57 protein-coding genes (1 of these 57 running past the window's edge) are annotated in these 57,671 nt (G+C 33.4%); 32 read left to right on the top strand and 25 right to left on the bottom strand.

Annotated features, from left to right (window positions below; genetic code table 11):
* Nucleotides 1–276, top strand: the 3' portion of a protein-coding gene (locus B0A64_RS11485) for a cell division ATP-binding protein FtsE (RefSeq protein ID WP_089479662.1). The gene continues 408 nt to the left of window position 1, outside the view; 276 of the gene's 684 nt are visible here — the last part of the coding sequence; the start codon falls outside the window, past its left edge; it ends in the stop codon at nt 274–276.
* A complete protein-coding gene (locus B0A64_RS11480) occupies nt 276–1,163 on the top strand; it encodes a glycosyltransferase family 2 protein (RefSeq protein WP_089479661.1) in 888 nt (295 codons plus the stop codon). The genes B0A64_RS11485 and B0A64_RS11480 overlap by 1 nt, the downstream gene beginning before the upstream one ends.
* A 34-nt stretch (nt 1,164–1,197) precedes the next feature.
* On the opposite strand, the gene B0A64_RS11475 is transcribed toward B0A64_RS11480, so the two are convergent.
* A complete protein-coding gene (locus B0A64_RS11475; protein WP_089479660.1) occupies nt 1,198–2,298 on the bottom strand; it encodes a glycosyltransferase family 4 protein in 1,101 nt (366 codons plus the stop codon).
* Nucleotides 2,295–2,687, bottom strand: coding sequence for a sugar 3,4-ketoisomerase (locus B0A64_RS11470; RefSeq protein ID WP_089479659.1), 393 nt, complete (start codon nt 2,685–2,687; stop codon nt 2,295–2,297). Before B0A64_RS11470 ends, B0A64_RS11475 begins: the two co-directional genes overlap by 4 nt.
* An 89-nt stretch (nt 2,688–2,776) precedes the next feature.
* Here B0A64_RS11470 and B0A64_RS11465 point away from each other — a divergent pair, with 89 nt between their 5' ends.
* Complete coding sequence (locus B0A64_RS11465) at nt 2,777–3,682, top strand: glycosyltransferase (RefSeq protein ID WP_089479658.1); 906 nt, start codon at nt 2,777–2,779, stop codon at nt 3,680–3,682.
* 246 nt (nt 3,683–3,928) lie between these two features.
* Here B0A64_RS11465 and B0A64_RS11460 read toward each other — a convergent pair whose 3' ends face one another.
* From B0A64_RS11460 to B0A64_RS11430, 7 genes are all read right to left on the bottom strand, one after another.
* Nucleotides 3,929–5,380 (bottom strand): lipopolysaccharide biosynthesis protein, encoded by a 1,452-nt coding sequence (locus B0A64_RS11460; protein ID WP_089479657.1) that lies wholly within the window; start codon nt 5,378–5,380, stop codon nt 3,929–3,931.
* Between the two features lie 25 nt (nt 5,381–5,405).
* Nucleotides 5,406–6,761, bottom strand: coding sequence for a bifunctional cytidylyltransferase/SDR family oxidoreductase (locus B0A64_RS11455; RefSeq protein WP_089479656.1), 1,356 nt, complete (start codon nt 6,759–6,761; stop codon nt 5,406–5,408).
* Nucleotides 6,762–6,801: 40 nt separating this feature from the next.
* A complete protein-coding gene (locus B0A64_RS11450) occupies nt 6,802–8,118 on the bottom strand; it encodes a CDP-glycerol glycerophosphotransferase family protein (RefSeq protein ID WP_089479655.1) in 1,317 nt (438 codons plus the stop codon).
* Nucleotides 8,119–8,135: 17 nt separating this feature from the next.
* Nucleotides 8,136–9,248: a DegT/DnrJ/EryC1/StrS family aminotransferase gene (locus B0A64_RS11445; RefSeq protein WP_089479654.1), complete on the bottom strand. Its 1,113-nt coding sequence runs from the start codon at nt 9,246–9,248 to the stop codon at nt 8,136–8,138.
* A gap of 16 nt (nt 9,249–9,264) precedes the next feature.
* The gene (locus B0A64_RS11440; protein ID WP_089479653.1) at nt 9,265–10,242 is read right to left on the bottom strand and encodes a GNAT family N-acetyltransferase; all 978 of its coding nucleotides are present in this window, start codon (nt 10,240–10,242) and stop codon (nt 9,265–9,267) included.
* 103 nt (nt 10,243–10,345) lie between these two features.
* Nucleotides 10,346–10,948 carry a trimeric intracellular cation channel family protein gene (locus B0A64_RS11435; protein WP_089479652.1) on the bottom strand — a complete coding sequence of 201 codons (603 nt, stop codon included), beginning with the start codon at nt 10,946–10,948 and terminating at the stop codon, nt 10,346–10,348.
* A 161-nt stretch (nt 10,949–11,109) separates the two neighbouring features.
* Nucleotides 11,110–11,853, bottom strand: coding sequence for an RDD family protein (locus B0A64_RS11430; protein WP_089479651.1), 744 nt, complete (start codon nt 11,851–11,853; stop codon nt 11,110–11,112).
* A gap of 20 nt (nt 11,854–11,873) precedes the next feature.
* Here B0A64_RS11430 and B0A64_RS11425 point away from each other — a divergent pair, with 20 nt between their 5' ends.
* The 18 genes from B0A64_RS11425 (at nt 11,874) to B0A64_RS11340 (ending at nt 31,979) form a co-directional block, all read left to right on the top strand.
* Nucleotides 11,874–12,854 carry a stage II sporulation protein M gene (locus B0A64_RS11425; protein ID WP_089479650.1) on the top strand — a complete coding sequence of 327 codons (981 nt, stop codon included), beginning with the start codon at nt 11,874–11,876 and terminating at the stop codon, nt 12,852–12,854.
* A 12-nt stretch (nt 12,855–12,866) separates the two neighbouring features.
* Nucleotides 12,867–13,643: a DUF4129 domain-containing protein gene (locus B0A64_RS11420; protein ID WP_089479649.1), complete on the top strand. Its 777-nt coding sequence runs from the start codon at nt 12,867–12,869 to the stop codon at nt 13,641–13,643.
* Nucleotides 13,636–14,826 (top strand): hypothetical protein, encoded by a 1,191-nt coding sequence (locus B0A64_RS11415; protein ID WP_089479648.1) that lies wholly within the window; start codon nt 13,636–13,638, stop codon nt 14,824–14,826. Before B0A64_RS11420 ends, B0A64_RS11415 begins: the two co-directional genes overlap by 8 nt.
* Before the next feature lie 341 nt (nt 14,827–15,167).
* Entirely contained in the window at nt 15,168–16,181 is a 1,014-nt protein-coding gene (locus B0A64_RS11410) for an AAA family ATPase (protein WP_089479647.1), read from the top strand.
* 50 nt (nt 16,182–16,231) lie between these two features.
* The gene (locus B0A64_RS11405) at nt 16,232–16,846 is read left to right on the top strand and encodes a hypothetical protein (protein ID WP_089479646.1); all 615 of its coding nucleotides are present in this window, start codon (nt 16,232–16,234) and stop codon (nt 16,844–16,846) included.
* A gap of 33 nt (nt 16,847–16,879) precedes the next feature.
* Nucleotides 16,880–18,211 (top strand): DUF58 domain-containing protein, encoded by a 1,332-nt coding sequence (locus B0A64_RS11400; RefSeq protein ID WP_165769797.1) that lies wholly within the window; start codon nt 16,880–16,882, stop codon nt 18,209–18,211.
* Nucleotides 18,212–18,369: 158 nt separating this feature from the next.
* Complete coding sequence (locus tag B0A64_RS11395) at nt 18,370–19,455, top strand: phosphoglyceromutase (RefSeq protein ID WP_089479644.1); 1,086 nt, start codon at nt 18,370–18,372, stop codon at nt 19,453–19,455.
* 279 nt (nt 19,456–19,734) lie between these two features.
* Nucleotides 19,735–20,526, top strand: a complete 792-nt coding sequence (locus B0A64_RS11390; protein ID WP_089479643.1) for a TrmH family RNA methyltransferase — start codon at nt 19,735–19,737, stop codon at nt 20,524–20,526.
* A 21-nt stretch (nt 20,527–20,547) separates the two neighbouring features.
* Nucleotides 20,548–22,089: a serine hydrolase gene (locus B0A64_RS11385; RefSeq protein WP_089479642.1), complete on the top strand. Its 1,542-nt coding sequence runs from the start codon at nt 20,548–20,550 to the stop codon at nt 22,087–22,089.
* Nucleotides 22,090–22,606: 517 nt separating this feature from the next.
* Nucleotides 22,607–24,829, top strand: coding sequence for a RelA/SpoT family protein (locus B0A64_RS11380; protein WP_089479641.1), 2,223 nt, complete (start codon nt 22,607–22,609; stop codon nt 24,827–24,829).
* Nucleotides 24,830–25,306: 477 nt separating this feature from the next.
* On the top strand, nt 25,307–25,486 hold the full coding sequence (locus tag B0A64_RS25525) for a hypothetical protein (protein ID WP_165769796.1): 180 nt from the start codon (nt 25,307–25,309) through the stop codon (nt 25,484–25,486).
* 184 nt (nt 25,487–25,670) lie between these two features.
* Nucleotides 25,671–26,129 (top strand): Fur family transcriptional regulator, encoded by a 459-nt coding sequence (locus B0A64_RS11370; RefSeq protein WP_029268726.1) that lies wholly within the window; start codon nt 25,671–25,673, stop codon nt 26,127–26,129.
* Between the two features lie 94 nt (nt 26,130–26,223).
* Complete coding sequence (locus tag B0A64_RS11365; protein ID WP_089479640.1) at nt 26,224–27,495, top strand: adenylosuccinate synthase; 1,272 nt, start codon at nt 26,224–26,226, stop codon at nt 27,493–27,495.
* A gap of 55 nt (nt 27,496–27,550) precedes the next feature.
* On the top strand, nt 27,551–28,132 hold the full coding sequence (nudK, locus tag B0A64_RS11360; RefSeq protein WP_089479639.1) for a GDP-mannose pyrophosphatase NudK: 582 nt from the start codon (nt 27,551–27,553) through the stop codon (nt 28,130–28,132).
* 149 nt (nt 28,133–28,281) lie between these two features.
* On the top strand, nt 28,282–29,163 hold the full coding sequence (locus B0A64_RS11355) for a L,D-transpeptidase (protein ID WP_089479638.1): 882 nt from the start codon (nt 28,282–28,284) through the stop codon (nt 29,161–29,163).
* A 370-nt stretch (nt 29,164–29,533) separates the two neighbouring features.
* A complete protein-coding gene (locus B0A64_RS11350) occupies nt 29,534–30,124 on the top strand; it encodes a TetR/AcrR family transcriptional regulator (protein ID WP_089479637.1) in 591 nt (196 codons plus the stop codon).
* A 66-nt stretch (nt 30,125–30,190) separates the two neighbouring features.
* Complete coding sequence (locus B0A64_RS11345; RefSeq protein WP_089479636.1) at nt 30,191–31,336, top strand: FAD-dependent oxidoreductase; 1,146 nt, start codon at nt 30,191–30,193, stop codon at nt 31,334–31,336.
* Between the two features lie 136 nt (nt 31,337–31,472).
* The gene (locus B0A64_RS11340) at nt 31,473–31,979 is read left to right on the top strand and encodes a hypothetical protein (RefSeq protein ID WP_089479635.1); all 507 of its coding nucleotides are present in this window, start codon (nt 31,473–31,475) and stop codon (nt 31,977–31,979) included.
* 59 nt (nt 31,980–32,038) lie between these two features.
* On the opposite strand, the gene guaB is transcribed toward B0A64_RS11340, so the two are convergent.
* From guaB to B0A64_RS11320, 4 genes are all read right to left on the bottom strand, one after another.
* Nucleotides 32,039–33,511, bottom strand: coding sequence for an IMP dehydrogenase (gene guaB, locus B0A64_RS11335; protein WP_089479634.1), 1,473 nt, complete (start codon nt 33,509–33,511; stop codon nt 32,039–32,041).
* A 311-nt stretch (nt 33,512–33,822) separates the two neighbouring features.
* A complete protein-coding gene (locus tag B0A64_RS11330) occupies nt 33,823–35,223 on the bottom strand; it encodes a DUF5723 family protein (protein WP_089479633.1) in 1,401 nt (466 codons plus the stop codon).
* The gene (locus B0A64_RS11325; RefSeq protein ID WP_089479632.1) at nt 35,220–35,771 is read right to left on the bottom strand and encodes a hypothetical protein; all 552 of its coding nucleotides are present in this window, start codon (nt 35,769–35,771) and stop codon (nt 35,220–35,222) included. The genes B0A64_RS11330 and B0A64_RS11325 overlap by 4 nt, the downstream gene beginning before the upstream one ends.
* Before the next feature lie 79 nt (nt 35,772–35,850).
* A complete protein-coding gene (locus tag B0A64_RS11320; RefSeq protein ID WP_089479631.1) occupies nt 35,851–36,717 on the bottom strand; it encodes a hydroxymethylglutaryl-CoA lyase in 867 nt (288 codons plus the stop codon).
* A 184-nt stretch (nt 36,718–36,901) separates the two neighbouring features.
* On the opposite strand from B0A64_RS11320, the gene B0A64_RS11315 reads away from it, so the two are divergent.
* Nucleotides 36,902–37,516, top strand: a complete 615-nt coding sequence (locus B0A64_RS11315; protein ID WP_089479630.1) for a hypothetical protein — start codon at nt 36,902–36,904, stop codon at nt 37,514–37,516.
* Nucleotides 37,513–38,229 (top strand): DUF3307 domain-containing protein, encoded by a 717-nt coding sequence (locus B0A64_RS11310; protein WP_089479629.1) that lies wholly within the window; start codon nt 37,513–37,515, stop codon nt 38,227–38,229. Before B0A64_RS11315 ends, B0A64_RS11310 begins: the two co-directional genes overlap by 4 nt.
* Here B0A64_RS11310 and B0A64_RS11305 read toward each other — a convergent pair.
* A complete protein-coding gene (locus B0A64_RS11305; RefSeq protein WP_089479628.1) occupies nt 38,215–39,249 on the bottom strand; it encodes a quinone-dependent dihydroorotate dehydrogenase in 1,035 nt (344 codons plus the stop codon). The genes B0A64_RS11310 and B0A64_RS11305 overlap by 15 nt on opposite strands.
* A gap of 134 nt (nt 39,250–39,383) precedes the next feature.
* Between B0A64_RS11305 and B0A64_RS11300 the strand changes: the two genes are divergently transcribed.
* The 3 genes from B0A64_RS11300 (at nt 39,384) to pepT (ending at nt 43,179) form a co-directional block, all read left to right on the top strand.
* On the top strand, nt 39,384–40,391 hold the full coding sequence (locus B0A64_RS11300) for a DUF6515 family protein (protein WP_089479668.1): 1,008 nt from the start codon (nt 39,384–39,386) through the stop codon (nt 40,389–40,391).
* A 100-nt stretch (nt 40,392–40,491) separates the two neighbouring features.
* Nucleotides 40,492–41,625 (top strand): formylglycine-generating enzyme family protein, encoded by a 1,134-nt coding sequence (locus B0A64_RS11295; protein WP_089479627.1) that lies wholly within the window; start codon nt 40,492–40,494, stop codon nt 41,623–41,625.
* 276 nt (nt 41,626–41,901) lie between these two features.
* Nucleotides 41,902–43,179 (top strand): peptidase T, encoded by a 1,278-nt coding sequence (pepT, locus tag B0A64_RS11290; protein WP_089479626.1) that lies wholly within the window; start codon nt 41,902–41,904, stop codon nt 43,177–43,179.
* Nucleotides 43,180–43,259: 80 nt separating this feature from the next.
* On the opposite strand, the gene yajC is transcribed toward pepT, so the two are convergent.
* The 3 genes from yajC to B0A64_RS11275 form a co-directional block, all read right to left on the bottom strand.
* Nucleotides 43,260–43,535 (bottom strand): preprotein translocase subunit YajC, encoded by a 276-nt coding sequence (gene yajC, locus B0A64_RS11285; protein ID WP_089479625.1) that lies wholly within the window; start codon nt 43,533–43,535, stop codon nt 43,260–43,262.
* A 106-nt stretch (nt 43,536–43,641) separates the two neighbouring features.
* Nucleotides 43,642–44,553, bottom strand: coding sequence for a transcription antitermination factor NusB (nusB, locus tag B0A64_RS11280; protein ID WP_089479667.1), 912 nt, complete (start codon nt 44,551–44,553; stop codon nt 43,642–43,644).
* Between the two features lie 285 nt (nt 44,554–44,838).
* Entirely contained in the window at nt 44,839–45,948 is a 1,110-nt protein-coding gene (locus tag B0A64_RS11275) for a Glu/Leu/Phe/Val family dehydrogenase (RefSeq protein ID WP_089479624.1), read from the bottom strand.
* A 203-nt stretch (nt 45,949–46,151) separates the two neighbouring features.
* Between B0A64_RS11275 and B0A64_RS11270 the strand changes: the two genes are divergently transcribed.
* The 3 genes from B0A64_RS11270 (at nt 46,152) to B0A64_RS11260 (ending at nt 49,131) form a co-directional block, all read left to right on the top strand.
* Nucleotides 46,152–47,930 carry an ABC transporter ATP-binding protein gene (locus tag B0A64_RS11270; protein WP_089479623.1) on the top strand — a complete coding sequence of 593 codons (1,779 nt, stop codon included), beginning with the start codon at nt 46,152–46,154 and terminating at the stop codon, nt 47,928–47,930.
* A gap of 69 nt (nt 47,931–47,999) precedes the next feature.
* Nucleotides 48,000–48,368, top strand: coding sequence for a PUR family DNA/RNA-binding protein (locus B0A64_RS11265; protein ID WP_029268690.1), 369 nt, complete (start codon nt 48,000–48,002; stop codon nt 48,366–48,368).
* Between the two features lie 217 nt (nt 48,369–48,585).
* Nucleotides 48,586–49,131 (top strand): RBBP9/YdeN family alpha/beta hydrolase, encoded by a 546-nt coding sequence (locus tag B0A64_RS11260; RefSeq protein WP_089479622.1) that lies wholly within the window; start codon nt 48,586–48,588, stop codon nt 49,129–49,131.
* A gap of 271 nt (nt 49,132–49,402) precedes the next feature.
* Here the strand turns inward: B0A64_RS11260 and B0A64_RS11250 are convergent, their stop codons facing one another.
* Nucleotides 49,403–49,738, bottom strand: a complete 336-nt coding sequence (locus B0A64_RS11250; protein WP_089479620.1) for a tRNA-binding protein — start codon at nt 49,736–49,738, stop codon at nt 49,403–49,405.
* A 132-nt stretch (nt 49,739–49,870) separates the two neighbouring features.
* On the opposite strand from B0A64_RS11250, the gene B0A64_RS11245 reads away from it, so the two are divergent.
* The 3 genes from B0A64_RS11245 (at nt 49,871) to B0A64_RS11235 (ending at nt 52,408) form a co-directional block, all read left to right on the top strand.
* Nucleotides 49,871–50,764 (top strand): alpha/beta fold hydrolase, encoded by an 894-nt coding sequence (locus B0A64_RS11245; RefSeq protein WP_089479619.1) that lies wholly within the window; start codon nt 49,871–49,873, stop codon nt 50,762–50,764.
* 294 nt (nt 50,765–51,058) lie between these two features.
* The gene (locus B0A64_RS11240; protein WP_089479618.1) at nt 51,059–51,613 is read left to right on the top strand and encodes a thioredoxin family protein; all 555 of its coding nucleotides are present in this window, start codon (nt 51,059–51,061) and stop codon (nt 51,611–51,613) included.
* Nucleotides 51,614–52,012: 399 nt separating this feature from the next.
* Entirely contained in the window at nt 52,013–52,408 is a 396-nt protein-coding gene (locus B0A64_RS11235) for a GreA/GreB family elongation factor (RefSeq protein WP_089479617.1), read from the top strand.
* 106 nt (nt 52,409–52,514) lie between these two features.
* On the opposite strand, the gene B0A64_RS11230 is transcribed toward B0A64_RS11235, so the two are convergent.
* The 7 genes from B0A64_RS11230 to tnpA all read right to left on the bottom strand — a co-directional run bounded on the left by B0A64_RS11230 (nt 52,515) and on the right by tnpA (nt 57,596).
* On the bottom strand, nt 52,515–52,835 hold the full coding sequence (locus B0A64_RS11230) for a c-type cytochrome (RefSeq protein ID WP_089479616.1): 321 nt from the start codon (nt 52,833–52,835) through the stop codon (nt 52,515–52,517).
* Between the two features lie 97 nt (nt 52,836–52,932).
* The gene (locus B0A64_RS11225; RefSeq protein WP_089479615.1) at nt 52,933–53,865 is read right to left on the bottom strand and encodes a peptidylprolyl isomerase; all 933 of its coding nucleotides are present in this window, start codon (nt 53,863–53,865) and stop codon (nt 52,933–52,935) included.
* Nucleotides 53,866–53,925: 60 nt separating this feature from the next.
* The gene (locus B0A64_RS11220) at nt 53,926–55,062 is read right to left on the bottom strand and encodes an MFS transporter (protein ID WP_244285396.1); all 1,137 of its coding nucleotides are present in this window, start codon (nt 55,060–55,062) and stop codon (nt 53,926–53,928) included.
* 189 nt (nt 55,063–55,251) lie between these two features.
* Nucleotides 55,252–55,599, bottom strand: coding sequence for a cupin domain-containing protein (locus tag B0A64_RS11215; protein ID WP_089479613.1), 348 nt, complete (start codon nt 55,597–55,599; stop codon nt 55,252–55,254).
* Between the two features lie 51 nt (nt 55,600–55,650).
* Nucleotides 55,651–56,523 carry a sugar phosphate isomerase/epimerase family protein gene (locus tag B0A64_RS11210; RefSeq protein WP_089479612.1) on the bottom strand — a complete coding sequence of 291 codons (873 nt, stop codon included), beginning with the start codon at nt 56,521–56,523 and terminating at the stop codon, nt 55,651–55,653.
* A gap of 55 nt (nt 56,524–56,578) precedes the next feature.
* Nucleotides 56,579–57,112: an NADPH-dependent FMN reductase gene (locus B0A64_RS11205; protein ID WP_089479611.1), complete on the bottom strand. Its 534-nt coding sequence runs from the start codon at nt 57,110–57,112 to the stop codon at nt 56,579–56,581.
* Between the two features lie 22 nt (nt 57,113–57,134).
* On the bottom strand, nt 57,135–57,596 hold the full coding sequence (gene tnpA, locus B0A64_RS11200) for an IS200/IS605 family transposase (RefSeq protein ID WP_089479610.1): 462 nt from the start codon (nt 57,594–57,596) through the stop codon (nt 57,135–57,137).
* Nucleotides 57,597–57,671: the final 75 nt, after the last annotated feature.

Genomic DNA, 57,671 nt, shown 5'->3' with positions numbered 1-57,671 from the left:
AAAATGCCGCATCAGCTTTCAGGAGGAGAACAACAACGTGTTGCAATTGCAAGAGCTTTATTAAACGATCCTGAATTTATCCTAGCCGATGAGCCTACGGGAAACCTTGACCCACAAACGAGCTCTGAGGTGCTTGAAGTATTGAAAAAAATCAACGCCAACGGTAAAACTATTATCATGGCAACTCACGATTATGCTTTATTAATGAAGTTCCCGTCTAAAACATTAAAATGTGAAGACGAAAGAATTTTTGAAGTCGTGCAACGCAGCGTGTAATGCTTTCTATTTTAATTCCGGTTTATAATTATAATGTCTTTAATCTTGTTGAAACATTGTACAAGCAGGCTTTGGAATCTAACGTTATTTTCGAAATTATTTGTCTGGATGATGCTTCGGATGATTTTTTGTCTGAAAACAAAAGAATCAATCTGTTCAGAAATACCCGTTATACTATTTTAGAAAAAAATATTGGGCGAAGTGCTATTCGTAATTTATTGGCTGAAAAAGCTACTTATCAAAACTTGCTTTTTCTGGATGCTGACACCCTTCCGGTTCATCATAATTTTATCGATACGTATATTTCACAAATAAATAATACCGAAAAAGTAGTTTATGGCGGCATTTTATACCAAAATGAAAAGCCTGAAAAAAAACAGCTTTTACGTTGGGTTTATGGCAATAAACGTGAGGCTCTAAAAGTTTTTGAAAGAAGCAGAAATCCCTACATTTCGTTTTTGACTTTGAATTTTCTGATTTCAAAAAGTGTTTTTACAAAAGTAAAATTCAATGAAGATATTCCAAATCTCAGACATGAAGATACTTTATTTTCATACGAATTAGAACAAAATAAAATTGAAATTATTCATATCGAAAATCCTGTTTACCACTTAGGATTAGAAAATAGCGAAACGTTTTTAAGAAAATCAGAAGAAGCTGTTTTAGGATTGAAAAACCTGACAGATTCCCGTTTAATTGCTTCCCACTATGTGAAGCTCTCCCATTATTTTCAAATCATAACAAAATTCCATCTTAGGTCTTTAATTGCGTTTGGATTCAAAATTTCGAAGTCTCTTTTTATCCAACAATTATTGAGCAAAAAACCATCAATTTTTCTTTTTGATATGTATCGATTAGGGTATTATTGTAGTTTAAAAACTAAATAAATTACAGTTAACAAATTTTGTTACCTATATTTTATTATTTACCTTTTCTTTTTTTCAAATCTAGAAAAAAAACATTCCAAATAGACATTATGGATTCGATCTTGTATGGCTCAGCACTTTTTATGGCTTTTATCCCTAACTCAACTCGTAAGTTTTCATTCGTAATCAATAATTCCAGTTTCTCTACAAATAAGTCTATATTCTCATCTTCAATCAAAAATCCGTTTTCATTGTTTTTTATGATTGCTTTTGGACCAACCGGGCAATCGTAAGCGATACAAGGTAAACCGCAGGCCATTGCTTCGATTAAAACCATTGGCAATGCTTCGTTTCTGGAGGTCATAACTAATATTGATGCTTCAGTATATTTTTGCTGAATATTTTTTACCGGATCAAGAAAAGCTACACTTTTTTCGATCATTAACTTTTTTGCTAAGTATATTAATCCTAAATCTTCATTTGGTTTGCCATAAATTTCTAATGACCAATCTGAATGTTTTTCTGCAACTAATTTCCAAATTTGCAACAATCTGTCAATTCCTTTTTCATGTGAATGTCTTGCAACAGCAATAATTTTTTTTGCTTTTAAATCTGAATAAGATTTTGTTTCTATCCATAATGGGTTTGGAATTACAATACTATTTTTGACAGACCATTCGTTTAGACTTTCTTGTGATAAGGCTACAAAAGTCAAAAATTTGGAAGCACAATAATTTCGATATATATATTTGAATCTGTTCGTAAATCCAAAAAAACGGGACTCTTTGTATTCATTAAACCTAGAACCGTGTGCCTCAAAAATTATTGGAATCTTTGTATTTATTAGCAACGGAATTGAAAATGATTTTAATGCAAAATCACAAACAATAATACAATCAGGCTGTACTTTTTTTATACAGGTCTGTAACTCTTTTTTATAACGAAGCAAATTAAAAGCCTTATTGGCTTTTAACGAAATATCATAAAAATCGATTCGTTTATTAAACTCAAAAAAAAGGTTTTCGTTTCCTCCATTTTGAGTAACAATACAAATCTCATAATCAAATTTCTCGATTAAATAATTGGTTTTTACTGCAAGTACGCGTTGTACTCCTCCTTCTTCATTTGCTCTTTGCGTTATGTAGAGTAATTTCATTCTTTTGATTTCAAAAATTCACTGTAGTTTCTTAAATAATCATTCTCGTCGAAAACTTCAGAAGCCAGAACCAGGCAAACTGCACCTGATGAAAAATTTTCTAGCTCACGCCAAATATTATTTTTAATCAACAAACCTTTATCCGGTTTATTAAGAGTTATTGTTTTTTCGGTTTTACCATCTTTTAAAACCACATCAAAACTTCCTGAAATTGCGATTAAAATTTGTTGTAGTTTTTTATGAGAATGCCCTCCTCTTTTAGAAGAACTTGGAATATCATATAAATAATAAACTCTTTTTATATCAAAAGGAATAGTATCATTTTCTATTACTGCAATGTTGCCTAAGAAATTTTCAATTTTTGGAAAATCAATCATAACTATATTCATAAGCTTATTTCAATTTTACATTTTTTGTTAGGCACTATCATAATCGATTTCTTATTTTCGTATCAAATATATAACTCTTTAAAAACAATATGCAAAATAAATCAGTAGTCACAGTTATTTGTATGTGTTATAATCATGAAAAATTTGTCCTGGAGAGTTTGCATTCAGTTATCACTCAGGATTATCCTTTTATTGAATTGATAATTATAGATGATTGTAGTACTGATGACTCTAAAAATACAATTGAAAAGTGGCTGTTAGATTATCCTAAAGTTCAATTTATAGCCAATGAAACTAATTTAGGAAACACTAAATCGTTTAATAAAGCCTTAAAATTAGCCAGCGGAGATTATATCATTGATCTTGCAACAGATGATGTTTTGATCTCTAATTGTGTTTCATTACAAATAAAAGCGTTTACTGAAAGTACTTTTAAAAATCTGGGAATTGTTTATGGCAATGCTGAATTAATTACTGAAAAAGGCGAATTTGATTCTTATTATTTCCCTGTAAATGATAACAAAAAAACCATTAAAAAACGACAAACAGGCGATATATATTTAAGTGTTCTCTCTGGTGGAGATAGTATTTGTTCTGTTTCTTCGATGGCAAAAAAATCAGTTTATAATTTACTGAACGGTTACGATGAAACTCTTGCTTATGAGGATTTAGATTTTTGGATACGCTCCTCTCGTTTGTATGAATTCGATTTTATTGATGAAATTTTAATAAAAAAACGAATTTCAGCTACTTCATTAACGACTAGCTTTTATGACAATCATTCTTCACGATTTAAAAAAATAAATAGGTCTACTTATTTAATTCTCAAAAAAGCTATTGGATTAAACCAAACAAATGAAGAAGATCTTGCCGTTCAAAAAAGAGTACATCACGAAATGGTTCACACTTTTAAGATCAAGGATTATAGTTTATTTTTAAAAAATACAGGATTACGATTTTGGTTATTTTGGAGAAAAAACTTTAAAAAACACTAATATCTACCCGTTGTGTATAATTAATTTTAACACATAGAAACATAGCTTTTGGACCTTTAAAAAAGACGTTTCACTTATTTAAAATGCACATAGACTAGCTATGTAAAAAAAATGTATTTCTTTTTGCATTCTTTTTAACTAAAAAAATCTATGTTACTATGTGTTAAATATATATTTTTTGACCCAAGCGAAGCGAACAGACGAAGTAATTACAACCCAACGGCTAATATCTCTTTGATTTCATCTTTAAAGACTATCTTTTTTTAGCTTCAACAATAATTGCCAAGCCTCTTTTAATTCTTCTAATTTTAGTGCCCAACATATAAACAAATAAGTTACCGCTCCCAGAACAACTCCCAAAAGCAACTCAAGGATTAAATTTTTTATAAAGTAAGAAAGCACTAATACTGAGATTGCCATACCAATTGTAGCAAAAAAAACAGGTAACATATCCTTTAATTGTTTTACGGCACCATAGCCATAAAACTTTCCTGGCAAATAGGCGTTTATTACAAATGCTATTGCAGATGTAACAACATGACCAATTATAATAGCTTTTAGTCCTAACGGGATTGTTATTATCATTGCCAATATCGTCAAAGGCAATTTTGACAAGTCGACCTTTAAGTATAAATCTGACCGTCCAACTGCATTTAATAAATTCATATTGATCGCACTCATAGGCAGAAAAATTCGCGCAAAAACCATCCATTGTAATAGCGGAATCAAAGAAACCCATTTCTCTGTAAGCAACAAGATAACAATAGGTTTTGCAAGCAAAGCAATAAGTGTCATAAGCGGAATAATCAGAAAAGCCGACATACGAATCATCCTGCTGTATATAGAAACTAATTTTTCCTGATCGTTTTGTACTGCGGCAAGAACCGGAAATGTTGCTTGCTGTATAATACTCACAATTGTTCCCGCTGATACATCTGCAAAACTCTTCGCTCTTGTATAGTAACCTAATGAAGCTGTTGGATAAAATTTACCCAGGCAAATATTATAAATATTATTGAGGAGCTGCGCATATAATCCTGCCAGTAAAATTTTTGAACCGTAACCAAACAAGGAGTTAAAAGACTTTTTTGAAAACGAAACTGACGGACTCCAACTACTTAAAAACCATAAAGAAACTGATGTAGCCAAAGACCAAACCAAACTCTGAACAACCAATGACCAAACTCCATATCCGTTTATTGCAGCTACTATACCGCATAATCCGCCTGCAATTACGGCTATAACATTACTCATTGCAATAGATTTAAAATCCATCGCAATGGTTAGCTTCGTTTTTTGAACTATAGCAAGGGCATTCAAAAACAAGGTTAAACCTAAAACCCGAACTAAATCTGTTAGTTGTGGCTGATTAAAAAAAAGGGATATGTAAGGTGCTGAAAAAAATAGCAACAGATAAAAAAAGCCACTTACCAATAAATTAAATACAAATACAGTCGAAAAATCAATATCGGTTCTGTCTTGTCGCTGAATTAAGCCTATCCCTAAACCACTCTCGATAAAAGTTTGGGACAAGGCCATAAAAATGGCCAGCATTCCTATTAACCCAAAATCTTCCGGAATCAAAATTCTGGCAAGCACAACACTCACAACGAATTGCCCTATCTGAACGGCAAATTTATCAACCGCAGACCAAAAAATCCCTTTTGCCGCTATTGATTTTAGAGAGGTATTCTGCATCTAAAAGAGGTTAAATTTTGTTATTTTAAAGTCGTACATCGATCACTTGTCCTGTATAATTCGACAACAAAGTCTGGATGCATCTTAATGCAACCGTTTCTGGTTTTAGCAACGTATCTTCTGGTTCATTACCAAAGTTTTTAATTCGCATTGGTGTTTGTGTACGTTCCGGATTCATACAATTTACTTTAATCCCTAAGGTTTCCCATTCTTGCGAAATTGCCTGTACAAAATTTACGACAGCCGCTTTTCCAGATGAATAAATACTGTAAAATGCTCTGCCTCTTGTGTACGAACTAGAGGTAAAGAACAAAATATGCCCTTTTGATTCTTTTAAATAGGGTAATGAAGCCAGAGCGATGTGAACCATTCCCAGATAATTGACATTGATCGAATCCAGAATATTTTGATAATTCATAATCTCCAACGGTTCTTTGTGCAATATACCGGCTGCATTGATAATAAAATCAATTTTATGTTCTGTTTGATACACACTTTCAAGCGCATTTTTAACGGCATCTACATTAGAAACATCTACATTATTTTGGCTTCGGGAAAAACTATAAACACGAATACCATTTGCCTTTCCCAAATCTACAATACTTTTTCCTATCCCGTAAGAACCGCCAAAAACAACCATCACTTTATCAGATAATGCTGCTTTTGATAGTTGTGTATCCTGAATTTCGACAGAGCGCAACTGAAACAATTTATCCAATAAATAAGTATCTTCCGGATACGTGAGTTTCATATTAACCTCTTCGCCATCTACAACATAAATGTTTTCCTGAGGCAAATATTTTTTTACTACACCACAATCATCAGTTGCTTTAAAATTTTGGTCTTGCAGCGCTAACTTATATGCTTTTGCAATAAGCTCTTGTCTAAACCCCTGAGGAGTTTGTCCTCTGCGCATTTTTATCCTTTCCGGAATTTCTTTTATAATATTATTTTCGACTTCAATAATAGTATCTGCCGAGTTTATAGCAACATCTACAGCCTGATAATGCTGCATTGCCTGTACAACATCATTTATAATTCGCTGGCTTATTAAAGGACGGGCAGCATCATGAAAAATTAAATTAGCTTCTTTTAATTCCTCATAGGCATTAATTGCCGCAAGGCTCGAATGATATCGTTCTTTTCCTCCTACTAAAACACGTTTAACCTTTTTCCATTGGTTTTTAATAATCATATCCTCTATCATAAAAAGATAATGTTTATTACTAACAATGGCGATTTCATCTATTAATTCATTTCTTTCGAACGCATCAACAGCATGTTCTACAACCATTTTTCCGGCAACTTTAAAAAACTGTTTTGGTAAAGATTTTTCCAGCCTGATTCCTGTTCCTCCCGCTAAAATGACAGCTATATTCATTTCTTTTTGTTTAAATAAAGTTTAAAATCATTAACCCAAATTATTTAAAAAATTCAGTTTCTAAATAATCTATTATATTTTGAGATGCGCTAAAACTGTTCTTTGGTACTAAATTATTCTCAACAAAATCGTTACGGATTTCTTTCATCGAATCATTCTCCTTCAATACGACATTTTCAATAAAAGCGATTAATTCTTCTTTATTTCTGGATTGATAATGTACCGCCACAGCCTTTTCTCCAAACGCACTCCATTCGTTCATAACAGCCTCATTTCTGACCATAAAAAGAGATGGTTTTCCAGTTATCAGATATTCTGCCATAAAAGAACCACAATCATGAATCAAAGCATCTGAGGTTAAAAACAAATCTGTATAATCTGAATTTTCAAACTGTCCATTCTCCAAATTAATCCATTTATTATAATAAACATCTGTTTTTTCTTTGCCCCAATTTAGATCATTTTCTAATTTTACCCTTAACAATGGATGCGGCTTAAAAGCTATTTGCAATTGATCTTTATATACCATCGCCAACTCTAAAAATACATCAGAATATTCTAAAAAATTTGATACTTTATTGAGTTCATGCATTGAATGATGCGGTGCCCAAATCACTTTTTTAAGAGCCGTATTTTTGTTTTTCCAAACAGCATAATTTGGTGCATTATTAAGTAATAACGAATCGAATCCCGGATATCCTGTTACAACATTGTTGTGCCCTTTGTTTGTTTGTTTTTGAACTGCTATTTGTTTATGAATTGGTGTTTCTGAAAAAATCCTCCAAACCAGATTATGAAAATCCAAATTATAAAAAGCATCATAATTTGTCGTCATAATAGCATAAGGAACATAACAGGTTAACGTGGTCGAAAATTGTTTAATATAATACCTGTAATCCTGCAAACCCTGATAAGGATTGGTAAAAAAAACAACATCCGGAGCAAAGGTTTTTTTTACATCTGCATATTCACCCGTTTCATTATCATAGGTTTTAACGATATTGTATCCTTTCTGTATAAAAGAATTGTATGATTTGTTCATTTCAAACAGCATATTCTCTTGACCAAAATTTACTGCCGGACAAACAAATATTACCGGTTCAAATCGGGAATTTTGCAACATTAAATCATAAAGCACATCGTATTTCCAAACAGATTCATGAATCAAAAAAAAAGCAACTTTTACCCGCTCTTTTTGTCGCACAATTTCAAGTGCTTTTTGATGTTTTTTTGGAGCTATTTTTATTAAATACAAACTATAGGCTGTTCTTAAATTGGTGAAATTATAAATTCTGATCAGCAAAATCCATATTTTTTCTGGAACGTATTGTTTAATAATTAATTTTAATTCAGTCATTTTTTATCCAATCAAAATTAATATCGATTTAAAATTTCAATAACAAAATCAACCTCTGAATCTTCTAAAACCGGACTTATAGGCAAACTCAAAACCTCATTATGAATCTTCTCGGTAATTGAAAAAGACAAATTATTCCATTCCTGAAATGCTTTTTGCCTGTGTGGCGGAATTGGATAATGAATAACGGTCTGGATCGTATTATTGGATAAATATTCTTGCAGCTCTTCTCTGTTTTCAGTTCGTATTACAAACAAATGAAAAACATGACTGGCTGAAAAATCCCAATACGGAAGTACTATTTTCTCATTTTTTATCTCTGATACATAACGCTTTGCTATTGCCCGTCGTTTATCATTATCAGCATTTAAGTACGGTAGTTTTACATGCAAAAAAGCCGCCTGAATTTCATCTAATCTTGAATTTACACCAATATATTCGTTATGATATTTTTTCTCAGAACCATAGCTACGAAGCGAGAAAAGCACTTTTGCCAACTCAGCATCATTAGTAGTTATGGCACCACCATCGCCCAAAGCTCCTAAATTTTTTCCGGGATAAAAACTATATGCAGCAGCTCCTAAAGATTCTTCGACTTTACTCAGAGTCCCGTTTGTAGCATTTTGGATCGCTCCGTGTGATTGTGCTGCGTCTTGTACAACTAATAAATTATTGCGAATTGCGATTTGATTAATTGCATTCATATCTGCCAATTGACCGTATAAATGAACCACTAAGATCGCTCTGGTTTTTGAAGTAATTTTTTCCGGAATCAAATCTGGATTTATATTATATGTTTCTAGTTTTGGCTCGACCAAAACCGGAACTAAATCTGCTTGTAATATTGCCAGAACACTTGCTATAAAAGTATTTGCCGGTACAATAATTTCATCGCCTTTTTGAAGTTTCCCTAAAGCAATATATCCCTTAAAAATTAAAGTAAGAGCATCTAAACCGTTTCCTACCCCAATACAATAATCAGTTTTGCAATAAGTGGCAAATGCCCTCTCAAAAGCTTTTACTTCATCTCCTAAAATATACCAGCCATTATATAAAACTGTTTTCATTTTTTCCTGAAAAGCAGCTTCATAGGGCTCGTTTATTTTTTTTAGATCCAGAAATGATATCATATTATTTTTTTAATTGCTAAACAAAAATACCATTTAACTTATTATAATTTGCAGTTTCTATTTCATAACAATCATGAATTATGGTACTGGCGCCAAAACTTTCTTTCCAGTACGATAATCCTTCATTGAGTTTTTTTCCCTGATCTTCATTCGAAATTCCAAAATCAAAAAACCGTTTTGCAGCAAATCTTTCCCGAATCAAATAATGGAATAAGTAATCTAAACTCCCCAGATTTTCCTGTTTTTCATTTTTTGATATATACTGACAATGTGCAACAGTTTCCGTTTCAAAAACAGTTGTACCTGCCACTATTTTACCTTCTGAATAAACATTAAACTGATGAATATTTTTAGGAAAATGAGTTTTTAGGTTGTTCATTTCCTGTGTAGAATGCACTGGTTTTGCATTGTGTTTTTTATTTAAATTAGGAATCAGTATCTCCTCCCAAAATGATTCAAAATGAGTTTCTTCCTTGATCACTAACTCATTTGAAATTGCTTTTTGAAAACCCCTTTTTCTTATTTTTGATGTAACATTTTCCTGCGATAAATCGATTACAGAAAGCGAATCGCGACGTACCAATTTTGCTTCGGTTAAAAACAAAGCATACAAAATTTCTTCTGCCGGTTTTAAAGCATAAATGGACGGAAGTGTTTTAAAATATAATTTTTGAAATTTATGCTCTTTCAGAAAAAACAAAACCGACTGAAAAATTTCTATTACCATCACTAATTTAGTTTGCTCCTTATAAACCAAACCTCCATAGGTAAGCCCCTGATGCGAATAGATAGTTTCCTGAACTTTATTCGCCGGTAAAACGCTAATTAGTTTTTGATCGTCGTAAACTAAAAGCGAAAAATCTTCGAAGCGATCTTCATGATATTCCATAAAATCGCGATGAAATAAAAAAGTAGCATTTTTGGCATGACCAATAAAATCATTCCAAATTTTATAATCGTTTTTGTGATATTTTTTTACGGTAAACTTTGTCATTTTTTGCCACAGATTTTAATGATTTCAATGATTCGCTGAATTTTCAGCCAAAGAAAATCCTTTTTTAATCCTTTAATCTGTGGCTAATATCGTCTAAAAAATCTTATTTGTGATCAAATGCAGGTAAATACCATTTGAATTTTACGGCCAATAGTCGAACTGTAATAATGACAACCGATGTTACTAAATATAAAACATCATTATCTAAATTTAATTTTTTCAAAATAAAAAATACGATTCCGCCAAGAATACAAATCGTAGCATAAATTTCCCGTCTAAATATCGTTGGAATTTCTGTGCACAAAATATCTCTTGTTACGCCGCCAAAACAAGCTGTCATGGTTCCTAAAGCAATACAAATAACAGGATGCAAACCAATCATAATTCCTTTTTCGAGACCAATTAAAGTAAAAACCCCCAACCCGATTGTATCAAACAAAAACAAGGAAGTTCGTAATCGATCGAATTTTTTTCGGAAAAGAATCGCCAATCCAAAACCTAAAATAATCACGTAAACATATTGCAAATCTTTCATCCAGCCTACTGGCGTTCTGCCTATCAAAACATCACGCAACGTTCCGCCACCAACAGAAGTAACAAACGCAATAATAAAAACGCCAAACGGATCCAGTTTTTTATGCATTGCCGTTAACGCGCCTGACATAGCAAAAGCCATCGTACCGATAAGATCTAATAAATGAAACATTCTATATTTTTTAGGTTCAAAGGTACAAAGTTGCAGAGATGACCGGATTCAAATTGCCTTTTATTATATCTTTTTTTACTATTCTAAGGTTTATTTCCTGATATAAATTGGGTCTCTTTTCAATAATTTATCCCGCTATCTTTTATACACCGCGGCATAAATTACATATTCTGTGTATAAAAATTGTAATCTTTTAAAATAACCCTCAGGAAATCACTGTTATTTCCGGATTGATTTTTAATTCCCGAAACGTTTTCAATTTTAGCAACCAATTTATAAATGACTTCATGATCATTTTTTGCAAGTGCATTTTGAAAAGTTTCCTTGATAATTCGCATATCATTATCAGATAATTTAATTACCAAAGGATAAGTAGGAACGTAAGCATCTCCTATTTCTTCCAGAATTGTATGGCTAATGTTGATCTTGTTTTTTAATGTTATAACAGCCGTTCCCGCAACCATATCACCCAATCGTTGCCCTTTTTTGCTCGAAACAACCGTAATAAGTGCTACTATTCCGTACAACAGCGTAATATCTACCAGCCTAAAAAACCAACGCATCAGGTAATCTCCAAATCCTGCCTGATAACCATCGATTTTAACGACTTTTATTTTAACTAGTTTTTTACCAATAGTTTGTCCCTCAAAAATACTTTCTAAGGTGATCGAATAAATTACAAATGGAAAATAAAGAACTAAAAGTATAGAAACTTTTGACCAACTGTCTAATGTCTCAAATAATTTTCCGAGATTTAACCAATAAAAAAACAGTAGAGAAATCACTGTGACATAGGCAACTTTAATAGCCAGATCGATAAAATAAGATCCTATTCTTTCGCCTGCCGAAGCGGCAATAAAATTTATTTTAACATTTTGTGTTGTATTTATAGATAATTCTGACATATTTTATATTTTAGCCTACAATGAGAGAAGTTGCCTTCATAAAACAAAATAAAGAAAAATGGCTTGAATTTGAGCTAGCTATTTTCGGTAAAGCTAAAAAAAATCCTGATGAGTTAGCAAATTTGTACATTCAAATGATGAATGATTTGTCGTATGCGCAAACCTATTACCCAAAAAGTAAGACAGTCATCTACTTAAATCATCTTGCTTCGCAGATATATCAAAAGATTTACAAAACTAAGAGAACCGAAAAAAATAAAATACTGGAATTCTTTACTACCGAAGTTCCTTTGCTGGTTTACGAATACAAAAGGTACTTAATGTATGCTTTTATTTTATTTTTTATTACAGTCGCAATGGGTGTAGTTTCGGCAAAATTTGATCCTAATTTTGTTCGGTTAATTCTGGGAGACGGTTATGTAAACATGACATTAGAAAACATCAAAAAAGGAGACCCAATGGCCGTTTACGGCTCCGGCAGCAACTGGGGCAGTTTTATAGGCATTACCATGAATAACCTTTATGTAGGCGCAAGATGTTACATTTACGGCATATTTGGCGGTATTGGAACCTTTTATATTTTCTTGCAAAACTCACTGATGTTAGGATCTTTTCAGTACTTTTTTTACGAACAGGGTGTTTTCTGGAAAAGCGTTCGCGGTATCTGGATTCACGGTTCGATGGAAATTTTTGCAATAGTAATCGAAAGTACCGCAGGCTTTATTTTAGGCGCTTCGATCCTGTTCCCTAAAACTTTTTCGAGAGTAAACTCTTTTAAAATAGGCTTTAAAAACAGTTTCAAAATATTCCTGAGTACATTTCCGTTTACTATTAGCGCAGGATTTCTCGAGGGATTTATAACCCGATATTCTATCGATATGCCCAATTGGTTAAGTAGTTTTATAATCCTGTTTACATTAGGAATAATTTCATTCTATTATTTGGTTTATCCTTTTATCGTTCACAAAAAAGTACAACAATTATCAGCCAAATCGAATTAATAGAAACCAATAATGAATAGAATTTTTATCCTTTTATCCTTTCTTTTTTTATCTGGTATCTCGCATGCTCAGGATTCGTTGGCTATAGTCGAATCCGAGTCTATAAAAACTTCTGTAAAATATACCGAGAAAGACATTCAAATTGATTCCAGTACTGTAGATACCAAAACTTTTTCTAAAAATTTCAAAAAAAAATATTCAGATTCAGATTTTGTATATGAACGTAAAGCTCCTGAAAAAACTTTGTGGCAACGTTTTTTAAGTTGGCTTGCAAGCATTTTTAGAAATCTTTTTCATTTTAAAACCTCTCAGGCTTCACTCAATTTTGTTGCTATTTTATTAAAAACAATAGCAATTTTAATTATTGTATTTGTAATTTATCTCATTGCAAAAGCTTTAATTAATAAAGAAGGACAATGGATTTTTGGAAAAAATTCGAACAAAAGAACCATCTACTATTCTGATATCGAAAAGAACATTCATCTTTTAGATTTCGAAAAACTAATTAAGGAAAGTCTTAAATCCGGCGAAAAAAGAATTGTTATTCGGTACTATTATTTATGGTTGCTAAAAGTAATGGCACAAAATCATTATATAGAATGGGACATCGAAAAAACAAATTCTGATTATCTCTATGAACTTCAAAGACCGGTTCATAAGGAAGAGTTCACCTATTTATCTTACTTATATAATTATATCTGGTATGGCGAATTCGAAATCGATGAAACCTCCTTTACAAAAGCCGAAAACCGATTTAAGAATGCCATAAAAACCTTTAGTAATGAGTAAAAGTATCAAAATATACATTGCTGTTCTGGTTCTTATTCTGGCTATAATTTTAATATCAGATCACAACAAGCCCAAACCTATCGATTGGAGACCAACTTACTCTGTCAACGACAAAATCCCATACGGATTATTTGTTTTTGATAAAGAAATTAATGGTCTTTTTAAAAAACCCGTAGAACGAATTTCGACCGTAACCCCTTATGAGTTTTTAGATTCAAAATATAATGACGATACACTTGTAGAAAACTACAAAATAAAAGGTACCTTCATCAACATATCCGAAGCCAATACAATTGACGAGCAATCGATCAAGGAAATATTTTATTTTGTATCGCACGGAAACAGTGCTTTTTTAAGCATGAAAAATTTTCCGCAATATTTACTCGATACCCTAAAAGTCGAAGTTAAATCTGATTTTCAATACGAAGGCAATACGACAGTATTTACAACCAGTAAAAAAACTAAGAAATATAAATTTGCCCAACAAGTAGACGACTATTTCTCTAAAATAGATACCCTGAACACTTCTGTTTTGGGCTATCAGGGATCAAAACCAAGACATATTAATTACATAAAAGTTCCATACAGACAAGGTTATTTTTATTTGCACACACAACCTGCGGCTTTTACAAATTTTAATTTGCTTAAAAAAGACCATTATCAATATGTCGAAAATGTTTTGTCGTATCTACCAAAAGGCGATGTTTTCTGGTACACAAAAGGGCAAAATAACGAAAGTATTTCTGACTCCCCTTTGCGTTATATCTTAAGTCAACCCGGATTAAAATGGGCTTGGTATTTCTTTTTAATCGGAATGTTGATTTTTATTATTTTTAATGCCAAACGCAAACAACGTATCGTACCTATCCTGAAACCTTTGCAAAACTTAACCGTTGATTTTACTAAGACCATCGGAAATTTATATTACCAGGAAGGCGATCACAATAATATTATTGATAAAAAGATCATTTACTTCTTAGAAAAAATACGAACTGAATATTTGATCGATACAACAAAGTTAGACGATACTTTTATTCAGAAACTGCATTATAAAACCGGAAAAGACGAAACTGATATTCAAAAACTTGTATTTTTGATCAACGAACATCGAAACAGTTATCACGGAAGTCTTGAAGAAGATTTATTGCGAATAAATGATGCAATAGAGAAGATTTTACATTAGTATAAAAAATATTTGCCACAGATTAAAAGGATTAACACAGATTAGAAGAATCATTTTAATCATTCAAATCTGTGGCAAAAAAAAATAAGAATCAACAAATAGAAAATATTTGACATTAGTATAAAAATATTTGCCACAGATTAAAAAGATTAACACAGATTAGAAGAATCATTTTAATCATTCAAATCTGTGGTAAAAAAAACAAGAATCAACAAATAGAAAATATTTTACATTAGTATAAAAAATATTTGCCACAGATTAAAAGGATTAGCACAGATTAGAAGAATCATTTTAATCCTTTTAATCTGTGGCAAAAAAATAACCAAGAAAACACACCAAAAATGGACGATATCAATACTACAGAAAACGGAATCACAAATGAAAATGTGAATTTTGAAACGAGAATAAACCTGGGACCACTTTTAGAGCACGTAAATAGTATCAAGAAAGAACTTGAAACTGTTATTGTGGGACAACATAAAATGGTCGATCAGCTTTTGGTTGCGATTTTATCAAACGGACACGTTTTGCTGGAAGGTGTTCCGGGAGTTGCCAAAACCATTACAGCTAAATTATTGTCTAAAACGTTGAACATTGGCTTTAGCCGAATTCAGTTCACACCGGATTTAATGCCTTCGGATATTTTAGGAACTTCGATTTTTAATCTTAAAAATTCTGAATTTGAATTTAAAAAAGGTCCTATTTTCTCTAATTTAATTCTAATTGATGAGATAAACCGTGCGCCGGCCAAAACACAGGCAGCACTTTTTGAGGTTATGGAAGAACGTCAGATAACTATCGATGGTTCTGCTTTTAAACTTGAAACACCGTTTTTGGTAATTGCAACTCAAAACCCAATTGAGCAAGAAGGAACCTATCGCTTGCCTGAAGCACAATTAGACCGTTTTTTATTTAAAATTACTATCGATTATCCAAAACTGAATGAAGAAATTTTAATCATTCAAAGAGAGCATTTATTGCAGGATCACGGAAAATTAGAGGCTATAAAAACCATTCTTTCGGCAGCAGAAATAAAAGAATACCAAGGATTAGTAAAACAAATTAGGGTAGAACAAAATTTACTGGAATACATTGCCAGAATCGTAGTAAACACGCGCGAAAATGCCTTTTTATATTTAGGAGCTTCGCCACGTGCCTCAATCGCGATCCTGAATGCTTCTAAAGGTTTTGCAGCCATTCGCGGACGTGATTTTGTTACTCCAGAAGATATTAAAGAAGCTGCAACTCCGGTTTTACAACATCGTGTTATTGTAGCACCGGAACGTGAGATGGAAGGAATTACCAGCGCCGAAATTATCAAACAAATTATAGAAACAGTAGAGATCCCGAGATAGTTTTAAGTCTTAGTCTCCGTTTTCAAGTCTTAAATATTAAACCTTTTTTGATGAAATTTTCTAAACTATTCTTTTTGTCTCTTATTTGTATTTCGTTGGTGAGTTTTAAACCAATGGATGTTATGTCTTTGCAAAAAACAAATTCTGCATTTTATTTTGCAAGTGACAAACAACAACTCGAAACATTGATCAGGAAAACCTATGAATGGATCGAAACAAAAAAAACACAAAGTGATTTTGATGTTGTTGCAAATAAAAAAGGAGATAAATATATTGGATTAAATACAAAAACACACCAGAAAATATTGGATGAACTTAAAAAGTCTAATTTTTTTGCACAACAATTTATTGACAATTATAATAAAATTGCGCTAAAAATTGGTGATAATCTTAAAACCAAAAAGGTAGAATATTTTGTTGGAGAACTTCCTCCTTATGGTTCTGACAGTAATCCTTGGTGTGATTGTCAGGACAATCCGGAATCATATTGGAAAACACTAAAAGTAAACGATTTAAAGATTCAGAATAATACAGCTGCTTTTTACTGGACCTGGACAGAATGGAAAGAAACTCCCAAATATAAAGTAACCGCAGTTAAAGAAAATGGAATCTGGAAAATAGCCGTTTTAGATGGTTTTGATTATAAAAGCTTTACTAAAATATAATAAAAATATCTTTAAACCTGAAACTATAAAAACGTGAAATTCATAAAAAGCCTTTACCTTAATAACTTCTTTTTCTATGTGCTTTTAGGCATTATTGGACTATTTGTTTGCGCTTTTATTTTTCCGAATTTATACAATGCTGTTTGGTTTCTGGTGCTCATATTAGTCACTTTTTTAGGACTTGATATCTTAATTTTATATGCAACAAAAACCGGAATCGAAGCAGAACGAATAACACCCGAAAAACTTTCGAACGGTGACTTAAATCCGGTAAAAATTACAATAAAAAACTTCTATACTTTTAAAATTTCAGTTAAGATAATAGACGAAATTCCGTTTCAGTTTCAAGTACGTGATTTCAAACTTGTAAAAACAATTAAAGCCTCTGAACAAAAAGAAATTGGATATGATTTACGCCCAACTCAACGTGGCGAATATTATTTTGGATATTTGAATGTCTATGTTTCCTCTCCTTTAAAACTAATTTCGAGAAGATTCTCTTTCGATAAAGATAAAATGGTACCAACGTATCCGTCTTATATTCAGTTACGAAAATACGATTTACTGGCATTTTCGAATAACTTATACCAATACGGAATCAAGAAAATTCGCCGCATTGGTCACACAATGGAGTTTGAACAGATTAAAGAATACGTTCAGGGCGATGATCTTAGAACTCTAAACTGGAAAGCAACAGCAAAGAAAAATGCTTTGATGGTTAATCAGTTTCAGGACGAAAAATCACAATCGGTTTATATGGCAATTGATAAAGGCCGTGTGATGCAAATGCCTTTTGACGGATTAAGTTTACTGGATTATGCGATTAACTCTACTTTGGTTTTAGCCAACGTAATTCTAAAAAAACAAGATAAAGCCGGAATTTTTGCTTTCTCTAAAAAAGTAGAAAACCGTGTATATGCGGAGAAAAGGTCTTCGCAAATGCAAAAAATTCTGGAAACATTATACAACATCAAAACAGATTTTTTTGAAAGTGATTACAGTCGTTTGTATGTTGATATCAAGAAAAACATCAATCAAAGAAGTTTGATTATTTTGTATACAAATTTTGAAACCATGGATGGTTTAAACCGTCAATTACCCTATTTAAAAGGAATTGCAAAAAATCATTTGTTGGTTGTCGTTTTTTTTAGCAATACAGAACTCAATGCGATTATCAATAAAAAAACAGACACCATTCAGGAAGTTTATGACAAAGTAATTGCCGAGAAATTCATGTTCGAAAAACGACTAATTACAAATGAACTTAAAAAATACGGAATACATTCAGTTCTTACCCAACCTGAAAACCTGACTTTGGATGCTATCAATAAATATCTGGAGATTAAGGCAAGAGGAATTTTGTAAAATCTATGTTTCTATGTGTTAAATATTTTTTTTGTAAAATTAGAGTTATCATAAAGAAATGAATTGTCAACTCTTTTTTTAATTTGAAGTATATTATTTAGTTTTGAAATATTTACCTTAAAATAACCCCTCAACTTTAATCTAATATCTCTTCTAAAATGAAAAAAGTAATTTTAATCGTAATCATATTTATCAGCTTTTTGTCTCATGCACAAAAAACAGAAAACATTATCATTATAACCACAGACGGTTTTAGATGGCAGGAAATTTTTAAAGGAATTGATCCCGCAATTGCCAACGATAAAAAATTCAATCAGGGCGACAGTACCTATATTTATAAAAAATATGCAGGATCAGATTTTGCAGCATCACGCAAAAAAATTATGCCCTTTTTATGGTCAGAAATTGTTACAAAAGGTCAGATTTATGGCAATCGCGATTTAGGCAATAAAGTAGATGTCTCTAATCCGTATTGGTTTAGTTATCCCGGATATAGCGAAATCATGACCGGAAATGTAGATGTTGCAGTAAACTCCAATAGTTATAAAGCCAACCCAAATGTCAATGTTTTAGAGTTTTTAAACCAACAATCAAAACTAAAAGGCAAAGTTGCTGCTTTTGGCGCGTGGGATGCTTTTGATCGAATTTTAAACGAACAAAGAAGCGGTTTTCCGGTAATTTCGGCTTTTGATAATGTGGGAGAAAATAAACCAACAACAACACAAAAACTATTGAATGAAATGCGTAATAATTCGTTTAAACCTTTTCATGAAGATGAATGTCTGGATGTTTTTACCCATTATCAGGCTTTGGATGAATTAAAAACCAAGAAACCAAAAGTACTATATATCGCTTACGGAGAAACGGATGAATGGGCACATGCCGGACATTACAGATCATATCTTGATGCTGCAAATCAGGTAGATAAATGGATTAAAGAAATTTGGGATTTTGTACAAAACGATCCGCAATATAAAAACAAAACTACTTTGTTGATCACCGTAGATCACGGTCGCGGAGACAAAACAAAAACACAGTGGACAGATCATGGCGCAGATGTTCCAGGTGCATCGCAAATTTGGTTTGCTGCCATTGGACCTGAAATCGCAGCCAAAGGCGAAATTAAAACTGAATCGCAATTGTACCAAAAACAAATCGCACAAACTATTGCCAAAATTATGGGATATACGTTTACAACATCACATCCCGTTGCTGATGAGATTACTGAAGTAACTAAGAAATAATATTTTTTGCCACGAATTGCACGAATTTCCACGAATTAATATTACGCTTTAGCGCGACAAAAGTTTAGCCACAGATTAAAGGATTAAAATGATTAGAAAATCCTTTATAAATCAATTAATCTGTGACAAAAAAAAGAATTAGTGGGAATTCGTGTAATTCGTGGCAACTTTTTTTCTCAAACAAAGGCGTACAGCTGTGCGTCTCTACTTAAAACCTTTGTAACTTTTAAGAAAAAACTCAGTACCTTTGAACCTTTGCAACTTTGAGCCTTAAAAAAAATGAAACAAATTACTTCGATACAAAATCCATTTATAAAATCACTCGTTTTATTACAAGAAAAGGCAAAAGCCAGAAAACAAACCGGAACATTTTTGATTGAAGGCTTACGCGAAATTTCATTGGCCATAAAGGGTGGTTACGAAATAGAGACTGTTTTATTTTTACCGGAATTGGTTACTGAAAATCAGATTAGCAAACTGGTAAATACACCGGTTCAACTTATCGAAATCAACAAAGAAGTTTATCAAAAACTAGCTTATCGCGATACAACCGAAGGTATTTTGGCAATCGCCAAAACAAAATCGATGTCATTATCTGATTTAAAATTATCTGATAATCCGCTAATTATTGTTGCCGAAGCACCGGAAAAACCAGGAAATATAGGGGCACTTTTGCGTACCGCAGATGCTGCAAATCTCGATGCTGTTTTAATTGCAAATCCTAAAAGCGATTTATACAACCCAAATATTGTTCGTTCAAGCGTTGGCTGTCTCTTTACAAACCAAATCGCAACAGGAACAACCGCTGAGATCATTGCTTTTTTGAAAGAAAAAAAGATTGATTTTTATTGCGCCACTTTACAGAATTCAACATCTTATCATACACAGGACTTTACTACTCCAACAGCTTTGGTTGTGGGTACAGAAGCTACAGGACTAACGCAGGATTGGCGTGATGCCGCAACTCAGAATATTATAATTCCAATGCAGGGCGAAATAGACAGCATGAATGTCTCGGTTGCAGCAGCAATTTTAATTTTTGAAGCCAAACGTCAAAGAGGATTTAATTAAAAAACCAAACACTATCTTCCTATGAATTACAAATTATCAATTTTAGTATTATTATTTAGTTTTTCAGTTTCGGCTCAAATCACGAATCAGGAAGTAGATGAATTGGTAAATCGTACCATAAAAGCATTTGATGTGCCCGGAATTGCCGTTGCAATTGTAAAAGACGGAAAAGTAGTCCTTGCAAAGGGTTACGGTGTACAATCAGTTGTAACACAACGAAAAGTAGATGCAAATACACTTTTTGGCATCGCGTCAAACAGTAAAGCTTTTACAACTGCTGCACTTGCTATGCTGGTAGATGAAGGCAAAATAAAATGGGACGATAAAGTCGTAAAATATCTTCCGGATTTTAAAATGTATGATGATTATGTAACCCAGGAATTTACGATTCGTGATTTATTAACCCACAGAAGCGGTCTGGGACTTGGTGCCGGAGATTTGATGATCTGGCCTGATGGCAGCGATTTTAAAGCACAGGATATTGTACATAATCTAAGATATTTAAAACCCGTTTCTAGTTTTAGAACCAAATACGATTATGATAATCTGATGTATATAATCGCCGGTGAAATTGTACATATTGTAAGCGGAAAAACATGGGCAGATTTTGTCGAAGAGCGCATCATGAAACCTCTGGAGATGAGCAATAGTGTGGCCTCTGTAAAACGGTTAAAAGATACCACAAATGTCATTACACCTCATGTCCCGATTGATGGAAAACTAAAAACCATAAAACGCTACGAAAATCAGCTTTTTGATGGAGCAGCAGGAATTTATTCAAGCGTAAATGATTTAAGCAAATGGGCAATTTTGCAAATCAACAACGGTAAATACGGCGATAACAAACAATTATTTTCAGAGAAAGAACACGACGAAATGTGGCAACTGCAAACCATTATTCCTGCAAAAACAAAAGCACCATACAATACCCATTTTTCCGGATATGGTTTGGGTTGGTTTTTAAGTGATATAAAAGGATACAAACAAGTCTCACATACCGGAGGTTTAGAAGGAAACGTAACACAAACAACTTTGATACCTGAATTAGGTTTAGGAATTATTGTCCTGACCAATCAACAATCAGGAGCGGCTTTTAATGCCATCACCAATACAATAAAAGACAGTTATTTGGGCGTGAAATCTGATGATTATGTAACCGTTTACAGTAACCGAATGAAAGCCAATGAAGAATCTGCAGATAAAGTTACTGATGAAGTTTGGGCTACCGTTGCAAAAAATAAAAAAGACAAACTAAAAACGGATCTCGCCAAAATTACAGGTACCTACAAAGACAATTGGTTTGGAGAAATTACCATAACAGAGAAAAAAGGAAAAGTCTATTTTGCATCAAAACGCTCGCCACAACTTGCAGGCGAAGTATTTTTCTATAAAGATGGAAATTATGTAGTAAAATGGAATAATGCCTTTTTTCACGCAGATGCGCATTTGCTTTTTAAATACGATGAAACAGGAAAGGTTGCGAATCTAAAAATGCTGCCAATTTCTTCACTAACTGATTTTAGCTATGATTTTCAGGATTTAGATTTTTCGAAAATACAGTAAAGCTTTAGATTTTAGATTGAGTGCATTAATCTGTGTAGTCCCTACTGGCAATGTCATTAAGTTAAGGGATTTTAGATTGAAGATTAACGATTAAAGATTTCTGATTTGGTGTTGCTAAATACTAATATCATCTATTTTCTGGGTTTCAAAGATCTGAACTCAAAAATCGTTACTCAAAAATCAGCAATCATTTTTATCTATTTTTTCTCAACTTAATGAGATTGCTCTAAGGGACATCATCTTGTGGTGTGGTTGTTTATTTCTACCGACATGTAACTCCTAACGGAGCATTATCTGTACAAACAATATTTGCTTTTATATCAATATTAATTTCCGAAAAAAAATCCCGTTAGGGATTACATATTGGTAAAACATCTTATTCTATCTTTGCTTTTTTGTCCCGTTAGGGACTACACTTAAACTTAGAAAATCGGAAATCATAAATCTAAAATCAACTCTTCATTCCCTTGCGTATGTTCAAACTTATTGCTATTTTTAGTACTTGAACCATGCCGTTATGATAGAAATAGATATTGAGAAAGAAAATAAAGCAATTGCGCAGGAATACAAAGAATTACTTCGAATTAGTTATCAGACCTTAAGTCCTACCGATAAAAAATTGATCCGCAAAGCATTTGATGTTGCAGTAGATGCACACAAAGAGCAAAGGCGTAAATCTGGCGAAGCGTATATCTTTCATCCTATTGCAGTTGCAAAAATTGTAGCTTCTGAAATTGGTTTGGGAGCCACCTCTATTGCCGCGGCTTTATTGCACGATGTTGTCGAAGATACTCCTGTGACCGTCGAAGATATTGAGCGATTATTCAACCCAAAAGTGGCACAATTGGTTGAAGGTCTAACTAAAATTTCACTGGTTCAAAAAGATCTAAATGCTTCCATGCAGGCAGAAAATTTTAGAAAAATGATTCTGACACTGAACGATGATGTTCGTGTAATTTTAATAAAATTAGCCGATCGTTTGCATAATATGCAAACAATGGATTCGATGGCAGAATACAAACAGACCAAAATTGCCTCAGAAACACTTTATATTTATGCCCCTCTCGCCCATCGTTTAGGCCTTTATAATATTAAAACTAAACTGGAAGATTTAGGGTTAAAATATACAGAACCTGCCGTTTACAATGATATTGTAAGCAAAATTAGAGAGACTAAAGAAGAACAGGATGCTTATATCAAAGATATTTCGGATGTTTTAAAAAAATCACTGGATAATGAGGCTATCGATTATATCATAAAAGGACGCCCAAAATCTATTTATTCGATTCGTCGAAAAATGCGGGCTCAAAATGTGAGTTTTGACGAAGTATATGACAAGTTTGCTTTAAGAATTGTCTACAAATCAGATACACACGACGAAAAATTTGTTGCCTGGAAAATTTATTCGATCGTAACAGATCATTACAGACCAAGTCCGAGTCGTTTACGAGACTGGATTTCATCTCCCAAATCAACCGGTTATGAGGCTTTGCACATTACCGTGATGGGACCAAAAGGCCGTTGGGTCGAAGTACAGGTTCGAAGCGAGCGTATGGATGAAATTGCAGAGAAAGGTTATGCAGCACATTACAAATACAAAAACGGAGCAACAGAAGAAAGCGGTTTAGATGTCTGGCTGAATTTGCTTCGTGAAGCGCTTGAAAATCAAGAAACCAATGCGGTGGATTTTGTCGAAGATTTTAAAATGAATTTATATTCAAAAGAAATCTTTGTCTTTACCCCAAAAGGAGAAATCAAATCCCTGCCAAAAGGCGCTACATCACTTGATTTTGCCTTTAGTATTCACTCAGAGATCGGAATTAAAACCAGAGGAACCCGTGTCAATGGCCGTTTGGTTCCTTTAAATCACGAACTAAAAAGTGGCGATCAGGTCGAAGTGATAACTTCTGCAAACCAAAAACCAACTATAAACTGGTTAGAATATGTAACGACTTCAAGAGCCAAAAATAAGATCAAAAACGTTCTGAATGAGAACACCAAAAAAATAGCCGAAGAAGGAAAAGAATTACTTACCCGAAAACTAAAGCATTTAAAAATAACCATCAACGAACAGGTTATCAATGAATTGGTAAACTTTTTCAAACTTAAAACCAGTTTAGATTTATTTTACAGAATTGGTATTGGTGCGATCGAAAATCAGCAGTTAAAGGATTATGCGGCGCAAAAAAGCAACTCGTTTATCAATTTCTTCAAAAATAAAATTAAACGAAATAAAGACACTACCGCTTCAGAGGATATTCATAAACCTGTTATCAGCAGCAATTATGATATGCTTGTTTTTGGTACAGAGCATGACAAACTCGACTACAAACTTTCGCCATGTTGTAACCCAATTCCGGGCGATGATGTATTTGGGTTTGTAACGATTAACGAAGGAATCAAAGTTCATAAAAAAGATTGCCCTAATGCGATTGGCATGCAATCTAATTATGCTTACCGTATTATGAGTGCCAAATGGATTGATTCTTCTCAGGAAGAATTTAAAGCCATTATCAACATTACCGGAATGGATGTATTAGGACTTACGAATCAGTTAACAAGGGTAATTTCGAACAATATGAGCGTAAATATTCAGAGCATTTCACTAAGTAGAGATGCCGGAATTTTTCATGGTCAGATTGCAGTAATTGTTCAAAACAATACTATTTTGAAAAAGATGATTAATGCCATTAAAAAAATCGATGGTGTTGATAAAGTCACCAGAGAATACAGAACCTAAATCAGTTTAAAGTCTTAAAGTCAAAAGGAGAATACCACATTGTGAATATTTTAACCCGTTGGGTGTGTTATTAAATATTTTTTTTAACACATAGAAACATAGATTTTATACATAAAAAAGAATACAAGAAAAACACATTTATTTCACATAGCCAAGCTCTGTGCATTTTAACTAAGTGAAACGCCTTTTTTGAGAAGCCAGAGTCTATGTTTCTATGTGTTAAAATTAATTACACCCAACGGGTTATTTTACTTAAATTATTGATATAAATATTTTTTCACGATAAACGATTCCTTAGAAATAGAAATTCCAAAAGTAAATTTTGACGAAAACGGAGCGCTTATAATTGTTGCTTCCTAATCTTCTTCAAAAGATGATTTTGACTTTTTTCAGGGAAAATCAGTTATTCTGAATAAAAAATTAAAAAAGAGATTTGCCAATTGTACCGAATGGATTGAGTTTCCTTCAACACAAGAAATGTATAAGATTTTAAACGTGATAGGTAATATAGATAATTTTCTGGCGACTTTAGATGGAGAACCTTTTGAAGAAATGACCGTAAGATTATTTAATCCTGTCTGGAGTCAGGCTATGTCTGATGACAAAGGAAAAACCCGGGAATGGAATTGGTACATGTATATGTCTAAAACTACGTAAAGAATTGTTAGTTTTATCATAAATAAAAATAATTATGTTAATTAAATTTATTTGTATTTTTTAAAATTTAATGTTGTAAATGCCTGTATTTGATGCATTGTTACGAATCAAATACAGACAGTAACGTTAAACTTTAAACCCGAAACTTTTATTCATTAAAAATAAAAATTTATCTTTGCCGGATATGACACTCATTTCAACTGACAACACTAGGAATCAAGAAATTGTAAAAAATGTTTTTACAATGTATCTTGAGCAAAAAGGGCATCGCAAAACTCCTGAGCGTTATGCTATACTTCAGGAAATTTACGATAGCGAAGAGCATTTTGACATAGAAAACTTATATATCAAGATGAAAAACAAGAACTATCGTGTGAGTAGAGCTACATTATACAACACGATCGAGTTATTGTTAGACTGCGCTTTGGTTAGAAAACATCAATTTGGGCAAAATCAGGCTTACTACGAAAAATCATATTTTGATAAACAGCATGATCATATTATCATGACTGACTCTGGTGAGGTAATCGAATTTTGCGATCCAAGAATTCAAACCATCAAAAAAACAATCGAAGAAATATTTGATATTGAAATCACCAATCATTCGTTGTATTTCTACGGAAACAAAAAGCAAAAACAATAATCCGGAAACGCATTATTTTAAAAATAAAAAAAAGAAAATTAACTACATTAATCAGTAGGGCAACTCAAATTGCCTCAACGCAAATTAAAACAGAATGACCGTAGATTTATTATTAGGATTACAATGGGGAGATGAAGGTAAAGGGAAAATTGTAGACGTTCTTACCTCTAATTATGACATTATTGCACGTTTTCAAGGAGGACCAAACGCAGGACATACATTAGAATTTGACGGAATTAAACACGTTCTTAGAACCATTCCTTCTGGAATTTTTCATAAAAAATCAATAAACATCATTGGTAATGGTGTTGTAATAGATCCGGTAGTTTTTCAAAAAGAAATTGAAGGTTTAGCCAAATTTAACCTTGATATCAAAAGTAAACTGATCATTTCAAGAAAAGCACATTTAATTTTACCTACACACCGTTTACTTGATGCTGCATCTGAAGCATCAAAAGGAAAAGCAAAAATTGGTTCTACACTTAAAGGAATTGGTCCTACCTATATGGACAAAACCGGTAGAAACGGTTTACGTGTTGGAGATATCGAATTAGAAGATTTTAAAGAACGTTACAGAGCATTGGCCGACAAACATGAAGCAATGATTGCTTTTTATGATGTTGCCATTCAATACAACTTAGCTGAACTTGAAAAAGAGTTTTTTGAAGCTATCGAAGAATTAAAAAAATTAGATTTTATTGACAGTGAAGAATATATCTACCAGGCTCAAAAAGCAGGTAAATCTATTTTATGCGAGGGAGCACAAGGTTCATTATTAGATGTTGACTTTGGAACTTATCCTTTTGTAACTTCATCAAATACTACTGCTGCCGGAGCTTGTACAGGTTTAGGAATTGCGCCTAACAAAATCAAAGAGGTTTACGGAATTTTTAAAGCTTATGTTACCCGTGTTGGTAGCGGACCTTTCCCGACTGAACTTTTTGACGAAGTTGGTGCTACTATGGCAAGAGTTGGAAACGAATTTGGATCTGTTACAGGAAGACAAAGACGTTGTGGATGGTTAGACCTTGTAGCGTTAAAATATGCTGTTCAGGTAAACGGAGTTACACAATTAATGATGATGAAAGGCGACGTTCTTTCAGGATTCGAAACACTGAAAGTTTGTACAGAATACAACTATAAAGGACAAAATATCTCTCACTTTCCTTATAACATCGAGCCGGAAAACGTAACTCCTGTCTATAAAGAATTTAAAGGATGGAAAGCAGACTTAACAGGATTGACTACTTATGAGCAATTGCCTGTTGAGCTAAAAGAATATATTGAGTTTATTGAAAAAGAAGTTGGAGTGCCAATTAAAATTGTATCAGTTGGGCCAGACAGAAAACAAACAATAACAAAATAACAACTCTAAACGCTCTGATAACCAGAGCGTTTTTTTTATGCAAAACTTTTTTCTTATGAAAAATCCAGAAATTAAAATTACCGATACTAAATTATTATCTGACAATTGGTACCTACTAAACAAAGTAACTTTTGACTACCAAAAAAAAGACGGTAAAGTAGAATCTCATATTCGAGAAGTATACGACCGTGGTAACGGAGCAGCCATACTGTTGTATAATTCAAGCAAAAAAACCGTTATCCTGACCAGGCAATTTCGTTTGCCAACATATCTTAACGGAAATAAAACCGGAATGATGATTGAGGTTTGCGCAGGTCTTCTGGATCATGATAATGCCGAACAAGCTGTAATTCGTGAAACCGAAGAAGAAACAGGTTACCGTTTAAAAAAAGTTCAAAAAGTTATAGAAACCTATATGTCGCCAGGATCTGTTACAGAGATTTTGTATCTATTTGTTGGAGAATATGACGAAACCATGAAAGTAAATGATGGTGGCGGATTAGATGCTGAGCAGGAAAATATTGAAGTTCTTGAATTTACTTTTGATCAGGCGTACGACATGATTGAATCCGGAGAAATTACAGATGCTAAAACGATCTTATTGTTGCAACATGCTAAAATAAAAGACCTTATATAGGTACTTTAAAATCTCTGCTTGAACTTTTTAAATTGATTTTAGATAAATTATCTATAAAGGAATGAAAATCAAATAAACAATTCAAAAAATTGTGTAAACATTTTTTGCGATGATTAAAATAACTTTACAATACTAAAAAAACCAGTTTTATGAAAAAGTTATACTACACATCAAATATCTTACTTCTTTTAATTTTAGCTTTATTAGGATCTTGTAAAAAAAGTGATTCTACCGAAACTAAAGAAAAAGTAAAACCAAAAAAAACAATAGAACATACAAAGCCGAAATCTGTTTCGTACCATTTTGAAAAAACCAAAGAATGGCTAAAAACAAATGGATCTTACAGTACTAAACTTCGTATTGCTTATGCTATAAACAGAACCGATAAAGCAAATTTTATTAAATTAGACTCCGTTGTCATTCCGGCAGATTTTAGTGGTGATATTGTGTATTATCTTCCATTTCCTTTGCATGTAACAGCTTTAGAAGAAGTATCGAAGGTTATCATTTTCTCTTATCCTGCTCAGGCCTTTGCTGCGTACGAAAATGGCGAATTAGTTTATACAGGCCCAACCAATATGGGAAGAAAAAAAGACCCTACTCCAACCGGTTTATTTTTTACGAACTGGAAAGCCGAAAAAACAACGAGTACTTTTAATGACGAATGGGACTTGAAGTGGAATTTTAATATCGAAAATAAATTGGGTGTCGGTTTTCATGAATATGCACTGCCTGGATACCCTGCCTCACATTCTTGTTTAAGATTACAAGAAAATGACGCCAAATACCTTTATAAATTTGCTGATGAATGGATCCTGAAAGATAAAGAAAATGTAAAAGTAAAAGGAACTCCGGTAATTGTTTTTGGAAGTTATAATTTTGACGCGCCAAAACCATGGCTCAAATTAACCAAAGATCCAAAGGTACTAGATATTTCTGAAACCGAAATAGAGACACAATCCAAACCCTTTATACAAAAGATCTTAGAAAATCAAAAAGTTAGAGAAGCAGAACCAACTGCAACTCCTTAAAAATATTATTTTCCGACAAAAAGCTGCTCTTACAATTTTGACGAATTAGTAAAAGCAGTTTTTTTTTATACCAAATTTGGGCGTTAAGATAAATCGTAAAAAAGCAATTTGGCTAAAGCCATTTTCTTACCTCAACTCTGCCCTTTCCAGCTAAAGCTGGAAGCTATTCAATAATGAAATTTAATTTTTTTTATTAAAACTCAAATATATCTACATTGAGTAAGACGCACTGCTGTGCGTCTCTACATTAAACCTTTGTCCCTTTGCATCTTTACACCTTTAAAACTTTTTAAACTTTTTAAACTTTTCTTAATAAATAAGCGAACGTTCATTTATTATTAATATATTTGCATCATAATTAATTTGAATTATGAGAACAAGAGATATTAATAAGGAAGTAATTGTAAAACAAAAAGCACTCGAAATGCTGGTTTCACAAGGTGTAGAAGGTTTTGGAATGAACCGACTGGCTAAAGAAAGTGGTGTTTCGGTTGCTACACTTTATATTTATTATTCGGATAAAGAAGATCTTATTCGTAAAATTGGAATTGATATTGGTAAAAAATTCTTTAAAGAAATGTTAGTTGGATTTTCGTCAGAGATGTCTTTTATTGATGGTTTAAGAAACCAATGGGAAAACCGATCAAGATATACGCTCGACTTCGTACTGGAAACCAAATGTCTTGAACTCCTGAAACACTCTACTTATGGCGATGCAATTTTAGCCGAAATTACGACAGATTTCAAAGAACAAATGAGCAAATTCATTACCACTGCAATTGAAAAAAAAGAGCTCTTGCCTATTACATTCGAAGTTTTCTGGAGTATTGCTTACGGATCACTTTATTCTCTTTTAGAACTTCACAGAGAAGGAAAATCAATGTCTGGAAAACCTTTTGTCTTTACCAAAAAAATAAGCGATGAAGCCTTTAATCTGGTCATAAAAGCACTTACGCCTTAATACTAAAACAATAGCAACTTCAAATTAAGAAACTACTTCTACTATATATCAATTAAAAAAAATACAATGAGCAATTCAATACTAACAAACAAAAAAATCGTCATTATTGGCGGCGGACCCGTTGGTTTAACAACAGCCCGAATTTTACAAATAAATGGTGCCGATGTAACTGTTTACGAAAGAGATCTAAATGCTCAGGCGAGAACTTCGGGCGGAACATTGGACATACATTCTGATTCTGGACAAAAAGCAATACAAAAAGCAAATTTAATGCAGGAGTTTTATCGCTATGCAAGACCAACGGGCGAGAAAATGGCAGATATGCACGGAAATATAACTTCGGACGAAATGCCAACTGAAGAAAATGGCTATCAAAGACCTGAAATAGACCGAAATGATTTGAGAAAAATGATGCTCGAAAATCTACAGGAAAATACTGTAATATGGGACAGCCAATTGACCGAAATTGAAAAAGTGGACAGACAATATCATTTAGAATTTAAAAATGGTTCTAAAACAACCGCAGATTTTGTTATTGTTGCAAATGGAGGAAGATCAAACGCCAGAAAATTTGTTACGGACCAAGAACCTCAACTTTCCGGAACGTATATTATTCAGGGAGAAATTGAAAATCCGGAACTTGATTATCCTGCGTTTAAGCTTAAATATGGTAATGGAAATGTAATGGCAATGGGGGAAGAAAAAATGTTCTATACACATACTTTACGCGACGGTTCTGTACATTTTGGAGTTTCGTTTAAAGCAAATGAAAAATGGATTTTAGAAAACAGTCTTGATTTTGAAAACAATGATTTTATAAGGATATTTTTGAATGAAAAATTCAAAAATTGGGGAGAAGATTATAAAAACTTTTTTAACGTTGCAACAGATTTTTCAGGTTTACCCTTGCGTTTATTTTCTTTAGAAGAGCCCTGGAAAAAACATTCAGACCTTACTCTTGTTGGCGATGCAGCGCACTTGATGCCACCATTTGCAGGCGAAGGTGTAAACATGGGTTTAATGGATGCGTATCAACTAACGGAGAATCTGACAAGCGGAACGTTTACAAGTATTCAGGATGCAATTGACGATTATGAACAAAAAATGTTTGGTTATGCTTTAGAAGCGCAACGCACCACGTATCAAATGGAGAAACTACTGCATTCTAATGTTACAACCGAAAAAATTCTAAATAGTCGCGGTGGGATTTAACTTCATCCGATTGCTAAAACGGATTCTAATTTTTGAAAAAAAACAACTACTATTTTTATCGTTAGTCCATTTTTATTTTAATATTTTAGCTTTTAGATAACTTCTAAATTTAAAAGAAATACTTAAATAATATACAATGGTAAAAAAATTAATTTTTCTTTTTGTTCTATCAAGCTTTGCTATGACGGGACAAAAAAAAAGTGACTCAAAGTCAGAAACTTACATTAGCAGAAAAGAAATTTATCAAATTAAGTACAATCCGGATCATTGGATAAAAAGCACTGAACCATCATCATGGGATGCTGAATTTCATGATAAGTACAATCTTATAAACGCATATTTCAGCGAGTATGATTATTTTATTACCGATAAAAATTTAAAAAGTACGATCGAAGAGGAATACAAAGAGTTTGGTAAAATTAAAAATCTTAAAATAACTAAAAAGAAAATTAACGATATCACTGTAAACTATTATACCTGCGAGTTAGATTATAATGATTACCTGTATAAATACCAAGGTTTTATATACAACGGAAAAGGTGGTTCTATACAAATACAATACGGCGCTCAAGCCGAAGCAATAGAACCAAACCAAAACATTATTGATGAACTAAACAATGGCATTACGGTTATCAACGAATAATAAAAAAAGGCATAAGATTTAGATTCTTATGCCTTTTGTTTTATGTAGAAAACTGAAAATTATCTTGAATAATTTGGAGCTTCTTTTGTAATGGTAACGTTGTGTGGGTGACTTTCTGTAATTCCGCTTGAGGTGATTCTAACAAAACGTCCTGTTTCTTGCAGAGTTGGAATATCTTTTGAACCACAGTATCCCATTCCGGCACGAAGACCACCAACAAACTGAAGCATGCTTTCGTTTAATTCTCCTTTGTAAGGAACACGACCAACAATACCTTCCGGAACTAATTTTTTGACATCGTCTTCAACATCCTGAAAGTAACGGTCTTTAGAACCTGTTTGCATCGCCTCAACAGAACCCATACCGCGGTAAGACTTGAATTTTCTTCCTTCGAAGATAATAGTTTCACCAGGAGATTCTTTTGTTCCTGCTAATAATGAACCTAACATTACACAGTCAGCACCTGCAGCGATTGCTTTAGGAATATCACCTGTATAACGAATCCCACCATCTGCAATAACCGGAACTCCGGTTCCTTTGATAGCGGCAGCTACTTCAAGAACTGCTGAGAATTGTGGAAAACCAACACCTGCAACGATACGGGTTGTACAGATAGAACCAGGTCCGATTCCTACTTTTACACCATCTGCACCATTTGCTACTAAATATTTTGCAGCTTCAGGAGTTGCAATGTTACCAACAATTACATCTATTTGCGGGAACTTTGATTTTACTTCTTTCAATGTATTTACAACACCTTCTGTATGTCCGTGAGCGGTATCAATGATAATTGCATCTACTCCGGCAGCTACTAATGCGGCAGCTCTTTCGACAGCATCACCTGTAACACCAATAGCGGCAGCAACTCTTAAACGACCAAAAACGTCTTTGTTTGCAATTGGTTTTTGAGTTAATTTTGTAATATCTCTAAAAGTGATTAAACCAACCAATTCATAGTTAGCATTAACAACCGGTAGTTTTTCGATTTTATGTCCTTGCAAAACTACTTCGGCTTGTTCAAGAGAAGTTCCTTCGGCTACAGTAACTAAGTTTGTACTGGTCATTACCTCAGCAATTGGTCTTGCTCCGTTTTTTTCGAAACGTAAATCACGGTTTGTAACGATTCCTTTTAAGATTTTGTTTTCGTCAACGATTGGAATACCTCCAATTCCAAATTCTTTCATGGCATTTTTTGCATCTGCAATGGTAGAATTCATTGGCAATGTTACCGGATCGATAATCATTCCTGACTCAGCACGTTTTACTCTTCTAACTTTCGCAGCTTGTTGCTCGATTGTCATGTTTTTATGTAAAACACCAATTCCGCCTTCTTGTGCCATAGCAATTGCCATAGAACTTTCGGTAACGGTATCCATAGCAGCGGATACTATTGGAACGTTTAGTGTTATATTTCGTGAAAATTTTGATTTGATACTCACTTCGCGAGGAAGCACATTCGAGTAGTTAGGTACTAATAATACATCGTCGTAAGTTAAACCTTCGCCGATAATCTTGGAGTTGTGTGCTATCATGTTGCAATTTCTAGTTGAATTGCGTGCAAATATAGTGAATAAATTGGAAACTTGATTACTAACTTATTCATAAATTTAACTTTACAAGAAAGGTCTTACAAATAAAACTGCCCTAGCCCTGATGGAAATGAAAAGCCACGAAAAGCAAAACAGCATTTTTTTTCCGGACTTAAAAAGCGACCAGCGGAAGCTCTTTTAAGTCCTTGAAAAAAAGTTGTTTTGCTAGAGTGCTTGTAGTGAAACAGCAGGAAATAGCTTCTTATTGTTATTTTTACCATCTAAAATGATATAAAAAATTATAAGATCACACCTCAATCATCTGAATTCTGGAACACAAAATTAAACCCAAATTGAAACGCCATACTATTGGCTTTTGAGATGTCTTTGTACTCCAGCACATTATCGACGAGAATGTACATATTGAGTTTACCAAGCGTTCCTGAAAGTCCTAAACCTATGTTTTTGTTCGAATAAGAATCTAAGGTATAAGTGGCTTTAAAATCTAATTTCTCGAAAATACTGCGTTTATAAAAAGCGGTTAGCGCCACAAAAGGTTCTACAGGCATAGACATGGCAAACAATTGCCCACCAACTGCATTGACATATTTTCGATTAATTTTTCCTTTGCAATTGCATTCTTCACCAGAGCGTGATTCGCCAAATGAATACTGAAGTGACGAATAAAATTTAGTAGGTCGCCAGGTGGTGTATTTATTATAAAGTGTATCTCGCGGTATGGCTTTGTCAAACTCATCGAAGATATTTTTGGGTTCGTTTGAAGGATCAAAACTAGGATTTACACCATCGTATTTATAAGTTCCTTTGTAGGTTAAGGTTTGAATATCTTTAGTATGCCGGATAAAACCAAGATCTACAACACTTGCCGTAAATTGAAGATTATCTTTGAAATAATAGGTAAGTCCGGCATCGACACCAAGTCCTAAACTACCATTAAAAAAAGTATTGTGCACAACATCGCTTGGTATACTCCCCTCATATTCCTCTTTTGTAAAAGCGGCAATACCTGATGTTTTAAGTTCTAAATTTGAATTTATTATTTGATTGTATACATTGGGAGTTCCCGGAGCCTGACCGGTATAAATATATCCGGAATTTTTAGTCGACGTTGCATTTGCACCGCTTGAATACAATTTTGCACGACCGCCTAAGACTAGTTTTTCGCTTACCTTTTTATGAAACCCCACATGAAAGACTGAAAGTACTTCGGCTCTGACATTTAAGTCGGCGAGATTGAATGATTTCCCTATATAATCCCGATTTCCGTCTAAAGCTAATATTGCCAAATCTTTAGGAACATACATTAAAAAATCGAATTCCTGGTAGACTCCAAACGAGATATAAGACTGGCTGTCTTTTCCTCCTACTCTAAAACCTCCGGAAAATAATTCGAGTTGCTGGTTGACCTGAGTTTTGTCTTTGCTTGACGAATTATTAATTACGTTTCTGACTTTATCATTAAAATCGACTCCGTTATTGGCGAATAGATCATACGCCGAAAAGCTACTGGAACCCAAATTGGCCGAAACTCCGGACAGAACGGGAATACCAAAATAGAATTTATACGAAACATCTGCCCCGGGATTTACAAGGGACGATTGTGGGATAGCTGTAAAATTGTATAATACTTCTTTGTTCTGGGCAAAAGTGGAAAGCTGAAGGGCGACGATTAAAATAAGATATATTTTTCTCATTTTATTTCCATATAAACGGTTGCGCCGGAGCGTAATTTCAAATTCCCCGTGCTACTTTGGTCTAATGCCGGTCCGGGCGCCATCCGGACAAAAAAAGCTATTTTAACCGTTTTTTTTAAGAGTTCTAATCTTTGATTTTCGAAAACTTCAGTGGGATATTTTATAATATTTGAACTTCCTGAATAGGCAGGAATTGGATAGGAGTCTGTTTCAAGAATTTGATTATTGGCATCCAACAGAACTACATCTACCGTAAAGGCCCTGATTATTGTATTTTCGATTTCGAAATCCAGTTCTGCCTTTACCAGATTTTCTCTGAAATATTTGTCTTTAAAAGCATCAAATTCCTGTTCATCAAATACTACTTGTCCTCCTCCGCTATTTGCAAATTGTGTAGCGGAAACATTAAAATAAGCTAAATTCGCCACAAAAACGGGCTCTAATTTTAAATCCTTCGCCTGATCAAAATCTAAATCGCTTGAGCATGAAAAAAACACGGATGATAAAAGTAGGATCTTAGAAATTCTCTTTATAAAGTTTACTTTCATAGCTTAATGTATATCTAAATAACGAACAACGTTATTTTGTGATTACTTATTATCTGCCTTAAGTAAATATAGCTATTTCTTAGTGAAATTTACCAAACAACTTTGAAGCTTCATTATAAGCACTTTCAAAACTTAAAGAGTTTAGACCGGTTGTTTTTTTATTGGATGTAAAATATGAGATTAACTTTTCTGTAGGCATATTTCCGGTAAGTTTGTCTGTTGCCATCGGGCATCCTCCAAATCCCTGGATAGCGCCATCAAAACGGGTACAACCTGCTTTGTGAGCGGCATCTATTTTTTCGAACCAACTATTGGGTGTTGTATGCAAATGTGCTCCAAACTCTATTTGCGGGTATTTTGGAATTAAATTTGAAAAAAGATACGTAATTACTTCTGGTGTAGAACTGCCCACGGTATCAGAAAGTGATAAAATCTTTACGCCCATTCCGGCTAATTTTTCGGTCCACTCGCCAACAATCTCGATATTCCATGGATCTCCATACGGATTCCCGAATCCCATTGAAAGATAGGTTACGACTTCTTTATTTTTCTTATCAGCAATTTCGAGAATTTCTTCAAGTGTTACCAAAGATTCAGCAATTGTTTTATGGGTATTTCGCATCTGAAAATTCTCAGATATCGAAAAAGGAAATCCTAAATAGCGAATAGGTTCATGCTCTGATGCTACTGCGGCACCTTGCGTATTGGCAATTATAGCCAGCAATTTGCTTGTGGTTTGCGATAAATCAAGTTGTGCCAGAACCTCTGCCGTATCCTGCATTTGCGGAATCGCTTTTGGAGATACAAAACTACCAAAGTCAATCGTATCAAAACCCACTCTAAGCAAAGCCTGTATATAAGAAACCTTGTTTTTAGTAGGAATAAAAGTTTTGATACCTTGCATAGCATCACGGGGGCATTCGATAATCTTGATTTCTTTATTCAAAGCTTATTCTTTTATGTAGGCTAAGTTAGTTTCTTTTTTAAAGAAATAAAAGTTATAATTTTCATTAATTACATTATTACACAATACTGTAATAATAGACAATATTACACAAAAGTGTAATAATAAGAAATATTACATATATTTGTAATATAGAACTTAATTTATTTTTAATTATATTTGAATTATGACAAGCATAATTACAGGCGACATCATTGGCTCAAGACAACAAAAATCGAAAGACTGGGTAGAGGATTTGAAAAAAATCTTATCTGCGTTTGGAGCAACACCAAGCCAATGGGAAGTTTACAGAGGTGATGAGTTCCAGATCGAGATTAAAAATCCCGAAGAAGCTTTATGGTCTGCTATTTTGATAAAGGCACATCTAAAAGCTATAAAACTGGATGCAAGAATGAGTATTGGTATTGGTGATAAAACACACAATGCCGAAAAAATATCCGAAAGTAATGGTTCTGCTTTTATTCATTCTGGAGAACTTTTTGAAACTCTAAAAAAACAAAAAATAACTCTGGCACTCAGAACGGGTAACGTCTATATTGATGAACAAATGAATTTAATGATGCAATTGGCCCTGACTTTTATGGACAATTGGCTGGCACAACCGGCAGAGTTTGTAGCAGCTGCAATAGAAAATCCTACTTTATCGCAAGAAGAGTTGGGACAAAAACTAGGCATTAATCAGGCTGCTGTAAGCCGAAGACAAAAACGGGCACAATTTGATTTAATACTCAATTTAGACCGTTATTACAGAACACAAATAAAACAACTTACAACGCCATGATTTTATTCATAAAACTACTTTTAGCACATTTATTAGGCGATTTTACAGGACAACCCAACTCTTGGGTAACCCATAAAGAAGCCAGGAAACATAAAAGTATTTATTTATACCTTCATATTCTTTTGCATGGTGTTCTGGCAGCAATTTTAGTGGGAGAAATTCAGTTTATACCTTATGCAGTTTTGATTGCTGTAACGCATGGAATTATCGATTTGATCAAACTAAATTTTCAGCAGAAGAAAACAAAACGCACCTGGTTTATTGCAGACCAAATTGCACATCTTTTAATTTTAATCGAAATCGTATTACTCTATAAAGGCGAACCTATAAACTTTGGGTGGTTTGACAATACGCTTTGGGTTTTAATAACCGGTATCTTGTTTATTACTAAACCAACCTCTATTTTTATTAAAACCATAATTTCTATCTGGACTCCTGAAAGTCAAAACAGTAATAGTGACAATTCGCTTGCCAATGCAGGAAATTACATTGGCATATTAGAGCGTTTATTTGTGTTTTGTTTTATCTTAACGGGACATTTTGAAGCTATAGGCTTTTTATTGGCTGCTAAATCTATTTTTAGATTTGGAGATTTAAAAGAAGCCAAAGACAGAAAACTTACCGAGTATGTTTTAATTGGTACGTTAATCAGTTTTGGGACGGCCATTATTACAGGCTTAATCGTTCAGGAGTTGCTTTTACGATTGCTTTAAAACCTTTTTGTTGATGGCTTTTATCAAAGCCGGGCCTTCGTAAATAAATCCGGTATACAATTGTACTAAACTTGCTCCGGCATTTAACTTCTCAATGGCATCATCTGCAGAATGTATTCCCCCTACTCCAATAATAGGGAATGCTTTATTGCTTTTTTCAGAGAGAAAACGAATCACTTCTGTTGATCGTTTTGTCAATGGTTTTCCTGACAATCCTCCCATTTCAGATTGGTTTTCAGATTGCAATCCCTCTCTTGAAATTGTCGTATTGGTAGCAATTACACCCGCAATTTGTGTTGTTTTTATAATATCAATAATATCCAATAATTGCTCGTCTGTAAGATCCGGAGCAATTTTTAAAAGAATTGGCTTTACTTTTTGAGTGCTTGTTTTTTGTTTCTCAACATTTTTATTTTGCAACGTTTGCAACAAAGCCGTTAGAGGTTCTTTATCCTGCAAAGCTCTTAAATTTGGTGTATTTGGAGAACTTACATTAACCACAAAATAATCGACATGATCAAATAAAGCATCAAAACAAATGATATAATCGTCAACTGCATTTTCGTTTGGCGTCACTTTGTTTTTTCCAATATTTCCACCAATCAAAACTCCCGAATTCTTTTTTAAACGTTCTACAGCTTCCAGAACACCTCCATTATTAAAACCCATTCGGTTAATAATTGCCTGATCTTCTTTTAGCCTGAACAAACGTTTTTTTGGATTCCCTTCCTGACCAACCGGTGTTACGGTTCCTATTTCTATAAAGCCAAAACCAAAATCAGAAAGTTCCTTGTACAACTTAGCATCTTTATCAAATCCCGCAGCAAGACCAACAGGGTTTTTAAATTTAATGCCAAAAACCTCACGTTCCAAACGTGCATCTTTTACTTCGTAAATCGATTTTATAATTGATGAAACTCCTGGTATTTTTGAAATGAATTTAACAAATGAAAAAGTAAAATAATGTACTTCTTCCGGATCAAACCAAAAAAGTATCGGGCGAATAATCAATTTATACATAAGAGTGTTGTGTGTTTTTTTCGGTTGCAAATTTAATTATAATACTTCAGACAATTATAAAAACTAAAATGATTTTTATTTTTTACGATTGTTCCTATTTTTTCCTTAATTTTAATGGACTTAAAACACTGAAAATGAAAAGAATAAAAACAATCATTAGAAATATAGCTTTTATATGCTTAATGGGATCCTTTTTTTTGATTTCGATTGATAGTATTGCACAACGTCATGGCGGAGGCGGTGCTCATCGCGGAGGCACCACAGCCAGACCGGCTCAAACCAGACCTACACAAGTACGACCAGCAACACAAACAAGGCCAGGATCTAACGGATCCGGAATAAAAAGACCTACAACTACTACCAGACCGGGATCTAATGGTTCGGGAATTAATAACCCTAATAAAGTCAACAGACCTTCTGCAGGGATTAATAATACAGATCGAACAAATAATAGAAATTCGAATACTGTAAACAGAAACAGAACCGGTAACCAAAATACCAATATTAGCGGCAACACCGTAAATAGAAACAGAAACAATGTAAACATCAATGTGAATAATAATATTAACGTTCGCAACAATCGCAATACTGTAGTGAGACGAAATAACGTGATAGTCTACAATAGACCTCCTTACCGATATGGCGGTTACAGATACAATTGCTATCATCCTTATTATCCTCGTCCTTATACACCTTATTATTGGGGACCGGTTTGGCATCCTTGGGGATTTTTTGTTGCCACGCTGGCGGTTACCGCAATCGTGGTTAGCGTAGAAAGCAGTCAATATCATTATGATCAGGGTGTTTGGTATACACCTGCGAGCGGAGGTTATACAGCAGTACCTGCTCCGGTTGGTGCTACCATAAACAATATCCCAAGTGGCGCAGAAACGGTTAATACCGGAACCGTTAACAATTATTATTACGGAGGTACTTATTATGAAAAAGACGGAAGCGCTTATAAAGTAGTACCGCCTACTGCCGGAACTGTAGTTGATAATTTGCCCGAAGGTGGCGAAGAAGTCACTGTTGGAGATGTAAAATATGTAAAATATGTAAAATTTGGCGAGACTTATTATCAACCTGTCCAAATCGATGGCAAAAACAAATACGAAGTTGTTCTTGTTGAGGAAGACAAATAAAATTATACTAACCTTATCAAATAAATAGAGTTTTATAAGGTTATTTTTTTAACTTTAGCGTTATTTATTGACAACCACTATCAGACTAAATAAAACTATAATGAAAAATAAAACCTATTGGATTTTAGCCATTCTTACAATCTCTATTATTTCAATTGCTTACGGATACAATAAACTTGTTGTACCAAAACAAAAAGTAGTTGCGATGGATTGTACCGAAACTCCCAATACTACTGATTCCTCTTTATTTAGACCTACAATAGAAAACAAAAACAAACCTGCAGCCAGCAAAACGCCAAAAGGTATGGCATGGATTCCCGGAGGAGAATTCTCTATGGGAAGCAATGTAGAGGACGAAAGTTTATGCAGTATAAAAGGAGTTACAAAAGATGCAGCACCAATACACCAAGTATATGTAGATGGTTTTTATATGGATAAAACAGAAGTTACCAATGAACAATTTGAGGCATTTGTTAAAGCTACAGGTTATGTAACACTTGCCGAAATAAAACCAACTCACGAAGAATATCCGGATGCTCCGCTAGAAAATTTAATTGCCGGATCCGCCGTTTTTACCCCTACTCCTGCTACAGTAAATCTAAACAACTACATGCAATGGTGGACTTATGTCAGAGGTGCAGACTGGAGACATCCTGAAGGAGCGGGAAGTTCTATAAAAGGGCGCGAAAAGTATCCTGTTGTTCAGGTTTCGTATGATGATGCAGCGGCTTATGCAAAATGGGCGGGTAAAAGATTACCTACTGAAGCTGAATGGGAATTTGCTGCACGCGGCGGAAAATCAGGACAATTATATGCCTGGGGAAATACACTAAAGCCAAAAGGAAAATTTCAGGCTAATATCTATCAAGGTCATTTTCCTGTAGAAAAAGGAGATACCGGCGAAGATGGCTACATTGGGATTGCGCCAACTGCTCAATTTGAGCCAAATCCGTATGGACTTTATGACATAGGGGGAAATGTGTGGGAATGGACAAATGATTGGTATACTGCTGACTATTATACTGTAATAAGCGAAAAAGGTAAGGTTGCCAAAAACCCTCAGGGACCTGAATCATCGTATGATCCGGGAGAACCAAATTTACCTAAAAAAGTACAACGCGGCGGGTCATTTTTATGTACAGATCAATATTGCACCCGTTATATGGTAGGAACAAGAGGAAAAGGAGATTATAAATCCCCTGCAAATCATATTGGTTTCAGATGTGTTCAGTAATTTTTTTGACCTACAGGCAGCTCAACTGTTTATCTTTTTTTAGCCACGAATTTCACGAATTTACACTAATAAGAAGGCTTTATAACAAGCTCAAAAAATCCAATTTCACGAATTAAGATTCGTGAAATTGGATTTTTAAGTTTTAAACAAACAATTAAAATTAGTGCCAATTCGTGAAATTCGTGGCAAACTTTTTTCATTCCATTTTTTCATTTTTCATAATTTAGAGCTTTACAACGCCTAATTATTTGCTTATATTTGCTAAAAATTAAACAAATGCAACATATTATAGATCGTTTTATCAGTTATGTAACTATTGATACAGAATCGGATCCAAATTCAAAAACAACTCCAAGCACAGAAAAACAATGGAATCTTGCCAATAAATTAGTCGAAGAACTAAAAGCAATTGGTCTGGATGATGTCACTATAGATGATAAGGCATATATCATGGCTACTTTACCCAGCAATGTAGCGCACGAAGTACCTACGATTGGGTTTGTTTCGCATTTTGATACCTCCCCGGATTTTAGCGGAGCGAATGTAAAACCTCAAATTATTACCAATTATGATGGAAAAGACATCATCTTAAATGCAGAGAAAAACATTGTTTTATCTCCTGGTTACTTCAAAGATTTATTACAATATAAAGGTCAAACCATTATCACGACCGACGGAACAACTTTGTTGGGTGCAGATGATAAGGCTGGAATTACCGAAATTGTTTCGGCAATGGAATATCTAATTCAGCATCCGGAAATTAAACACGGAAAAATTAGAATTGGTTTTACACCAGACGAAGAAATTGGTCGTGGCGCACATCATTTTGATGTAGAGAAATTTGGCGCTCAATGGGCCTATACTATGGACGGAAGTCAGATTGGCGAATTAGAATATGAAAACTTTAATGCAGCCGGAGCAAAAATTACGTTTAAAGGAAAAAGTGTTCATCCTGGTTATGCAAAAGGAAAAATGATTAATTCGATGTTGATTGCCAACGACTTTATCAACGAATTACCAAAAGGAGAAACCCCTCAGGAAACAAAAGGTTACGAAGGATTTTTTCATGTGCATCACTTAACAGGAAGTATCGAAGAGACGGTTTTAGAACTTATTATTCGCGATCATAACAAGTTAAAATTCGAAAAAAGAAAAGATTTAATTGGTAAAATTGCCAAAAAAATCAATAAAAAATACGCCAAACAATTTGGCGAAGATATTGTAACTGCCGAAGTAAAAGATCAGTATTATAATATGAAAGAAAAAGTGCTACCGGTTAAACATATTGTTGATATTGCCGAAAAAGCGATGAGAGAACTCAACATAAAACCTATCATTAAGCCTATTCGTGGCGGAACTGATGGTTCTCAATTATCATTTATGGGTTTACCTTGTCCTAATATATTTGCAGGCGGTCACAACTTTCATGGAAAATACGAATATGTCCCTGCCGAAAGTATTCAAAAAGCAACCGATGTCATTGTAAAAATAGCCGAGTTAACTGCAATTCCAGGTGCTTTTGATGTAGCTGAAAAATCTAAAAGAAAGAGATAATAAAAACAAAAAAAATCCCAAACTCCAATCGTTAAATTGAAGTTTGGGATTTTTAATTTATTCCGGGTTTCTAAAAAAAATTATGCTTTTTTATTCAAAGCAGCACTCATTTCCATAGAAATAGCTGAGCGCTCAATTTTTAATTTTCCAGACATTGTTTCGATAATTGCACTTGTTTCTGCAAGCTCAACAATTTTAGCGTGAATACCACTTTTTGTTATTATCTTATCACCTACTTTTAGGCCACTTTCAAATTCTTTTTCGTTTTTTACTCTTTTTTGTTGTGGTCTGATCATGAAGAAATACAACACTACAAACATTAGTAAATAAGGAGCAAATTTCATTAAATCTTGCATAGTATTCAGTTTTTATTTTTTGTTATTAATATTTTTTTGTTTAACTCTTGGACTTCGCTCAAAGTGATATAATAATTTGGGTTTTAATTATTGAAATTTCTCCCTTTTACATCAAACCTCTACCTACTTTAATCATCTTTTTATTGGCGGTAAGTTCCTTAACCAAATTGTCTAAAATTCCGTTGATAAAAATACTACTTTTTGGTGTAGAATACTCTTTGGCAATTTCTAAATATTCGTTAAGAGTTACTTTTACCGGAATTGAAGGGAATTTTAAAAACTCGCAAATTGCCATTTTCAAAATAATTGTATCAATTTCTGCAATCCTTTCACTGTCCCAATTTGGCGTTTTGTCATCATATTCTTTTGCAAGAATAGATTCGTTTAAAACGGTTCTTCTAAACAAGTCTTTGGCAAAATCTTTATCCTCTACATCTTTATACAATTTAGGCACTCTAAAATCATCAGGATCCTGAGTTTTAATCGCTTTCAATTGTTTAACAATATGGGTGTTTACAACCGGAATATCATCAACCCAGGTTAATTTATCATCTTCTAAATACTCATATAATTTTTCGTTAGGAACAATTACATCAGCAAATAAATCGATCACAAATTGTCTGTCTTCTTCAAAAGTATTTACAGAAGTGCTCATGTATTTTATATACAATTCGCTTGATTTGATATCATTTAAAAGTAAAATGATATAATCATCGTTTAAGGCCCAGTTGTTGATTTTACGATTTTCTAAGGCAATGCTCAGAGAATTACTTTCGGCAAGTAGTTGAAAAATTTTGTTGTTGATAAATTTTTCGTTTGGATTACGTTCTGCAGCAGTTGCAAGATGTTTTTTGCTTGATAAATGTAAAAAAACAGATTCTTTTTTGCAAATTTCAATTAATGAAGAAAGCATTATAAGATATAAGTCCTGAATATTATCGATACTGTAAAAAAGAAACTTTTCTTCTTTTTCCAGATTATCAGAACCGCTTTGATGCATTGCATAAATGGATTGCATTACTTTAACGCGTATGTGTCTTCTATTTACCACCTTGTAAGAACATTTAAAAATTAGTCTGCAAAATTAAGGATTTCAATCCTTATATTAAAATTTATTCGTCTCTTTTTAGTCGCAGTATTCAGTCGCGGTATTCAGTGATACAGAAACTGCATAAAAAGTCTCAGTTTTCAGTCGCGGTTTTCAGTCTCAGTTTGCTGTTGAAAAGCATAAAAAAATCTCAGTCTCAATTTTCAAAACTGAAAACCGGGACTGAGACTGTAAACTAAGCTTATAAACTAATAACTATTTCTTAGCAGCGTTTTCAATTTTTCTCAAATCAATACGATTTTGAGCAATTGTAAGTGCCGCTTTATGAGTAGTCATTCCGTTTTTTACAGCATAATCGATAATTTCTAACGTAGTGTTGTAGATGTTTTCGGTTTTAGACATGATTTCGGCTTTACCATAATGTTCTAATTCTGCATAAACATTAATGATTCCACCAGCATTAATCAAGAAATCCGGTGCATATAAAATGCCTCTTTCCTGCAATCTTGCTCCGTGAACATTTTCATCTGCTAATTGATTGTTGGCAGCACCAGCAATAACTTTAGCTTTAATTTTGTTTACTGTATCATTATTAATCGTTGCTCCCATTGCACATGGCGCATAAATATCAACATCAGCAGTATATAAATCTTCTCCTGTAAATATTGTTGCGTTGTATTTTTGAGCTACTTCGTATAATTTTTCTTCGTTGATATCTGCAATTGTTACGATCGCTCCTTCTTTAGTCAAATATTCAACCAAAGCTTCACCAACGTGACCAATTCCTTGTACCAAAACTTTTTTACCGTCTAAAACATCAGTACCAAACTGACTTTTGGCAGCAGCTTTCATTCCTAAATAAACACCATAAGCAGTAATCGGAGAAGGATTTCCTGAACCACCTCTTTCTTCAGAGATTCCGGTAACATAAGGTGTTACATCCCTAACGGTGTCCATATCCTTAGTTTCCATTCCTACATCTTCTGCAGTGATATATCTACCCCCTAAAGAGTGAACAAACTCACCAAACTTACGCATTAATTCAGGTGTTTTTTGCGTTTTAGCATCACCAATAATTACAGCTTTACCACCACCAATGTTTAATCCGGTAATAGCAGATTTGTAAGTCATACCTCTTGAAAGACGTAAAACATCGTTTAATGCTTCCCATTCGGTATTATAATTCCACATTCTGGTTCCTCCTAAAGCTGGGCCCATAACCGAATTATGAATACCAATAATTGCTTTTAAACCCGTATCTTTGTCGTTGCAAAAAACAATTTGTTCGTGATCGTCAAAAGACAATTGACCAAAAACAGGATCCATTTTTTGAAGTTCTTTTCCAGTTGCGAAAGTTGCATCCATAGCGCTACTATTTATTTGTTAAAATTATGAATTTGTTAAAAAGACTTCTCAAACATAATCAAAAAATACACATGTGCTAATTTTTTATCTTTAAAATAACAATTAAACAATCACTTTGTTTTGATTAAATTATATATTACGCTAGTTTTAATTCATTATAATTTACAAAATCGAAACATTTCATCATTGAATCTCTTAAAAAAATGAAAGAATTAAGCTATTTAAACAAATATTTTATCAAATATAAATATAGTTTCTCTTTAGGAATTTTAATCACCATAATCGCACAAATATTCTCTTTATTTACTCCAAAGCTCATTAGTAAGTCGTTGAACGCCATTGAGAAGTTTGATAAATTACCAAAAGCAGATCAAACGTCGCAGGTAATTATTGATACCTATCGCGAAGGATTAATTCATAACGTACTGCTAATCATAGCCACAACAATTGTTGCAGGTTTTTTAACCTTTTTAATGCGCCAGACATTGATAGTAATGTCGCGTCATATCGAGTTTGATTTAAAAAATGAGGTTTTTAAGCAGTACGAAAATCTTTCTCAGAATTTCTACAAACAAAATCGTACGGGAGATTTAATGAATCGTATCAGCGAGGATGTTTCTAAGGTTCGTATGTATGTTGGTCCGGCGGTTATGTATACGATTAATACCTTTATTCGTTTTGCTATCGTGATCATATATATGTATAATGTTTCGCCTTTATTGACTTTATATACTATTTTGCCTTTGCCGGTTCTTTCGTATTGTATTTTTAAATTAAGCTCTGAGATCAACAAACGAAGCACTACTTTTCAGCAATATTTATCGAAAGTCTCAAGCTTTTCGCAGGAAATTTTTTCGGGAATACGAGTTATCAAAGCGTACTCTTTAGAAAATCAACACCAGAATAATATGGTCGCTCTTGCAGATGAAAGTAAAAAGAAGAGTTTAGATCTTGCCAAAGTTCAATCGCTGTTTGGACCTTTAATGATTGCCTTAATCGGGATCAGTAATTTGGTTGTTATTTATTTTGGAGGTGTTATGTACATCAATGGTACAATCGCAAATATTGGTACAATCGCTGAATTTATTTTATATGTCAATATGCTTACCTGGCCGGTTGCCTCTTTAGGCTGGGTTTCGTCTATGGTTCAGGAAGCTGAAGCATCTCAAAAGCGTTTGAATGAATTTTTGAAAATCGAACCTGAGATTAAAAACCAAAATCAAAATTCATCCGATATTCAAGGTTCTATTGCTTTCGAAAATGTAAGTTATACGTATGAAGACACTAATATTGAAGCTTTAAAAAATGTCTCTTTTACAGTAAAAAAAGGAGAAACATTGGCGATTTTAGGGAAAACAGGTTCTGGAAAATCAACTATTTTATCTTTAATTTCACGTTTGTACGATGTCACTGAAGGGCGAATCACAATTGATCAAAAAGAAATAAGCAGTTTGAACTTAAATGATTTAAGAAACAATATTGGAATTGTACCTCAGGACGCTTTTTTATTTTCGGATACTATTAAAAACAACATCAAATTTGGCAATCAGAGCGCTACTGACGAAGAAGTAATTGAAGCTGCTACAAATGCAGTAGTTCATGATAACATCATAGCTTTTAACAAGCAATACGATACAATATTAGGAGAAAGAGGTATTACACTTTCAGGCGGCCAAAAGCAACGTGTATCTATCGCGAGAGCAATTATTAAAAATCCGGCAATTTTACTTTTTGACGATTGCTTATCTGCAGTCGATACAGAAACCGAAGAAACAATTCTTAATAATTTATTCCAAATTTGCAAGTATAAAACTACAATAATAGTGAGTCACAGGGTTTCATCGGCAAAAAATGCCGATAAAATAATCATTTTAGAAGACGGCCAAATCATTCAACAAGGCTCTCATAATCAATTAATAAATCAGGAGGGATATTATGCATCGTTATATTTAAAACAACTTTCGGAAAAAGAATTACTTTAAATGTTGCGTAATAGATAATTTTTTATGATTTTTGAGTACTATTAATTCCAAAAAATGATAGAACGTATTATGAGAGAAAATGACATGTTAGAAAAAGAAGAGATTTTTTCTAAAGTATTACGAGCAGGAAGAAGAACTTATTTCTTTGATGTGAGAGCTACTAAAGCTGATGATTATTATATCACTATTACCGAAAGTAAAAAATTTACTGAAGAAGATGGTTCTTTTCATTTTAAAAAACACAAAATTTATTTGTACAAAGAAGATTTTAGTGCTTTTGCCGAAATATTAGAAGAAATGACTTCATACGTCTTGAACCACAAAGGCGAAGAAGTAATTTCTGAAAGACATCAAAAAGATTTTAAGAAAGAATACGGTTCTGATAAACCTGAAGGACAAAGATCTAGCTTTACAGATATTGATTTTGACGATATTTAGTCTACTATAACTTTTTAAAAAAGTACAAGTCCAATATGTTTTGCATTTTGGACTTTTTTACATATTTAAATTCTATTAAATTCATAGATTTAGTATTATTAATGTTTTTATGAAGGAGTGTAAAATTTAATACAATTGAATCAGGCTTTTGATTATTTTTAAAAAATGTAACCCTGCTTATAAAATAATAAATACTAATTGAAATAAATTCCCAGAAATGGAAACAAACCTTTTAATATTACCCGGATTAGGAAATTCCGGCGTTAAACACTGGCAAACCTTTTGGAATAAAAAATTTAAGAACTCCACTCGTATAGTTCAGGACAATTGGGACGAACCTATTCGCGAAGAATGGATAGAACGCCTAAACGAAGAAGTTGCTAAACTTGATCGCCCAACTATTCTGGTTGCACATAGTTTGGCAGTTTCATTAGTTCAACATTGGGCAGCAGCACATACAAACAAAAATATTGCAGGTGCATTATTAGTCGCTCCCGCAGATGTAGATTCACCTGAACATACTCCGGAATCTGTTCGGAATTTTTCGCCAATGCCAATTTCAAAATTACCCTTTCCTTCAATAGTTGTAGCAAGCGAGAATGATCCTTATGCTACTTTTGAAAGAAAAAAATATTTTGCAGAAAAATGGGGAAGTGATTTTGTAAACGTAGGTCAGCAAGGACACATCAACTCTGATTCTGATTTAAAATATTGGGAAGAAGGTCAGTTGATTTTGCAGCAATTGATTTCTAAAATTAAATAGTTCGCAGTCTCAGTCTCAGTATTCAGTTTGAACGTTAATTAACCGAAAAGTTCGCAAAGATTTTTCGCAAAGATTGCAAAGGTCTTGACTGATTAAGTTCACAAAGCTAGATTCTAAAAATAATTCGTGAATTTGTGGCGAAAATTTAACCGCAAAGCTTGCAAAGCTTTGTATAAAACTTTGCGAACCTTGCGTAAAAACTTTGCGAACTTTTCGGTTAAACTTATCTGTAACAAACAGAAAACTGAGACCGAGACTGAAAACTAAAAAACTACCCAATCCTAAGTCCATTTTCTATTTTAAAATCAGGAGCTAATAAAATTACATCTCCCTCCTTGCCTATTGCGCCAAGAACCAGACATTCGCTCATAAATTTTCCAATTTGCTTTTTGGGAAAATTTACTACTGCTATAATTTGCCTGTTTATTAAATCTTCTTTTTTGTAATGTGTTGTTATTTGAGCTGATGATTTTCTGATTCCAATTTCAGCACCAAAATCAATTGTAAGTTGATATGCCGGTTTTCTCGCTTCGGGAAAATCATTTACTTCTATAATAGTTCCAACACGCATATCGGTTCTTTCAAATTCATTCCAGGTCAAATCCATATTGTCTCATTTTTAAACAATTACAAACGTATTAATTTTGTAATCATTACTCCTAATTCTATAACCGTTTTTTTTAGTTGTTCGGCTAAATTTACATTACAACTTATTCAGCTAACCCTAAAAATATATAAAATGGAAAATAGTATCCTTAATGCAGATCAAACTTTAAGAGATTTTGATTTTAATTTGCACGAACAAAACACGGATAAATACATCAAAACTTCGAAAAACGTAAAACTATACGTTAGAGATTACGGAAAAGGAAAACCTGTAATCCTGATTCATGGCTGGCCACTTTCGAACGAGATGTGGGAATACCAAATCGATTTTTTAGTACAAAATAATTACAGGGTTATTGCTTACGATCGTAGAGGATTTGGTAAATCATCACAGCCTTACGACGGTTATGACTATGATACATTGACAGATGATTTAAAAGAAATTATCGATCAGCTACAATTAGAGGATGCGACTCTTGTGGGATTCTCAATGGGTGGCGGAGAAGTTGTTCGTTATTTTAGCCGTTATGGCGGAAAAGGCATTACAAAAGCAGCTTTAATATCGTCTGTTGTTCCATTTTTATTGCAAACTCATGACAATCCTGACGGACATCCAAAAGAAAAAAGCGAAACAACCGCAAATGCTATTAAAGAAGACCGAATAGGATTTGTAGACAATTTTGGGAAAACTTTTTTTGGTGTAAATATCATCAACAAACCATTAAGCACTCCACTATTAGAATATTACAGAACCTTATGTTCATTTGCTTCTCCCCGTGCTACTCTAAAATGTGCCGAATCGTTTTCGTACACAGATTTTAGGGAAGAATTGGATTTTATTAAAGTTCCAACCTTAATTATTCATGGCGATGACGATAAAATAGTACCTATTGAACTTACATCAAAAAAAGCCGCAAAAGCCATTCGCGAAAATACTTATATTGTTTACGAAGGTGCGCCACACGGTTTATTCTATACAGATAAAGACAAATTAAACAACGATTTATTAGAGTTTTTAAATTCTTAGAGGAACAAATACGACTTTTTTGAGCATTAAATTTATTGAATAGACTCCTGCTTTAGCTGGAGGTTACCAATATCAGTAACAATAAGGCTTTAGCCAAATTTGGCATTTTTGGCTAAAGCCATTCAGATTGATTTTATATAAACTCCAGCAAAAGCTGAAGCCAATTCAAAAGAACTATCGGGATTCACAAGAATGCTAAAACCTCCAATAAAACAAAAAGTAAATATTAATTAGTCTGCAATCTTCCTTTTACAGAATTTTAAAGGTATTTTTGAATAACTAATTTTGTAAAAAATGGCACGAACTCCTTCAAATATGATTCCGCTGGGAACTATTGCTCCACAATTCAAACTAAAAGATACGAACTCTAATAACGAATATTCGTTTGAAGAACTTAAAGGATCAAAAGGAACATTAGTTATTTTTATTTGTAATCACTGTCCTTTTGTACTTCATGTAATCAAAGAAATTGTTATGATTGCCAATGATTATCGTGTTCAGGGACTTGGTGTAATCGCTATTTCAAGCAATGATATTGTAAAATATCCGCAGGATGCCCCGGAATTAATGACGGAATTTGCTTTTGAGAACAAAATAGATTTTCCTTACCTATTCGACGAAAGTCAGAAAGTTGCCAAAGCCTATAATGCTGCCTGTACGCCGGATTTTTATTTATTTGATAATCAGGATCGATTATTTTATCGCGGACAACTCGATGATTCAAGACCTGGAAACGGTATTCCTCTAAGCGGTAGTGATCTTCGCAGTGCTATTGATGCACTTATATACAACCGTAGTTTAAAAGAGCCTCAAAAGCCAAGTATAGGCTGTAGCATCAAATGGAAATAAACATTTACACCATTTAAAAAAGTTTACCTATCTTTGCAGATCAAATTAATTATTCTCATTTTGAGCGCTATAAATATATTTACAGTTTTTATGTTGTTGTTTTCTCTAACGAGAAAACCGCTTGCTGTACTTATTTCACATAGTAAGGCCTTTATTAATTAGGCCTCCGTCTATTTCAATTTCTTCTTTAAGGCGGAGGATTTATACCACAATTTAATTTTTTATTTTATTTGAAAGAGTGTATCCTCTCTCAAATATTTTTTTGGTTTTTTTTAACCAAAAGTTTCCAAAAACATCTATTTTCAAAAATTCAGATTGTATTCTACAATTTGAGATAAGGATTATGCATTTATCAAGCGATAAAAAACTGAATTCAATATTTTAAAAAACAATATATCTATGAAACCAACACCCACTTTCTGTAAAACAGATTATCAGTTCTTAAGAGAATTGATCGTAAAAAGTAAAAATTCAACAAACGCAAAAGAAGCCAATCAACTTTCGCAAGAATTAGATCGCGCTATAATTAGCAAAGAAAGCGAACTAGATAATTCGATCGTAAAAATTAATTCGTATGTAACTATCGAAGATGTAAAAGCAAAGAAACAAATGAAAATTCAGATTGTCTTACCTTCGTTTGCAGATGTCAAACAAAGTAAGATCTCAATCCTTGCTCCTTTAAGTGTTGCTATTATTGGTTTTAAGGAAAATGACGAAGTCGATTGGGAATTACCGGCCGGAATAAAGACTTTAAAAATAGTTGCGGTTAATACTATTTCTGAAAGCAATTCTTAATTTTTTAAACACCTCATCCGTGAAGGTGTTTTTTTATGTTCTATTTTAAAAAAAAACTACCCAATACAAGTACTGGATAGTTTTATGATTTTACAACAACAACTTTTTACAATTGAGAAGTAATATAATTTGATATCGAAGCTATTTGGGTATCGTCTAACTTCGCTTTTTTCTGCATCCTTGTCAAAATGGGCTTCCACTCTTCCTGAGTAAATTTCTTGGCATCATATAATTTATGGCATCTTGCACAACTGTTTTCGTACAAGTTTTTTCCTTCTGCTAATTCAGGTGTCAGCGCTGCAGGTTTTGCTATTTCGGTTACTGCTGTTGCAGTTGGTTCTTTGGTTGCAACCGTAGCGGTTTTTTGAGTTCCGCACGAAGCCAAAAGCAATACTACAGCTGTTAGTGTTAAGATTCTTGATTTCATTGTTTTCCTTTATTTTAGAAGTAAATATAAAAAAATCCCATTCGCCGTAGCAAATGGGATTCTAATTTAAAACAATACTAAATTGTATCTAATTTTCTTATTTTACTTCCATTAATTCAACATCGAAAATCAAAGTTGCGTTTGGCGGAATAACTCCTCCTGCTCCTGCAGCTCCGTAAGCTAAGTCAGACGGAATTACAAAACGAGCTTTGTCTCCTACTTGTAAAAGAGCAATACCTTCGTCCCATCCTTCGATAACCTGACCCTGGCCTAATCTAAATTCGATTGGTTTTTTGCGTGGGTAAGAAGAATCAAAAACTTTTCCTGTTTCTAAAGATCCTTCGTAATGAACCGCTACTGTTTTTCCAGATTCAGCTTTTTTACCATCTCCTTTATTAATCATTTTATAACGTAAACCGCTATCTGTTCTTTCAAAACCAGCAGCCAATTGTTCCATTTTAGCTTCAGATTCAGCTTTTAAAGCAGCATCACGTTTTAGACGAGCACCTTTTAGACCAACAAAAGCTTCGATAGCATTAAATTTCTCCGCTTCTTCTCCAACTCTGATAATCTCTACATTATCAAGATTATCACCCTGAGCTACAGCATCAACAACATCCTGACCTTCGATTACGTGACCAAAAACAGTATGTTTTCCGTCTAACCAAGAAGTTGGAACGTGAGTAATATAAAATTGAGAACCATTACTTGCAGGTCCTGAATTTGCCATTGCTAAAACTCCCGGACGATCGTGTTTTAAACTTGGATGAAATTCATCATCAAATTTATATCCAGGATCACCTGTTCCTGTTCCTTTAGGGCAACCACCCTGGATCATAAAATCAGGAATTACTCTATGAAATGTTAATCCATCATAGAATTTTTGTCCTTGAGGCTTTACTTTATTTTCCATATTTCCTTCTGCAAGAGCTACAAAATTCCCTACGGTTCCCGGTGTTAAATCGTGTGTTAGTTTTACTAAAATCGAACCTTTACTAGTGTTGAATTTAGCGTATATTCCGTTTTCCATTGTTGTTATTTTTAATTTAAATGCAAATTTACAAATTAATTTTATATCAATTTGTCCTTTCTATTTTTTAGACTTTGATTTATAAGTAAGTCCGTATACTGTTAATGCTAATACTGATAATCCGGCACATCCGATAGTTACGGCATGCCATCCTCCTAATTTCCAGAGTAACAATCCGTAAGCAGATCCTGCCGCTGTCCCTAAAAAGCTAAATGACATAAATACGGTATTTAACCTGTTTCTTGCTTCGGGAAGCAACGAATATACGCGGGTTTGATTGGAGATATGAACGCCTTGAATTCCTATATCGATAAAAACGATTCCAATCGCAATTCCTATTACACTTTCTATTGAAAAGTAAAAAATTAAAAAACTAATTAAGATCAATAAACAGCCATAACCAACAGCTACTCTTGAGCCTCCTTTGTCTCCCATTTTACCCACCAATGGTGCTGCTAAAGCTCCTGAAGCACCTACAATACCAAACAAACCAATTGTGGCACTGCTATAATGAAAAGGTTCTCCTGAAAGCAGTAAAACCATCGTAACCCAAAAAGCTCCAAATTGTGCAAAACTAAACACATTAATAAGTGTAGCTTCCCGCAAAACCGGTTGTGTTTTGATAAGTGTAAAAAGGGATTGAATTAATTGACCGTAAGTTCCCTGAAACTGTGGTTTATTGACCGGAAACTTATTCTGAATTACAAAAAAGATTAAAAGACAAATTCCGGCAGCGATATAAAACATTGATCTCCATCCTAAAACCTCACCAATAAAGCCGCTTAAAGTTCTCGATAGCAAGATACCAACAAGTAAGCCACTCATTATGGTTCCAACGACTTTACCACGTTGTTCCGGCGCACTTAGCGAAGCTGCCAAAGGCAAAATAAGCTGCGGTACAATTGAGGTAATTCCAATTAATAAAGAAGCAATTTGTAAAAGAAAAAAACTTTGAGCCGTAGCTGCAAGAATTAAGGCAATTACAGAAGCAAAAGTAGTCATTAAAATTTGTTTTTTTCGCTCGATTTTATCTCCTAACGGAACCATAAAAAATAACCCAATCGCATAACCGGCTTGCGTTAGATAGGTTATTGTTCCTGCATTGGCTTCAGGAATTTTAAATTCGTTGGCAATTAAAACAATTAAGGGTTGGCAGTAATACAGATTTGCAACTATAAGTCCAGTGCAAGCTGCCATAAATAAGACATTCGTTTTGGATAAATTCATTTGGCAAAAATACCATCAATATTTAATCTAAACTTACAATTAGAGTTATTTTTTTTATAAAATCTGTGTAAATCTGCGTTATCAGTATTCTAAAATTGACGCTGATTAAACGGATTCGCTATCGCGAAAACGCAGATTCTAACTGATTTTTATTTAATTCTATTTTAAAAAATCTTCTCTTGCGGGACTAAAAACATCTGTAAGCATGCCACTTTCTAAACAAACTACTCCATGAATCGCATGAGGCGGAATGTAAAAACTGTCGCCTTCTTTTAATGTTTGAGTAACGCCATTGATAGTAACATCAAATTTACCGCTGGAAACATACGTAACCTGCGTATGATAATGTTCGTGTAAGACACCAATTCCGCCTTTTTCAAAATGAACATTAACTAACATTACTTTGTCATCAAAAGCCAGAATCTTACGTTTGATTCCTTCACCAACTACTTCCCACTCTATTTCATCTCCTTTTATAAATTCTTTACTTGTCCCAAAACTATTCATATTTATTTTTTAATTGAATTTGTACAATATTTTTTTTTATCTGATTTAATTCTAAAGCAATTTTTTAGAAATAAAATTACAACTCACTTTAATGGAATCAAAAGCATTCGGATTGTAATTATTCTCTTGTTCTACAAAAAAATGTTTCATTCCGGATTGTTTTGCTTCTTTGAAAATGGTTTTAAAATCAATCGAACCTGAACCAACTTCTGTATTCAAAGCCGGATTTGTTTTGTCCATATCTTTTACATGCCACATTTTAAAACGTCCCGGATTTTCTTTAAACAATTTAAGAGGATCATTTCCTGAGCGAACAACCCAATATAAATCCAATTCAAAATAGACTAAATCTTTATCTGTTTCCTTTAATAAAATTTCATATCCGGTAACTCCGTCGTGTTTTTGAAACTCAAAATCATGATTATGATACGCCAATTTCAAACCTGCTTTCTGACACATTTTAGCAGCTTCATTTAATCGCGTTGCAATAACTTTATAATCTTTAATATTCCTTCTCAAAGGTTCATCAATCCACGGAATTGTCAAATATTCGCTTTTCAAAATCGTAGCGGCTTCAATTGCTGCTTTCAATTCTGTTGTGTTTCCATCTGCCAAAAAGCTTCCCAAGTTATAATGTCCGCTTACCGCTTTAAGTCCGTTTTGGTCTAATATTTTCTTTAATTCAATTGCAGATAATCCCCAGAATTGATCTTTAATCGAAAAACCATACGTTTCTACCGTTGTAAAACCTGCATTGGCTACTTTTTTTAAAGTCGATTTTACATCTTTACCCAGTTCTTCCCGCAGTGTATATAATTGCAATCCTATCTCTTTTTTATTCATCGTAAAGGCTAATGATGGCACAGCACAAACTGCTGTAGCAGCCAGACTGGTATTTATTAAAAAATTTCTTCTTGTGATCATTTTTTATTTTAAAAAGCGAGAAGTAAAACTAAGCAATTAACGGCTTACCTAAATCCTAAAATTGATTTTCGAAATTAGATATAAAATACTGAACAGCAATCTCTGTCTCTTCGTTTATAATTTTACCATCCTCATTAATTTTACCACGAATACCCTGTATTAAAAGTTGTGTGTTTTCATCGAACCCGGCTTCGAGTGTTTTCATAATCAAAATCAACTGTTCATGCGCCATTTCTCCTGAAGCAGAAGCGGTTATCAATCCTGTCTTTTTACCTGAAAAAATAGTAGTCGAAACACACCATTCCAAAATATTTTTTAAACTTCCGGGCAAACTAAAAACATATTCAGGCGTACAAATTATTACTCCATCAGCCGCAATAATTTTATTCCTGAAAGCTTCAACTTGTTTTGGCGGATTCTCCTTATCTAAATCCGGATTAAAATGAGGAATCTGATCCAAATCTTCGAAAATTTCAACTTCGAATTCCGTTTTTATATGTTCTGCAATATATTTTAGAATTTTATAATTGCTTGAGTTCTTTCGTGTGCTGCCAGTTATAGCAAGAATTTTTATTTTTGGATTTGGCATTTTTTAGGGATTGAAAAATAACTTAAATTAATTCCTTAAAAATAAACTTTTCATCATAATCTATTTCAAATTTTTCAAGAAAGTCAATATACTCTTCTCGAAAAGTTTTCTTTTTATGATGCACTTCCTGATTCTCAATATAATTAACTACTGCATTTAACTGGGATTTACTATATGAAAATGCTCCATATCCTTCTTGCCATTCAAAATGGATTTTTAAAAATTTATTTGTATTAATCCACTTTGAAGAATCTTGTTTGATATTTTTCATTAAATCAGAAATTGATTGTGCAGGTCTAATACCAATTAAAACATGAATATGATCTGAAACACCATTTATCGCTAAGAGTTTATGATTATTATTTCTAATAATTCCTGCAATGTATTTGTAAAGCTCTTCTTTCCAATCATTATGAATTATAGCTTGCCTAAATTTTACGGCAAAAACAAAATGAATGTGTATTTGGGTATAGGTATTTGCCATAACGTGTAGTCCCTAACGGGACAATTTTGTGTGAAATATTATTTTTTTTCTACCGATATTTAGTTCCTAGCGGAA

Origin of the sequence: Flavobacterium araucananum (assembly GCF_002222055.1) — a bacterium.
Taxonomy (GTDB): domain Bacteria; phylum Bacteroidota; class Bacteroidia; order Flavobacteriales; family Flavobacteriaceae; genus Flavobacterium; species Flavobacterium araucananum.
Note: the sequence above shows the minus strand (reverse complement) of the source record. Positions and strands in the feature narration are given on the sequence as shown.

What these genes read in the sequence shown, in the direction of transcription:
- nusB (WP_089479667.1), bottom strand. Translation starts at nt 44,553, where the DNA reads ATGCAATCCATTTATGCAATGCATCAAAGCGGTTCTGATAATCTGGAA.
- nudK (WP_089479639.1), top strand. Translation starts at nt 27,551, where the DNA reads ATGAAAAATCCAGAAATTAAAATTACCGATACTAAATTATTATCTGAC.
- B0A64_RS25525 (WP_165769796.1), top strand. Translation starts at nt 25,307, where the DNA reads ATGTATAAGATTTTAAACGTGATAGGTAATATAGATAATTTTCTGGCG.
- B0A64_RS11300 (WP_089479668.1), top strand. Translation starts at nt 39,384, where the DNA reads ATGAAAAGAATAAAAACAATCATTAGAAATATAGCTTTTATATGCTTA.
- pepT (WP_089479626.1), top strand. Translation starts at nt 41,902, where the DNA reads ATGCAACATATTATAGATCGTTTTATCAGTTATGTAACTATTGATACA.
- B0A64_RS11440 (WP_089479653.1), bottom strand. Translation starts at nt 10,242, where the DNA reads ATGACAAAGTTTACCGTAAAAAAATATCACAAAAACGATTATAAAATT.
- B0A64_RS11380 (WP_089479641.1), top strand. Translation starts at nt 22,607, where the DNA reads ATGATAGAAATAGATATTGAGAAAGAAAATAAAGCAATTGCGCAGGAA.
- B0A64_RS11365 (WP_089479640.1), top strand. Translation starts at nt 26,224, where the DNA reads ATGACCGTAGATTTATTATTAGGATTACAATGGGGAGATGAAGGTAAA.
- B0A64_RS11220 (WP_244285396.1), bottom strand. Translation starts at nt 55,062, where the DNA reads ATGGCAGCTTGCACTGGACTTATAGTTGCAAATCTGTATTACTGCCAA.
- B0A64_RS11310 (WP_089479629.1), top strand. Translation starts at nt 37,513, where the DNA reads ATGATTTTATTCATAAAACTACTTTTAGCACATTTATTAGGCGATTTT.
- B0A64_RS11460 (WP_089479657.1), bottom strand. Translation starts at nt 5,380, where the DNA reads ATGCAGAATACCTCTCTAAAATCAATAGCGGCAAAAGGGATTTTTTGG.
- B0A64_RS11415 (WP_089479648.1), top strand. Translation starts at nt 13,636, where the DNA reads ATGAGTAAAAGTATCAAAATATACATTGCTGTTCTGGTTCTTATTCTG.
- B0A64_RS11210 (WP_089479612.1), bottom strand. Translation starts at nt 56,523, where the DNA reads ATGATCACAAGAAGAAATTTTTTAATAAATACCAGTCTGGCTGCTACA.
- B0A64_RS11225 (WP_089479615.1), bottom strand. Translation starts at nt 53,865, where the DNA reads ATGGAAAACGGAATATACGCTAAATTCAACACTAGTAAAGGTTCGATT.
- B0A64_RS11260 (WP_089479622.1), top strand. Translation starts at nt 48,586, where the DNA reads ATGGAAACAAACCTTTTAATATTACCCGGATTAGGAAATTCCGGCGTT.
- B0A64_RS11420 (WP_089479649.1), top strand. Translation starts at nt 12,867, where the DNA reads ATGAATAGAATTTTTATCCTTTTATCCTTTCTTTTTTTATCTGGTATC.
- B0A64_RS11325 (WP_089479632.1), bottom strand. Translation starts at nt 35,771, where the DNA reads ATGAAAGTAAACTTTATAAAGAGAATTTCTAAGATCCTACTTTTATCA.
- B0A64_RS11395 (WP_089479644.1), top strand. Translation starts at nt 18,370, where the DNA reads ATGAAAAAAGTAATTTTAATCGTAATCATATTTATCAGCTTTTTGTCT.
- B0A64_RS11435 (WP_089479652.1), bottom strand. Translation starts at nt 10,948, where the DNA reads ATGTTTCATTTATTAGATCTTATCGGTACGATGGCTTTTGCTATGTCA.
- B0A64_RS11425 (WP_089479650.1), top strand. Translation starts at nt 11,874, where the DNA reads ATGAGAGAAGTTGCCTTCATAAAACAAAATAAAGAAAAATGGCTTGAA.
- B0A64_RS11250 (WP_089479620.1), bottom strand. Translation starts at nt 49,738, where the DNA reads ATGGATTTGACCTGGAATGAATTTGAAAGAACCGATATGCGTGTTGGA.
- B0A64_RS11355 (WP_089479638.1), top strand. Translation starts at nt 28,282, where the DNA reads ATGAAAAAGTTATACTACACATCAAATATCTTACTTCTTTTAATTTTA.
- B0A64_RS11315 (WP_089479630.1), top strand. Translation starts at nt 36,902, where the DNA reads ATGACAAGCATAATTACAGGCGACATCATTGGCTCAAGACAACAAAAA.
- guaB (WP_089479634.1), bottom strand. Translation starts at nt 33,511, where the DNA reads ATGATAGCACACAACTCCAAGATTATCGGCGAAGGTTTAACTTACGAC.
- B0A64_RS11450 (WP_089479655.1), bottom strand. Translation starts at nt 8,118, where the DNA reads ATGACTGAATTAAAATTAATTATTAAACAATACGTTCCAGAAAAAATA.
- B0A64_RS11465 (WP_089479658.1), top strand. Translation starts at nt 2,777, where the DNA reads ATGCAAAATAAATCAGTAGTCACAGTTATTTGTATGTGTTATAATCAT.
- B0A64_RS11390 (WP_089479643.1), top strand. Translation starts at nt 19,735, where the DNA reads ATGAAACAAATTACTTCGATACAAAATCCATTTATAAAATCACTCGTT.
- B0A64_RS11480 (WP_089479661.1), top strand. Translation starts at nt 276, where the DNA reads ATGCTTTCTATTTTAATTCCGGTTTATAATTATAATGTCTTTAATCTT.
- B0A64_RS11385 (WP_089479642.1), top strand. Translation starts at nt 20,548, where the DNA reads ATGAATTACAAATTATCAATTTTAGTATTATTATTTAGTTTTTCAGTT.
- B0A64_RS11455 (WP_089479656.1), bottom strand. Translation starts at nt 6,761, where the DNA reads ATGAATATAGCTGTCATTTTAGCGGGAGGAACAGGAATCAGGCTGGAA.
- B0A64_RS11345 (WP_089479636.1), top strand. Translation starts at nt 30,191, where the DNA reads ATGAGCAATTCAATACTAACAAACAAAAAAATCGTCATTATTGGCGGC.
- B0A64_RS11215 (WP_089479613.1), bottom strand. Translation starts at nt 55,599, where the DNA reads ATGAATAGTTTTGGGACAAGTAAAGAATTTATAAAAGGAGATGAAATA.
- B0A64_RS11245 (WP_089479619.1), top strand. Translation starts at nt 49,871, where the DNA reads ATGGAAAATAGTATCCTTAATGCAGATCAAACTTTAAGAGATTTTGAT.
- B0A64_RS11230 (WP_089479616.1), bottom strand. Translation starts at nt 52,835, where the DNA reads ATGAAATCAAGAATCTTAACACTAACAGCTGTAGTATTGCTTTTGGCT.
- B0A64_RS11430 (WP_089479651.1), bottom strand. Translation starts at nt 11,853, where the DNA reads ATGTCAGAATTATCTATAAATACAACACAAAATGTTAAAATAAATTTT.
- B0A64_RS11350 (WP_089479637.1), top strand. Translation starts at nt 29,534, where the DNA reads ATGAGAACAAGAGATATTAATAAGGAAGTAATTGTAAAACAAAAAGCA.
- B0A64_RS11370 (WP_029268726.1), top strand. Translation starts at nt 25,671, where the DNA reads ATGACACTCATTTCAACTGACAACACTAGGAATCAAGAAATTGTAAAA.
- B0A64_RS11240 (WP_089479618.1), top strand. Translation starts at nt 51,059, where the DNA reads ATGGCACGAACTCCTTCAAATATGATTCCGCTGGGAACTATTGCTCCA.
- B0A64_RS11470 (WP_089479659.1), bottom strand. Translation starts at nt 2,687, where the DNA reads ATGAATATAGTTATGATTGATTTTCCAAAAATTGAAAATTTCTTAGGC.
- tnpA (WP_089479610.1), bottom strand. Translation starts at nt 57,596, where the DNA reads ATGGCAAATACCTATACCCAAATACACATTCATTTTGTTTTTGCCGTA.
- B0A64_RS11405 (WP_089479646.1), top strand. Translation starts at nt 16,232, where the DNA reads ATGAAATTTTCTAAACTATTCTTTTTGTCTCTTATTTGTATTTCGTTG.
- B0A64_RS11275 (WP_089479624.1), bottom strand. Translation starts at nt 45,948, where the DNA reads ATGGATGCAACTTTCGCAACTGGAAAAGAACTTCAAAAAATGGATCCT.
- B0A64_RS11475 (WP_089479660.1), bottom strand. Translation starts at nt 2,298, where the DNA reads ATGAAATTACTCTACATAACGCAAAGAGCAAATGAAGAAGGAGGAGTA.
- B0A64_RS11410 (WP_089479647.1), top strand. Translation starts at nt 15,168, where the DNA reads ATGGACGATATCAATACTACAGAAAACGGAATCACAAATGAAAATGTG.
- B0A64_RS11330 (WP_089479633.1), bottom strand. Translation starts at nt 35,223, where the DNA reads ATGAGAAAAATATATCTTATTTTAATCGTCGCCCTTCAGCTTTCCACT.
- B0A64_RS11205 (WP_089479611.1), bottom strand. Translation starts at nt 57,112, where the DNA reads ATGCCAAATCCAAAAATAAAAATTCTTGCTATAACTGGCAGCACACGA.
- B0A64_RS11270 (WP_089479623.1), top strand. Translation starts at nt 46,152, where the DNA reads ATGAAAGAATTAAGCTATTTAAACAAATATTTTATCAAATATAAATAT.
- B0A64_RS11340 (WP_089479635.1), top strand. Translation starts at nt 31,473, where the DNA reads ATGGTAAAAAAATTAATTTTTCTTTTTGTTCTATCAAGCTTTGCTATG.
- B0A64_RS11445 (WP_089479654.1), bottom strand. Translation starts at nt 9,248, where the DNA reads ATGATATCATTTCTGGATCTAAAAAAAATAAACGAGCCCTATGAAGCT.
- yajC (WP_089479625.1), bottom strand. Translation starts at nt 43,535, where the DNA reads ATGCAAGATTTAATGAAATTTGCTCCTTATTTACTAATGTTTGTAGTG.
- B0A64_RS11295 (WP_089479627.1), top strand. Translation starts at nt 40,492, where the DNA reads ATGAAAAATAAAACCTATTGGATTTTAGCCATTCTTACAATCTCTATT.
- B0A64_RS11235 (WP_089479617.1), top strand. Translation starts at nt 52,013, where the DNA reads ATGAAACCAACACCCACTTTCTGTAAAACAGATTATCAGTTCTTAAGA.
- B0A64_RS11265 (WP_029268690.1), top strand. Translation starts at nt 48,000, where the DNA reads ATGAGAGAAAATGACATGTTAGAAAAAGAAGAGATTTTTTCTAAAGTA.
- B0A64_RS11305 (WP_089479628.1), bottom strand. Translation starts at nt 39,249, where the DNA reads ATGTATAAATTGATTATTCGCCCGATACTTTTTTGGTTTGATCCGGAA.